Source organism: Thalassomonas sp. RHCl1 (assembly GCF_947387555.1).
GTDB lineage: Bacteria > Pseudomonadota > Gammaproteobacteria > Enterobacterales > Alteromonadaceae > Thalassomonas.
This window is the reverse complement of sequence record NZ_CANDNZ010000007.1, coordinates 1-57,671: the sequence shown is the minus strand read 5'-3', so window position 1 is coordinate 57,671 and position 57,671 is coordinate 1. Positions and strand designations below refer to the sequence as shown.

The 57,671-nt window shown below is 47.5% G+C and carries 59 protein-coding genes and 2 rRNA genes (1 of these 61 running past the window's edge); 19 read left to right on the top strand and 42 right to left on the bottom strand.

The window, feature by feature from the left end; translation table 11 throughout:
• The 25 genes from QL234_RS19325 to rpmE all read right to left on the bottom strand — a co-directional run.
• A protein-coding gene (locus QL234_RS19325) for a hypothetical protein (RefSeq protein ID WP_281559422.1) crosses the window boundary here: on the bottom strand, positions 1–284 show its 5' end (the start). 343 nt of this gene lie to the left of the window's left edge; 284 of the gene's 627 nt are visible here — the first part of the coding sequence; it begins with the start codon at positions 282–284; the stop codon falls past the left edge of the window.
• Positions 285–469: 185 nt separating this feature from the next.
• Positions 470–997, bottom strand: coding sequence for a phage tail protein (locus QL234_RS19320; RefSeq protein WP_044836107.1), 528 nt, complete (start codon positions 995–997; stop codon positions 470–472).
• A gap of 87 nt (positions 998–1,084) precedes the next feature.
• Positions 1,085–1,846, bottom strand: a complete 762-nt coding sequence (locus tag QL234_RS19315; RefSeq protein ID WP_281559421.1) for a phage tail protein I — start codon at positions 1,844–1,846, stop codon at positions 1,085–1,087.
• Positions 1,839–2,774 carry a baseplate J/gp47 family protein gene (locus QL234_RS19310; protein WP_281559420.1) on the bottom strand — a complete coding sequence of 312 codons (936 nt, stop codon included), beginning with the start codon at positions 2,772–2,774 and terminating at the stop codon, positions 1,839–1,841. The genes QL234_RS19315 and QL234_RS19310 overlap by 8 nt, the downstream gene beginning before the upstream one ends.
• A gap of 394 nt (positions 2,775–3,168) precedes the next feature.
• On the bottom strand, positions 3,169–4,071 hold the full coding sequence (locus QL234_RS19305) for a phage tail protein (protein ID WP_281559419.1): 903 nt from the start codon (positions 4,069–4,071) through the stop codon (positions 3,169–3,171).
• Positions 4,072–4,073: 2 nt separating this feature from the next.
• The gene (locus QL234_RS19300) at positions 4,074–4,919 is read right to left on the bottom strand and encodes a baseplate J/gp47 family protein (protein ID WP_281559418.1); all 846 of its coding nucleotides are present in this window, start codon (positions 4,917–4,919) and stop codon (positions 4,074–4,076) included.
• A 313-nt stretch (positions 4,920–5,232) separates the two neighbouring features.
• Entirely contained in the window at positions 5,233–5,559 is a 327-nt protein-coding gene (locus tag QL234_RS19295; protein ID WP_281559417.1) for a DUF1353 domain-containing protein, read from the bottom strand.
• 47 nt (positions 5,560–5,606) lie between these two features.
• On the bottom strand, positions 5,607–6,854 hold the full coding sequence (locus tag QL234_RS19290; protein ID WP_281559416.1) for a sialidase family protein: 1,248 nt from the start codon (positions 6,852–6,854) through the stop codon (positions 5,607–5,609).
• A 29-nt stretch (positions 6,855–6,883) separates the two neighbouring features.
• Positions 6,884–7,636: a phage tail protein gene (locus QL234_RS19285; RefSeq protein WP_281559415.1), complete on the bottom strand. Its 753-nt coding sequence runs from the start codon at positions 7,634–7,636 to the stop codon at positions 6,884–6,886.
• A gap of 171 nt (positions 7,637–7,807) precedes the next feature.
• Positions 7,808–9,091, bottom strand: coding sequence for a hypothetical protein (locus tag QL234_RS19280; RefSeq protein ID WP_281559414.1), 1,284 nt, complete (start codon positions 9,089–9,091; stop codon positions 7,808–7,810).
• Complete coding sequence (locus QL234_RS19275; protein WP_281559413.1) at positions 9,088–9,840, bottom strand: phage tail protein; 753 nt, start codon at positions 9,838–9,840, stop codon at positions 9,088–9,090. The genes QL234_RS19280 and QL234_RS19275 overlap by 4 nt, the downstream gene beginning before the upstream one ends.
• A gap of 81 nt (positions 9,841–9,921) precedes the next feature.
• Complete coding sequence (locus QL234_RS19270; protein WP_281559412.1) at positions 9,922–10,587, bottom strand: phage tail protein I; 666 nt, start codon at positions 10,585–10,587, stop codon at positions 9,922–9,924.
• Positions 10,580–11,533, bottom strand: a complete 954-nt coding sequence (locus QL234_RS19265) for a baseplate J/gp47 family protein (RefSeq protein WP_281559411.1) — start codon at positions 11,531–11,533, stop codon at positions 10,580–10,582. Before QL234_RS19265 ends, QL234_RS19270 begins: the two co-directional genes overlap by 8 nt.
• Positions 11,534–11,835: 302 nt before the next feature.
• A complete protein-coding gene (locus QL234_RS19260) occupies positions 11,836–12,279 on the bottom strand; it encodes a hypothetical protein (RefSeq protein WP_281559410.1) in 444 nt (147 codons plus the stop codon).
• Between the two features lie 2 nt (positions 12,280–12,281).
• Positions 12,282–13,016, bottom strand: coding sequence for a hypothetical protein (locus tag QL234_RS19255; protein WP_281559409.1), 735 nt, complete (start codon positions 13,014–13,016; stop codon positions 12,282–12,284).
• A 66-nt stretch (positions 13,017–13,082) separates the two neighbouring features.
• Positions 13,083–13,607 carry a phage tail protein gene (locus QL234_RS19250; RefSeq protein ID WP_281559408.1) on the bottom strand — a complete coding sequence of 175 codons (525 nt, stop codon included), beginning with the start codon at positions 13,605–13,607 and terminating at the stop codon, positions 13,083–13,085.
• 99 nt (positions 13,608–13,706) lie between these two features.
• Positions 13,707–14,387 carry a phage tail protein I gene (locus tag QL234_RS19245; RefSeq protein WP_281559407.1) on the bottom strand — a complete coding sequence of 227 codons (681 nt, stop codon included), beginning with the start codon at positions 14,385–14,387 and terminating at the stop codon, positions 13,707–13,709.
• On the bottom strand, positions 14,380–15,285 hold the full coding sequence (locus tag QL234_RS19240; protein WP_281559406.1) for a baseplate J/gp47 family protein: 906 nt from the start codon (positions 15,283–15,285) through the stop codon (positions 14,380–14,382). The genes QL234_RS19245 and QL234_RS19240 overlap by 8 nt, the downstream gene beginning before the upstream one ends.
• Before the next feature lie 129 nt (positions 15,286–15,414).
• Entirely contained in the window at positions 15,415–15,657 is a 243-nt protein-coding gene (locus tag QL234_RS19235; RefSeq protein ID WP_044836095.1) for a hypothetical protein, read from the bottom strand.
• 324 nt (positions 15,658–15,981) lie between these two features.
• Positions 15,982–16,392, bottom strand: a complete 411-nt coding sequence (locus QL234_RS19230) for a 3TM-type holin (RefSeq protein WP_281559405.1) — start codon at positions 16,390–16,392, stop codon at positions 15,982–15,984.
• Entirely contained in the window at positions 16,377–16,799 is a 423-nt protein-coding gene (locus QL234_RS19225; protein ID WP_281559404.1) for a glycoside hydrolase family protein, read from the bottom strand. Before QL234_RS19225 ends, QL234_RS19230 begins: the two co-directional genes overlap by 16 nt.
• A 418-nt stretch (positions 16,800–17,217) precedes the next feature.
• The gene (locus tag QL234_RS19220) at positions 17,218–17,592 is read right to left on the bottom strand and encodes a hypothetical protein (RefSeq protein WP_281559403.1); all 375 of its coding nucleotides are present in this window, start codon (positions 17,590–17,592) and stop codon (positions 17,218–17,220) included.
• The gene (locus tag QL234_RS19215; RefSeq protein WP_152646839.1) at positions 17,585–17,842 is read right to left on the bottom strand and encodes a helix-turn-helix domain-containing protein; all 258 of its coding nucleotides are present in this window, start codon (positions 17,840–17,842) and stop codon (positions 17,585–17,587) included. The genes QL234_RS19220 and QL234_RS19215 overlap by 8 nt, the downstream gene beginning before the upstream one ends.
• Positions 17,843–18,620: 778 nt before the next feature.
• Complete coding sequence (locus QL234_RS19210) at positions 18,621–19,031, bottom strand: glycoside hydrolase (protein WP_281559402.1); 411 nt, start codon at positions 19,029–19,031, stop codon at positions 18,621–18,623.
• Positions 19,032–19,574: 543 nt separating this feature from the next.
• Positions 19,575–19,787: a 50S ribosomal protein L31 gene (gene rpmE / locus QL234_RS19205; RefSeq protein WP_044836089.1), complete on the bottom strand. Its 213-nt coding sequence runs from the start codon at positions 19,785–19,787 to the stop codon at positions 19,575–19,577.
• A gap of 223 nt (positions 19,788–20,010) precedes the next feature.
• Between rpmE and priA the strand changes: the two genes are divergently transcribed.
• From priA to QL234_RS19180, 5 genes are all read left to right on the top strand, one after another.
• Positions 20,011–22,215: a primosomal protein N' gene (gene priA, locus QL234_RS19200; protein ID WP_281559401.1), complete on the top strand. Its 2,205-nt coding sequence runs from the start codon at positions 20,011–20,013 to the stop codon at positions 22,213–22,215.
• Positions 22,216–22,373: 158 nt separating this feature from the next.
• Positions 22,374–22,934 (top strand): SPOR domain-containing protein, encoded by a 561-nt coding sequence (locus tag QL234_RS19195; RefSeq protein WP_044836088.1) that lies wholly within the window; start codon positions 22,374–22,376, stop codon positions 22,932–22,934.
• A gap of 295 nt (positions 22,935–23,229) precedes the next feature.
• Positions 23,230–23,748, top strand: a complete 519-nt coding sequence (gene hslV / locus QL234_RS19190) for an ATP-dependent protease subunit HslV (protein ID WP_044836145.1) — start codon at positions 23,230–23,232, stop codon at positions 23,746–23,748.
• 24 nt (positions 23,749–23,772) lie between these two features.
• Positions 23,773–25,101, top strand: coding sequence for an HslU--HslV peptidase ATPase subunit (gene hslU / locus QL234_RS19185; RefSeq protein ID WP_281559670.1), 1,329 nt, complete (start codon positions 23,773–23,775; stop codon positions 25,099–25,101).
• Between the two features lie 29 nt (positions 25,102–25,130).
• Positions 25,131–25,547, top strand: coding sequence for a gamma-butyrobetaine hydroxylase-like domain-containing protein (locus tag QL234_RS19180; RefSeq protein WP_281559400.1), 417 nt, complete (start codon positions 25,131–25,133; stop codon positions 25,545–25,547).
• Between the two features lie 98 nt (positions 25,548–25,645).
• On the opposite strand, the gene QL234_RS19175 is transcribed toward QL234_RS19180, so the two are convergent.
• Complete coding sequence (locus QL234_RS19175; protein ID WP_281559399.1) at positions 25,646–27,505, bottom strand: methyl-accepting chemotaxis protein; 1,860 nt, start codon at positions 27,503–27,505, stop codon at positions 25,646–25,648.
• Between the two features lie 181 nt (positions 27,506–27,686).
• Complete coding sequence (locus QL234_RS19170) at positions 27,687–29,687, bottom strand: GGDEF domain-containing phosphodiesterase (RefSeq protein ID WP_281559398.1); 2,001 nt, start codon at positions 29,685–29,687, stop codon at positions 27,687–27,689.
• A 254-nt stretch (positions 29,688–29,941) separates the two neighbouring features.
• Between QL234_RS19170 and rraA the strand changes: the two genes are divergently transcribed.
• Positions 29,942–30,427, top strand: a complete 486-nt coding sequence (gene rraA, locus QL234_RS19165; RefSeq protein WP_281559397.1) for a ribonuclease E activity regulator RraA — start codon at positions 29,942–29,944, stop codon at positions 30,425–30,427.
• A gap of 90 nt (positions 30,428–30,517) precedes the next feature.
• Here the strand turns inward: rraA and QL234_RS19160 are convergent, their stop codons facing one another.
• Entirely contained in the window at positions 30,518–32,656 is a 2,139-nt protein-coding gene (locus QL234_RS19160) for a GGDEF domain-containing phosphodiesterase (protein WP_281559396.1), read from the bottom strand.
• A gap of 90 nt (positions 32,657–32,746) precedes the next feature.
• Entirely contained in the window at positions 32,747–33,985 is a 1,239-nt protein-coding gene (hutI, locus tag QL234_RS19155; protein WP_281559395.1) for an imidazolonepropionase, read from the bottom strand.
• 240 nt (positions 33,986–34,225) lie between these two features.
• Between hutI and hutC the strand changes: the two genes are divergently transcribed.
• The 7 genes from hutC to QL234_RS19120 all read left to right on the top strand — a co-directional run bounded on the left by hutC (position 34,226) and on the right by QL234_RS19120 (position 41,764).
• Complete coding sequence (gene hutC, locus QL234_RS19150; protein WP_281559669.1) at positions 34,226–34,927, top strand: histidine utilization repressor; 702 nt, start codon at positions 34,226–34,228, stop codon at positions 34,925–34,927.
• 23 nt (positions 34,928–34,950) lie between these two features.
• Positions 34,951–36,663: a urocanate hydratase gene (gene hutU, locus QL234_RS19145; protein WP_281559394.1), complete on the top strand. Its 1,713-nt coding sequence runs from the start codon at positions 34,951–34,953 to the stop codon at positions 36,661–36,663.
• Position 36,664: 1 nt separating this feature from the next.
• Positions 36,665–38,215 (top strand): histidine ammonia-lyase, encoded by a 1,551-nt coding sequence (gene hutH, locus QL234_RS19140; RefSeq protein ID WP_281559393.1) that lies wholly within the window; start codon positions 36,665–36,667, stop codon positions 38,213–38,215.
• 284 nt (positions 38,216–38,499) lie between these two features.
• Positions 38,500–39,201 carry a helix-turn-helix domain-containing protein gene (locus tag QL234_RS19135; RefSeq protein WP_281559392.1) on the top strand — a complete coding sequence of 234 codons (702 nt, stop codon included), beginning with the start codon at positions 38,500–38,502 and terminating at the stop codon, positions 39,199–39,201.
• A 170-nt stretch (positions 39,202–39,371) separates the two neighbouring features.
• Positions 39,372–39,824: an NfeD family protein gene (locus tag QL234_RS19130; RefSeq protein WP_281559391.1), complete on the top strand. Its 453-nt coding sequence runs from the start codon at positions 39,372–39,374 to the stop codon at positions 39,822–39,824.
• An 84-nt stretch (positions 39,825–39,908) separates the two neighbouring features.
• A complete protein-coding gene (locus QL234_RS19125) occupies positions 39,909–40,826 on the top strand; it encodes a stomatin-like protein (protein ID WP_281559390.1) in 918 nt (305 codons plus the stop codon).
• Positions 40,826–41,764: a stomatin-like protein gene (locus tag QL234_RS19120; RefSeq protein WP_281559389.1), complete on the top strand. Its 939-nt coding sequence runs from the start codon at positions 40,826–40,828 to the stop codon at positions 41,762–41,764. The genes QL234_RS19125 and QL234_RS19120 overlap by 1 nt, the downstream gene beginning before the upstream one ends.
• A gap of 57 nt (positions 41,765–41,821) precedes the next feature.
• On the opposite strand, the gene QL234_RS19115 is transcribed toward QL234_RS19120, so the two are convergent.
• The 4 genes from QL234_RS19115 to QL234_RS19100 all read right to left on the bottom strand — a co-directional run bounded on the left by QL234_RS19115 (position 41,822) and on the right by QL234_RS19100 (position 44,428).
• Positions 41,822–42,088 (bottom strand): hypothetical protein, encoded by a 267-nt coding sequence (locus QL234_RS19115; RefSeq protein ID WP_281559388.1) that lies wholly within the window; start codon positions 42,086–42,088, stop codon positions 41,822–41,824.
• Positions 42,078–42,929 (bottom strand): NAD(P)H-binding protein, encoded by an 852-nt coding sequence (locus QL234_RS19110; protein WP_281559387.1) that lies wholly within the window; start codon positions 42,927–42,929, stop codon positions 42,078–42,080. Before QL234_RS19110 ends, QL234_RS19115 begins: the two co-directional genes overlap by 11 nt.
• 88 nt (positions 42,930–43,017) lie before the next feature.
• Complete coding sequence (locus QL234_RS19105) at positions 43,018–43,485, bottom strand: nuclear transport factor 2 family protein (RefSeq protein WP_281559386.1); 468 nt, start codon at positions 43,483–43,485, stop codon at positions 43,018–43,020.
• A 46-nt stretch (positions 43,486–43,531) separates the two neighbouring features.
• Positions 43,532–44,428, bottom strand: a complete 897-nt coding sequence (locus tag QL234_RS19100) for a bifunctional GNAT family N-acetyltransferase/hotdog fold thioesterase (RefSeq protein WP_281559385.1) — start codon at positions 44,426–44,428, stop codon at positions 43,532–43,534.
• Positions 44,429–44,483: 55 nt separating this feature from the next.
• Between QL234_RS19100 and QL234_RS19095 the strand changes: the two genes are divergently transcribed.
• A complete protein-coding gene (locus QL234_RS19095) occupies positions 44,484–45,239 on the top strand; it encodes a hypothetical protein (RefSeq protein ID WP_281559384.1) in 756 nt (251 codons plus the stop codon).
• 20 nt (positions 45,240–45,259) lie between these two features.
• On the opposite strand, the gene dtd is transcribed toward QL234_RS19095, so the two are convergent.
• The 3 genes from dtd to QL234_RS19080 form a co-directional block, all read right to left on the bottom strand.
• Positions 45,260–45,697: a D-aminoacyl-tRNA deacylase gene (dtd, locus tag QL234_RS19090; protein ID WP_281559383.1), complete on the bottom strand. Its 438-nt coding sequence runs from the start codon at positions 45,695–45,697 to the stop codon at positions 45,260–45,262.
• Positions 45,694–46,662: a prolyl aminopeptidase gene (gene pip / locus QL234_RS19085; protein WP_281559382.1), complete on the bottom strand. Its 969-nt coding sequence runs from the start codon at positions 46,660–46,662 to the stop codon at positions 45,694–45,696. The genes dtd and pip overlap by 4 nt, the downstream gene beginning before the upstream one ends.
• A 99-nt stretch (positions 46,663–46,761) precedes the next feature.
• Positions 46,762–47,751 carry a virulence factor BrkB family protein gene (locus QL234_RS19080; protein WP_281559381.1) on the bottom strand — a complete coding sequence of 330 codons (990 nt, stop codon included), beginning with the start codon at positions 47,749–47,751 and terminating at the stop codon, positions 46,762–46,764.
• Positions 47,752–47,873: 122 nt separating this feature from the next.
• Between QL234_RS19080 and QL234_RS19075 the strand changes: the two genes are divergently transcribed.
• Positions 47,874–48,095, top strand: a complete 222-nt coding sequence (locus QL234_RS19075; protein ID WP_274051335.1) for a hypothetical protein — start codon at positions 47,874–47,876, stop codon at positions 48,093–48,095.
• A gap of 92 nt (positions 48,096–48,187) precedes the next feature.
• Here the strand turns inward: QL234_RS19075 and QL234_RS19070 are convergent, their stop codons facing one another.
• Positions 48,188–48,364: a hypothetical protein gene (locus QL234_RS19070; protein ID WP_281559380.1), complete on the bottom strand. Its 177-nt coding sequence runs from the start codon at positions 48,362–48,364 to the stop codon at positions 48,188–48,190.
• Between the two features lie 413 nt (positions 48,365–48,777).
• Entirely contained in the window at positions 48,778–50,595 is a 1,818-nt protein-coding gene (gene typA / locus QL234_RS19065) for a translational GTPase TypA (RefSeq protein WP_281559379.1), read from the bottom strand.
• A gap of 343 nt (positions 50,596–50,938) precedes the next feature.
• Here typA and glnA point away from each other — a divergent pair, with 343 nt between their 5' ends.
• The 4 genes from glnA (at position 50,939) to glnG (ending at position 55,538) form a co-directional block, all read left to right on the top strand.
• Positions 50,939–52,345, top strand: a complete 1,407-nt coding sequence (glnA, locus tag QL234_RS19060) for a glutamate--ammonia ligase (protein ID WP_044836068.1) — start codon at positions 50,939–50,941, stop codon at positions 52,343–52,345.
• Positions 52,346–52,459: 114 nt separating this feature from the next.
• The gene (locus QL234_RS19055; protein ID WP_044836067.1) at positions 52,460–52,966 is read left to right on the top strand and encodes a DUF4124 domain-containing protein; all 507 of its coding nucleotides are present in this window, start codon (positions 52,460–52,462) and stop codon (positions 52,964–52,966) included.
• Positions 52,967–53,059: 93 nt separating this feature from the next.
• Positions 53,060–54,148, top strand: coding sequence for a nitrogen regulation protein NR(II) (gene glnL / locus QL234_RS19050; protein ID WP_281559378.1), 1,089 nt, complete (start codon positions 53,060–53,062; stop codon positions 54,146–54,148).
• On the top strand, positions 54,138–55,538 hold the full coding sequence (gene glnG, locus QL234_RS19045) for a nitrogen regulation protein NR(I) (RefSeq protein WP_281559377.1): 1,401 nt from the start codon (positions 54,138–54,140) through the stop codon (positions 55,536–55,538). The genes glnL and glnG overlap by 11 nt, the downstream gene beginning before the upstream one ends.
• A gap of 25 nt (positions 55,539–55,563) precedes the next feature.
• Here glnG and QL234_RS19040 read toward each other — a convergent pair whose 3' ends face one another.
• The 4 genes from QL234_RS19040 to rrf (QL234_RS19025) form a co-directional block, all read right to left on the bottom strand.
• Positions 55,564–55,959 carry a MerC domain-containing protein gene (locus tag QL234_RS19040; RefSeq protein WP_044836065.1) on the bottom strand — a complete coding sequence of 132 codons (396 nt, stop codon included), beginning with the start codon at positions 55,957–55,959 and terminating at the stop codon, positions 55,564–55,566.
• A gap of 124 nt (positions 55,960–56,083) precedes the next feature.
• A complete protein-coding gene (gene epmA / locus QL234_RS19035) occupies positions 56,084–57,052 on the bottom strand; it encodes an elongation factor P--(R)-beta-lysine ligase (RefSeq protein ID WP_281559376.1) in 969 nt (322 codons plus the stop codon).
• A 157-nt stretch (positions 57,053–57,209) separates the two neighbouring features.
• Positions 57,210–57,324, bottom strand: a 5S ribosomal RNA gene (gene rrf, locus QL234_RS19030).
• Positions 57,325–57,431: 107 nt separating this feature from the next.
• Positions 57,432–57,546: ribosomal RNA gene (rrf, locus tag QL234_RS19025) — 5S ribosomal RNA — on the bottom strand.
• Positions 57,547–57,671 lie beyond the last annotated feature (125 nt).

The window sequence follows — 57,671 nt, the reverse complement described above, 5'->3', positions numbered from 1 at the left end:
TTAGAGCTGGTGCCAAGATCATCTATTTTTCCGGCAAAACCGCCACTATCTCCGCCAAAGCCATACGGCGCTCCGGTGGAATGAAGAAAACCCTGAAAAATATTCAAGCGCATAGCGCCGTTGACGGCGATATCGCCGGTTACATCTTTCTGGTTTCGCCAGACATCAAATTCTGCTTCGGCAGCATCCATGCGCTGGTCAATCTGCCCCATTCTGCCGGTCACGGTCGCTGTCATGTTCTCAGCTGCCTGGACCACATTGGCAATATCTTGTGTTAAAGACATTCTTGTCCTCCTGTTGTTCTACGGTGTAACTTGATGCACGCCGTACTGAAAAGCCCGGCAGGCTAAGCCAATTCGCCAGACCGTTAATTTGAATAGAAACTTGAATAGAGTTTGAGTTAGTTTTACTTTAGCGGCTGAGCCGCTAAAGTGTATTTGTTACACAAAAAAAACCGCTATTGACTTGGCTATGAAGCCGCCTGCTGCTCAAGGGCCAACAAGCGAAATTCCTGCTGCATTTGCCGGTGCAAGGTATTAATTTGCACCTCAGCCATTTGTGCGAACTCTTCATCGATGACCAGGTTAAGGTTTTCACTGCCAACGACAACGGTGACGCTGTCGGTTGGCAAGGCTTCGATATTGAGGGTGAACCATTGCATAATTTTCACCACCGGGGTGCGATAACCCAAAGTTTTCCCTGCCTGGGAATACACCCCGAGTAAGGTACCGTCACTAAGGAAAATACCTATTTCGCGGATCGCGTATTCAAGCTCCCCCTCAAATTTGCCCGCCATGCGTAAGTTCTTACCGTCTCCCTGGTAATCCATCACTTCGATGCGTTCTTTTTCACTGAGTAAAGCCGTCTGGTTTTTGCCCGGCGCATAAGCCCCGTCACCAAAGGCCATATGCGTGATCTCACCTTTCAAGCCCTTGTCTTGTTCAGACAACAGCTTAGCCAGTCCGGCTTCTGTAAATTGCAGTTTAAGTCCTGCCATGAATGTATCCCTTCTTAATCAATGTCGACGATATCAAACTGGCACATGGCCAGCCCCATTTTCAAAAATTGCCCTTAAGTCCTGTCATTAATAAAGTATCCCTTCTAAGTCAATATCAGATAAACACATCTGGTGACTGACCCCGGCCAACTGAGGACTGGCAAAAATCAGCTCTGGCACCAGGGGGGAAAATTCGACTTGCTGATCATTAAAATCCTGTCGATGTATAACCCCGCCATAACCCAAACTCGCAGTTATGCCGTCCGGCACCACAGGCTCAGGTTCAAGGTTATCCGCCATAACGCCAATTGACGGTCCGACGGCCGCTGACAGCGCAAAGCTTTCTTCCAGCGCCAGCCCCAGCTCGACATCAAAGTGAATAACCCCGCGCCGCGCCGATTTGATCACCCGGGTAACCTGCTCCAGCATCTCCCGGGTAATGACCCCTTCGTCATTGTCGGTGAGGTTTTCATTAATTAACGCCACTACCGTCATGGTACCGGGCTCCTGACTGCCGTTTGGCGCCCACCATTCACGCAAGTGCGTTTTGATATTTAAACTGTCCAGCGCTTCCTGCACCGCATAAGGGGTGCCTTTATAGCGGTGGATATCAAAAGAGTTTTGCACTACCTGGCGTTTAATATGCTCCGGCCAGCGGTCATCCCATTCATCGACCGAGAACGCCCATGCCAGCCAGGGCAAAAGCGACAGCGGGCAAGCATGAGGATCCCACAACTGGGCTATCGGCACCGGCAAGTCAGTCGCTTTTTTGACGACTTGCTCAAGGTGATACTCCAACCCGGTAACATTAGGCGGCAACAAGCTGTTTTCCTGCTCAGGGCTAGACATCCACGCCTCCTATCGTCACTTGAACACCACTACAGTATGCCGCCTGAACATTATTCATTTTCAAATCGGCTGTCGGCGTGATCAGTTCAACACTATGAACACCTGCCTGATGTAAAGCAGCATATAAACCGGAGCGGGTCACGTCATACCCCAACTTGTGGCGGTCCCGGACATAAGCCCACACGGCGGTCTCGGCAGCTTGCTGGATCACCTCGCCCGACGGTCCAGGCAGAATAGTGAGGACCGCCTCAACCGGATATTCAATCACCTGTGCCGCCACCACAGAAACTTTATCCCCTAAAGGACGCACCTTAGAAGCGGTTTCCAGCACCTGACTGCCGTCATCACTAAGACCGAAATAACGACGCACATCAACCAGGACATTATTATCGGGTACGCCGTTACCGTTTCGCCCTAAGACAGTCACCACCATATGGCAGGGACTGGGACTGGAAGCATCGACATCCAACACTTCGCCGCTGGCAGATAAAGCATGAAACACATAAGCGTCATCGCTGCCCGCGGTATTTAAACCGTCAAAGGCCATCTGAATACGGCGACGGTAACTGCTGTCCTGCTCCAGTACTTGTGCCACCGGCGGCACGGCAGCAGTGTTCGCCTCCTGGATCACCAGGCGTTCAACGTTATAGCGGGCACCTATGGCATCAAGGTCATTTGCCGTAGCCGTTGCCAGCATATTACTCCGGGTGGCATCATTAATTTTTGCTTCCAGCAAAATCTCCCGGTAGGCAAACACCTGCAGTGCTTTGGCCAGAGGATCAGACTCCAGCGCCAGCACATCGCGGTATTCTTCTTTCAAGCCAACCAGGATATCCTTCAATTCCTGGTAAGTTGTTTCAAAGTCCGGGGACGATATAACGTCCGGGACAGGCACCTTGGACAGGTCCAGTAATTTAAAAGCGGTCATATCCCCTCCCTGAGACAGATGTAGTTTTATTTAAAGTAAAACCTCAGTCTTAATACTAAGTTGAGAGACTTAGCTTTAAAAATAACGGTTAACTGAGCATTTAAAATCAGAAGATTTAATCCTGCCCCTTATCAGGAGGCAAAGACAGTAAGAAAGAAGCAAAGCCCTCTGGTTAAATCCGGGCTTCATCTGCGAGTATCGCTAAATGATACGCTTTTTTTCACAAGGCAACAGGTCAAGTGTGACCGGGAGTTCATTATCCGCCGGTTATTACCGGCTATCGCCATACTTGCCTTGATGGTTTTTAACGATCACAAATCAGCATAAATGAAATGCCTTTAATAACTTCTAAACTGCGCAAGATCCACGCAAGGTTTCCTCCTGAAAAAGAGCGCTACTGTGCCGGCTTCCCGGTAAGTTCAGCCATAACTTGCACTGTGCTCCCTTGGCTACTTTCTAAAGCAGCGCCAAGCACACTGGTATGATTCACACCAATAAAAGTAAAATTGGTTTTCGACCAGGGAGTGGCCGTCCATTTCCCCAGCCAACCCGATGCCGCATAACTTAAGCCAGAAGTCAGTTGTCTGACACTGGCACGTATGCTGGACACGCCATGATCGTAGCGCTCACTCAGGGTCATTTCTCCTAAAATGGGCTCTTTGATATAACGGATCTCATCGGTTCTGAGACTTTTACGGGCAGAGATATTTTGATATTCAATCGCGCTGACCGCACTGCTGTGCTTGCGGCTAAACGACAATTTGGTCTCACCACCTTCAACCGCAATCCCCGAATAATCCGATAGCAAATGACCAAACTCACTGACATGCTGCTCAGACAGTTTCAGTTTGCGCACGTCGTAGTCGTGAAAAATCCGTGCCAGGCGCGAACGCACCGGCGCCGACATCCGCGCCAGGTTGATGATCCGGGTAATATCTTCATCACCCGGCACCTTGCCCGGATCTATCTGATACTCGTAAAAATGGCGGCCTGGTTCTTCATGCTCGATATCCGGACTGACAATGCCTAACCATAACAGCGCCATTTTCAGCGCCCCGGGAGTACCCCGGATACGCTGCCAGTTTAAGCCTGTGGTCAGCATCTGACGCATGTCGCTGCTGTAGGGTAATATTGCTTCTAAACCATATTCCCACACCAGCCAGTGCAGCAGTTCATCCGACGGAGTATTTTTCAGCTCCCGGATCTGCTTTAGCGCCAAATCAAATTCCGGCTTAAACTGGTTAAGCTCAGCTAAATGGCGTTGCAGCTCGGAGGCATTGGGAGGTAATAAGCTCATGATCACCCCCGTGATTTCAAGGTTAAACTGATAGTGCCCGGCACTACACATTGGTTGGCAGCTATGGTAATTAATTCTGTCGGCGTGCTGCGCTCAACATAATGAATACCATCTTTATGCAACTGGGCATCTAACCAGCTCGGAGTCAGATCCCAGCCTAATTCCGCAGAAAGCTCCCAGGCATCAAGCAGACTTTGTTTTAAGGAGTCAAAAACCACTTGCGGCGTATCCGGATGCAGATAAATATCGGCAGTAACATCAACAGGGATAAGCTCAGCAGACACCACTTCCACAGTGTCGGTAAGCATCTGCACATCTTCCGCGGTAACATGTTCGCGTACTTTAGCCACAATTTCATCGACATCATAACCGGTGCGCACCAACACAGACACACGCACCTGCCCTGGGATCGGGCTGTCAATTTCAACATCGCGGATGGCCACTGGGTCCACTTCAATCGCCCGGCTGCGGTAATGGGCCTTACTGCCGGCGGTACTTGAGGCAATCGTACGGTCGCGGATACGCAAACGGAAAGTTTCATCGTCTTCCAAAGGTGAACGCAGTACCCCATAGAAAACCCCGAGGTTATCCAGATCCGCCCCTTGTGCCGTGGCCAGTAAATTGGCATATACCGCTTCATTAATGCGCTGACGCAGTAACATTTCACGGTAACTTTCCAGCTGCAAGTTTTGCACTAACGGCTCACTCTCCAGCTCCAGCGCCTCGGCATATTGCGGCGCCATTTCCAGCAGACGTTGTTTGCGCTCCTGGAACAACTGCTCAAACTCGATAGTTTCAATAACATCAGGGGATGGCAGTGCATTAAAATCAATAGAACTATTACTCATATTTTCCTCTTCAAATATAAGAAAGCCCGGCAATAAGCATTGCCGGGCCGGGTAATTTAAGGCGCTTGCCTTGAGTTAGGGTAACTAGGGAAGTGTGTACCTGATATCCGGTTCATTCAATAACAATGGGATGTATCATCAAATTCGCTCGAATAGATGGCACTCCAACTATTCTTATTGAGTGGTATTATTCTATAGCGTGCTCAACGCAAACCATAAAAAGGTTAATCACATAAAAAAATCGCCCGCCGAAGCGGGCAAAGTTTCATGAAACTCTTTGCTAAGTCAGGCAATTACATCTCGATATAGCGGATTAATAGCTACCTTTTCCGAATAATTTCACTGCCAGGTACATGATTTTTGCTTTAGATTTTTTCACTCGGCAGCGACGTAGGTTTTTATAAAATAACTTATCCGCCCAGGGCTTGGTATTAATCGCCTGTTGGTAACATCTGTCATGTACCCAAGCCGCAATCCAACCCTGCTCTACCCGATTAACATACCAGCGCAGATACCAGGGGGAGGAAAAACCATCGGAGAACATGCCTTCAGGCAAATGAACTTCAGGTGTTGTTAAAGCACGAAGCAAAACAAATTTATCCAACTGTTCACAATATTTAGCAGATATTTCTGGCAACATGACTTCGGCACCTTCTATGTTTTATATTGACAAGATTTTTCATGGTATTATTCAATAAACCACTCTTTAATCGTGGTTGAGGTTTCACCGCTGGCAATAGCCGCATAAGTTTCATTGAACCCGGCCACCCAGACATCACCACTGGAAGCAGCCGCATAAGCCGAACCATTACTCCCTGAATTTAAATATTGGGGCAATGCGGTCCAGGTAATACCGTTATCAACCGAGCGTGCCACCGTACCGTCATACCAGGTGGCAACCCAAACTCCTTTACCATTTGTCTCCACGCCTTCAGCCTGAACCCCGGTAGAGCCTGAATTTAGGTGGCGCGGTAAGGGTGTCCAAGTAAGGCCATCATCTTCTGAACGAGAAACATAACCATCGTCTGCCTGAGCTACCCAAACGCCTTTACCATCTGTAGCCAGTCCCCTGTGAGTCGCTACGATATCATCATTTGCAGTGCCATTATTTAAGGCTTGTGGCAAAGCACTCCAAGTAAGACCATTATCTGTAGACCGGGAAGCCCAACCTCTCTGAGAACAGGCGATAAAAACTCCGCTAGGGCTACCGACAACACAGTTAAGAATTTTTATACTATAGGTTGTGCCTGTCCCCAGGTTTTGCGGTAGTGTCGACCAGGTTATGCCATTGTCTGTCGATCGGGCTGCATGGCCACTATGAAAACCGGCCACCCAGTTACCTTGACCATCTGTGCCCATGGAATAAATATGGTTTGAACCGCCGGAATGAAGATATACTGGAGAAAGCTGGCTCCAGCTAACCCCGTTATCATCAGAGCGGGACGCATAACCATTAGAAAAACCCGCGACCCAAACACCATTACCATCAGTTTGGATTGAATAGGGGCGACCAGCACTTGCATCACAGTTAAGATATTGGGGCAATGCCGTCCAGGTCACGCCGGCATCATCTGAGCGTGCCGCCTCCCCGCCGCCAAATAACACCACAAAAACGCCGTGACCATCACCTCGGACACTAACAATATAACTATTCCCTCCACTCAACGGTGCTCCTGAATTTAACCCTTGAGTTAACGGTTGCCATATTTCGGCTTTGTTAGGCTCGCTAATAACAACATCTCGCTGAGTCGCAATTTTATTAATACCCGAGACAATATGTTCATGCTCGTCTCCCACAGGCAAATGCAAGGAAGGAAATTCTTCTGCCAGTAACGGGAAGGAGTCCGCGGAAAAAGCTTCTCCGCTGGCGGGAAGTAAGCCATATTTCACGCTATCTCCCCGGTGAAGTACGCTTTTTCCTACTATTTCAGCCATACCATTTGATACTTTTAAAGGTGTCACTATCATACTTTCCAGACTCCGTTAATTTTTAGCGCTGTGTGGATCACACCAACATCCTGAATATCAGCAATATCAGAAGTGATGCCGCTCACCGTCATTTGCTGCCCGCTTGGCGCCAGTACCCGACAAGTGCCGGTGTTTAAATCGACACTGTCATCTACCATAAATTGAAATTTATCTCCTGAACTATCAGGGATTTGTAAGTCCGCATGGTTTAAGAAGATATGTAACTTATTACGATTAATGTTGGCCACGGTATCCTTTGTGATAAAGGCCGAGTTATGGCTTTCATCGAACTGCTCCTGATCAACATGAGAAAGACTTGGCACAAGAAACACAGAAAAATCACTGTGTTCACTCACACGTATGGTAAATTTCAAGGTTGCCTGAGAGCCGCCATTTTCCAGTGTTCTTATAGGGTATTGCGCAGCCAGGCGAAAATAAGTATGAGGGAATTCAATTTCACCATATTTGGCATAAAGCAGTAGCTCAACCGCATCAAAATCCAGGCTTGGCGGTATGGCCATATCCACTATGCGTTGATTGGCATCATTGGGATCTAATCGGTGATCCAGTACCTCACCGGTGATACGTTCGTTCACCAATGCAGTTATTGTATTGTCCATAGGAGGATAATTGCCGTTGGCATCTCCCACCACAACACGGGTAAATTCAAGTGGCAAGTTCAGCGCCCTGGCCTGGTTTTCACCGGCTATGCCTGAAGCTAACCACAGGGATTCGTTTTTAGATGACATGAAAGAGTTGTCCTTAAAGAACAGTGAACACTGCTATGCCTGTCAAGCTATTTGCTTGACTATCACTATTGAAGAATAAAAAAGTGACACTTCAGTTAGCACGCAGAGAAAAATTTATGAGTTCAATATTATTAAAACTTATATCCAGAGTGCAGTATCCTGCCTTTCATTTTATGAAAGCGAATCAGCAACGATTTTCCAGGGAACTGATTCTCCAGTTAAATTGGGTAGAAGCTTACCCTGATTAAAAGTAGCAATTCTTGCGTGTGGGTTACCGCCACCATTAATCAAGCACATGACTTTTAACCCGTCAGACGAAACGATGAGACCATTTGGGTTATAATTTTCCGTCTTTCCTGTATTTGACATAAAAGAGTCCGTCCATGTTTCCCCCGAGTCAAAGCTGGAAGTAACATAAACATCAGCTGTTGAAACATCCTTTCTCAACCTCAAGCTAACGTGAATGGAGTTTGAAGTCTTTCCAATGACAATTTGCCCCAAAGTGAAACCGAGTGAATAGGCAGATTGGTCATAATTAAAAATAGCAGGAGTAACAACCTTCCATGTTTCACCAGTATCCGTCGAGATTTGCATAACACCGGTATAATAATTGGCAGCAACTATGGTGCTGCCATCCGGCCCTACCGCAATTTGATAAGAGCTTTCGGCGCCCGCTACAACCTGGGGTTCAAGTGTAATGCTGTTAAACACCGAGCCACCATCTTTGCTGAGTTCAATACGGTCATAGCCTTGAAGGTGTAAAGCAATGGTTAATAAATCCCGGCTCGCTTTCATTCTGACATTGGGGGCATCAATCAATGTTTTGTGCAATTGAAATGATTCTCCGCTATCAACGGATTTATGAAGCTCAACTGATGCGGTATCTGGGTTACGAAATGAAATTAAAATCTCGCTGCCATCGGCATTTCCTTCACAACCGTTAATTTTTGAAAAGTACGGCCCATCAGTAAATGTCATTTCTTTTCTGGCGCCGAAGGTAACCCCACCATCGGTTGACCTTTGCCATTGAATGTAATTATCTCCGACTGAGTCACCAATAATTAATACATTCAAACCGTCATCCGACATTGTCAGGCCGTGTACTTTTCGGTTGGTACCAGTAAAAGCCAAATCCGAAGTTAGCCATACTTTACCATCCCAGTAACTGTAATCATCAGTACCATAATATGATTTTATTGTTGCCGCTCTATTAACATCTAAGTTTCCATCCAGGTCATACGTCTCCATATTTCCAGTCCCGGAACTAAAGGCAAAGCCTGGAGATACAGAATCAGCGATTGTTGCTGCCAATAACGGATATTCTCCGGCATCCACTTCTGAGCCATCAGGTATCAGGAGTCGCTTGCCATCATCAAGCATGGCTCTGCTAGTGACAATATAATCGCCTATCTCAAACGCTCCGCCACCTGTTGTTTTCACATCTGTTTCAATCATATTTTCCAAATTCCATTAACCTTTACTACATGGTGGACCACACCGGACTCTTTGAAATTGGCGATATCCGACATTACCCCGTTAACAGATATTTTCTGCCCTGCTGGTGCGAATAATCGGCATTTTCCAGAAGTTAAATCAACACTTTCATCGACCATCAGCCGGAACGATGTGCCGCTATCATCGGGAATTTTCAGATCGGCATGTCCGGTTAAAATATGCAATTTATTACTTGTCGTAACAGCTTCACTCTCATAAGCAACAATAGCTAGCGCCTGGGTATCCGCTAACTGGGCAGTAGTTAAATAAGTCAAATTAGGAGATATACTGACACTAAAATCAGAGTACTGACTCACCCTGATGGTGTATTTCAGTTTTAGCTGGGAGCCACCGTTTTCTATGGTACGTACCGGAAAAGGGGCCGCCAGACGAAAATAAGTATGTGCAAATTCTGTTTCGTCATATTTGGCATAAAGCAAAAGTTCTATCGCCTCAAAATCCAGGCTCGGCGGAATACTCATTTCGATAATACGTTGATTGCCATTGCCGGGATCTAACTTGTGGGTCAATATTTCCCCGGTAAGTCTTTCATTAACCAGAGCCGTTAACGCGCTATCCAAAGGGGGATAGCTACCATTGGCATCCCCCACAACAACCCGGGTAAATTCCAGCGGTTGGTTTAATATTCTGGCTTGGTTTTCCCCTGCCATACCTGAGGCTAACCACAGGGATTCATTTTTAGATGACATTATCTATCAGTCCTGTACTTCGGTTATCATTAATTGTATTTTCATTGATTTGGCTTCGTGGCCACTGATACATTTATACTTTTAGCCTGTCACATAAGGCCCACCTTCTATCCGGCAATGCACTTGCAAGCTGCCGCAGCGATAATGGGTCGAGTCAATACCGTCAAGCACTGGCTCAAACGGTTTCCCGTCCACTTCTCCGACAAGCTGTAGCGCCCCCGCCTGATAGTAGTCTCCCGGAGCACTCAAATTCATGGTCAGGGTATAATGGCTTGAACCGCGTTTATTGCTGGTGATGGATTCATGTACCGTGTCGATGAGCTCATCGGTGATCCCCTGCTCTGAGACGTAAACATCTACGGCAAAGGTACCTGGGGACGTATTGGGCTCCACTTCAAACCATTCGTGAATTTCGGTTTCCAGCTTAAGCGGTTCCAGTGCTTTTTCGATGGCATAGCGGGTACCCTGGTAGCTATGTACCTCGAAAGAATTGGCAATCACGCCGCGCCGGGTTTGCTCCGGCCAGCTATCATCCCAGCTCTTTACGCCATTGGCCCAGGCAAGCCAGGGCAGCAAATGTTCGGGACAAGATTCAGGTTGCCAAAGCTCGGTTATTCCAACGGGCAGGTTATCGGCGCTGAAGCCACTATTCATGACCTGTTCCAGCTGGTAGCCAAGCTCGCTGGTATTTGCGGGTAAGCCGCTGGCATTTAAGGTACTGCTACCGGATAAATCAAGATCAGCCATGACTTGCCTCGGTCAAAATAATGTCGCTGCAATAAGCTATTTGATCACTGGCAACCTGGATATCCTGCGTTGGCTGAAGTAAGTTAACACTGTCTACCCCCACCTGATTCAGCGCGGTATATATGCCTAACAAGGTCACTTTTTTACCTAAGATTTGATTTTCACGGGTATAAGCTGCCAAAGCCTCATTAACCAGGACTAAGGTGTTTTCTTTACCCGGCCCGGCTAACAAGGAGATCTCTGCCTGGATCTGATAACTTTGTACCCCGGCACTTTTAATGGTAAGACGATCACCCAGCGGCCGGACGCCATGAACAGGATTATCACTGTCGGCTGTCACCAATAAGCTTGAGCCATCATCACTGAGGCCAAAATAATTACGTACCTTAATGAGCAAGTCATCACTGGCACTGCCATCAGTACTTTCCTTACTAAGAATGGTCAGCACAATATCGCTTGGCTGCGGGCTGACCACATCGGCATCCGCCACCCGGTTATCGGCACTTAAGGCATGGAAAATATAACTGTTTTCACTGCCCGCGGTATTAAGGCCGTTAAAGGCCATCTGGATGCGGCGGCGATAGCTGGTATCATCTTCAAGGATTTGTGGCGTCACCGGCGTGGTGCTTTCATCCGCTTCCTGCACCACCAAGCGCGCGACATTGTAGCGGGCGCCGATATTATCGAGATCATTGCCCGTGGCCGAGGCCAGCATATTGGCGCGGGTAGCATCATTGATTTGTGCCCGCAATAACAATTCACGATAGGCAAAACTTTGCAGCAATACCGCCATAGGTTCGGATTCAAGCGCGAGCACTTCTTGATAATCCGGGTTTATCGCCAGCAACTGCTCTTTGAGTTGCTGATAAATATTTTCAAAATCGAGCGCCTCAATAATATCGGGCACAGGCACCTGGGACAGGTCCAATAAATTATAAGCTGACATAAACTTCTTTTACTTTTTTAACTTAAAGGGAGAGGAAAATGAGTTGGATACCTTCCGGTTGGTGTCCTGTTTACTGGTATACAAAAACGAAGCGAAAAATAACAACAGAGGCTTTAAGGGGTGGCCATTAATTTCAATATCAATAACCTTAGTTTTTAAGGAAGCCCCGGCACAGAAAAGTCCCCCTGCCGGGGTAACCAGAGTAGCTAAATGATACGCTTTTTCCCGGCAAACAACAGGTCAAATTCGACCGCTATTGCCGGAGAAAAACACCGCTCACTTAACTATAAACAAACAGGGCATCAGGATGCTTCTGCAATCAGCTGGTTTACCGCAGTGGCCCGGCTTTCAATATCTTGCAATACAACATCTACCCCCTTGGTTTGATAAGGCAATTTCACTTCCTGGCTATCCACTTTAGCAGCAAAGCCAGCCAAAAGTGTGTTTAGCTCTTGAGCTGCGGCACGCACCTGTGCTAGCGACTCTGCCGTGCTTAATTGTGCACTCATTTTAGCCACTTGATAAAGCAGCATATGCATACCATCCGTTGCCGTCCCAAGCAAAGACTCGGTATCACCGGCATTCACGGTAATTTCATCTCTGAGACTAGCTCTTTGCTCCTCAGCAGTGCAGATCAGTTCGAACTCGGCATTAACTTCTTCATGCTGATAAACGTCAATGCCGGGAAATTGTGCTGCCGGGCCGTCAAATTCAACGATACCTGTGGTTTTATTAATAAGTTTCATGATTAAGCCTCCTTCTGATGGCCGTGATGAATAAGCCAGAACCCTTTTAGCTGGATCGGGTATGGCCCTAAGTTAATCACCCTGACGGTGGAGAACCCCACGGAAAAGCCGGTGGTTTCATTCTCATGCAAGGCAATCAGGTCATCATAGTTGGTTACCCCCCAGGACTGCCCCTTGATTTCACGGTTGGCATTGATGCTCTTGTTGCCAAATGTTCTTGGCTGGGCGTAGTTCGGCGTCGGATCTCCGGTGGTGATCCATTGATGATGCGAGCCGATAGAATTCATCAGTACGGCGACACGGTTAACCGGTTTAGGCGACGGGTGCGGAGCAGTGCCCACCGAAATATTGGCATAAACCGATTTTCGCCCGGTAAATTGCGTCGGCCCCGGCTCAGAATACCAGTTGGTCACTCCCGGCGTTTTGGAATAAATATCGGCATAATAGTTCTCCGTACCTTCGCCATTTTGCGGTGCATAATCTTCGGTAGCATTAAAGCTAAAAGCTTCTGCTTCTTCCAGGGTAGTAAACCTTGGCGGGATGCTAATATAACTGTCACTGTGATCTAACAGGGTATCCGTTAAACTAAAACCGACATGCCGGGTATCCAGCCATTGCTGGAACTGGCTTTGCGCTTGCGCAACCTTCTGGTCAATTAACTGTATCTTATTATCCACCACCCCGGTCAGGTTATTCGACGCCTGTACCAGGTCGGCAATATCTTGCTCTAAAGCCATATCCTTATCCTTTTAAATATAAATGAGTACTTGTTTGAAATGAAAATGAAGTGAAAGTGACCCCGGTTAAATCAGCCCGGCATCCTGCAATAAAAATGAATGTTTTACGTGGCGATACATATTGCTGATTTGAGCCGTTGCCATTTTCGCCAGCTCAGGGGCAATTAATATATTCAGATCTACCCCTTGATCGATAATATTCACCGAACCCGCCGGCACTCCAGAAAGTGCTAAATCGAAAGCCAGCAGCAAATCTACTTCCGGTGATTTATAGGCAAGTGTTTTATCCGGTTCCGAATACACAGCAAACAAGGTGCCGTCATCAAGATAAAAGCCAACCTCCCGCACCCAGAATGTTTTGTTACTATCGTCGATAACACTCATATGAAGCTGGGTCGGGCTCACTAAAGTGCCGCTGCTGATCTTGATACGGTTCTTTTCACTGGTTAACGCCGTGCGGTTTTGCTGCGGCGTATAGGCCGAATCACCTAAAGCGATAGCACTGATTTGTGCCTGCAGGCCATTACTTTGAGCGTTAAATAACGCCTGTAATCCGGCCTCGGTAATGGTGGGTGTTAATATGGTACTCACCTGGTTTCCTCCCTCTATTTCCTTATAAAAAAGTCTTATAAAACGCCAGATAAAAAACGGCTCAAATACTTGGTTAAAGCTGAAATATCTGTTGAGCCGTTAGCGTAAATAAAAACGGCCAACGGCATAACGTTTTCTGTTCAAATGCATATGTGCCGCCAAGGTACCGATGCTTGCCGGCACCTGTACCGGTTTGGTTTCATTACTCAGCCGCCGGCTTTGCAGCCATCCTGAGCTTGCAGTACCCAAACGGATATTGCCGTTGATTTTAGCCCCCACCAAAAAGTCAAAATGCGAACGGGCCGGTTTCACCTTATTGGTCACCCGGTTAATGGCGTCATAAAGCGCTTGATCTAATACCACAGCATTGCTGCTATAGGCCTGGGCATTCACCCAGGCAATAAAAACAAAAGTATGGGGGGTGGTGCTATGAATGGGGGCCAGGGTAAGGTCGACATCCTGCTCAAACCATTCGATAAACTCCAGGCTGACACCTAAAGCCGCCAATGCCCGTTTGACACTGCCGACCGTGCCTTTAACCTTGTGCACCGCCGCAGACTGCTTGATCATATTGCGCTTGGTTTGCTCACTCCACCCTTCATCCCATTCATCAAGGGATAACGACCAGGCCAGCCAGGGCAAAAGCGATGCCGGGCAGGTATCCGGGTGCCATTGCTGTGCAATCGCCAACTCCAGGCTGGCTGCGCGTGACATGGCGCCTTCTATTGCCCGTTCCTGTGGCGTAGCGTTTACCGGCAACAAACTTGCTGCATTATCCATAACTTGCTCCAATCGTCAGATTGATATCGGTACAATAAGCGGCCTCATCCGCCGCTACGGTAATATCGGTTGACGGGTTTTGTAAAATCACTTTTTTCACCCCCGGCTGATGCAGGGCAGCAAAAATTCCCGATTGGGTAATTTCATTGCCTAAGGTTTGCTCTTCATGCAAATAACGAATAAGCGCTTCCCTTGCCTGCTGTGCGACAAGTGTTTTATCCGGGCCGCTATGAAATAACAGTTCGGCATCTACTTGATAATGTTTGATACTTGCCGCCTTAACGATAACGCGATCCGTTAACGGCCGGATATCATCATGGGTCAGGGTTTCTGTGATCTGCTCCAGCAACACCTCATCCGGCGTACCGTCGGCCAAAGTGCTGAGCACAGCAACATGTACTTCCCCGGGTAAAGGGCTGGAGATGGCAACATCTTTTACCTCGGTAGATACCGCCAGCGCATGATATTTATAAGCCCCCGAAGGCCCGGCAGTACTATAACCTTCCAGCGAGAACGGAATACGTTGCCGCAGTCTTTCATCGGATTCCATTACCGCAGCCACCGGAGGATTTGCTTCAAGATCTGCCGGGGTGATCACCAGGCGTTCAACACCAAATAACGCCGCCAGGTGATCTAAATCAGTGCCTCCGGCATAAGCCACCATCACCGCCCGTGAAGCTTCATTGATGCGTTGGCGCAACAATAATTCCCGGTAGGCCGCGATTTCCAGTACTTTAAAGACAGGGTCGGACTCCACCATGGCATCAAATTCCGGCATCCGGTTTTTCAGATCGGCGGTCATATTGGCAAGAATATCTTCATAATCCAGTGATTCGATGATCTCTGGTGGCGGTAACAAAGACAGGTTTATAGCATTGTTTGTTGGAGAAAAATTCATGGGTAAGCTCTCACAGGTTACAGCCTAAAAATAAGACTTTTGTTAAAGTTAACGCAGGACTTATGTGCAAAAATTTATGCCGATAGGGATATCCATATCACCTGCAACTAAAGAGAAAAAAAATCTGAGTTATAACTTACGGCCACTGAGCAGGGTATCGAGCTTCTTATCAATAGAATCCAGACGCTTTTCGATCCTTTTTTGATCTTCATTACGTATCTGTTTAAGGTGCTGAATCTCTTGCGAGTTGGTATTAATACGTTTATCCAGTCCGCTCAGATATAAAATCCCCGTGACCAGCAAAGTGACCGTGGTAATGATATGGGCCAGGTTAAGTTCCTTTTTTAAATGCCAGTGTTCCTCTTGATTCATTTAACAGCCCCCTTTAATTTTCTCTATGGCTGTTAATAAAACTAAGTCAGATACACTTAATCCTCCCATTTGCCTTTTATTCAAATGGCTAATTTGTTCCGCTTGGTTCATTTACCAACCCCCTTGATTTTCCCTGTGGCTGTTAATACAACTAAGTTTGATGTAGTTAACTTCTCCCTACGTGCCATATTCAAATGGTCCATTGGTTTCTCTTGGCTCATTCAGCAACCCCCTTAATTTTCTCTGTGGCTGTTAATACAACTAAGCCTGATATGCTTAATGCTAAAATTGCTGCCATTTTCACATGGCGATTAATAACAGGGGTCATTTAGCAACCCCCTTAATTTTTTCTACGGTTCTCAGCCCGGCCAGACCTAACATGCCCAGGGTTAATTCCATCATCACCTCCAGCGGCAATTCAGGTGCGCCTATTTCAGGAAACAGCCATTGCAAACTGGGATTGATAATAAAGGCAAACAAAAAACCCAGACCGCAAATCCACATCAGAAACGGCCGGGCCCCGGCAACAAAAATGCTGCGATGACTCGCCTGTACCTTATTGATTTCCGCCTGTACCAGCGCCGGCTGTTGTAGCAGCCGATGCTTGATCAAGGCTAAGTTAAGGGTTTCTTCTTCACTGGTGAATAATTCATCCAGTATGCCCCCCACCGCCTGGATCGGCTCTTTGATATTGCCGCCGAATAAGGCACCGAACCAGCTCATGCTTTTTGCCATTCGCCCAGCACCATTTGCTTGGCCAACTCTTCGGCCCGGTTAGGCACTTGCTGTGCCCAGCGGCTATCAAGCATTTCATTGGCGGCCCCGGAGAAATCCCCTGCTTCGACACAGGCAAGCATTTTCTTAAAGGCCATCAGGCCGCTTGCCCCCAGGTTATAAGCCATATTGATCAGCACCCCAACCTGGGCATCGTTACAATGGCGGGTATCAATATTACGTTTGACCACGGCCCTGCATTCATTCAGATCGTTTTGTAATAAAATTTCCGCTTCCTGCTCACTGATACCGACATCATCAAGGTTACGGCCATAACCTAAGGTGAATTTTTTCGCCGTGCAGTAATAGGGATGGCTGCGAAAGCCTTCATGTTTTTTAATTTGTTCAACGGTATTTTGTATAGACATAAAAAAAGCCCAAACAGTTATTAGCTCTTTGGGCCCGGTAAAAATGTAAAATAAAACCAGAAAGGGTTTTGTTAACAATAGGGTTATTTTAGCTTTTTTCAGGCCAGGCAACAGGACAAGTCTGCCCTGAGCTCACTTGGCGGATCACATCCGCTAACGGCTCGAGTAAAATAATCGGCGATAAAATAAAAGATCGGTGTAACCCCGGCAGTTTCCCTGCGGGATAAAGAGAGTATTTTCGAGAGAGTAGTTATCGCCTGCAAAAAACCGGCGACTTTACTGTTACTTATGCCTGGGAGCCATTAACGCGCGCATATTAATAAACCCCGAAAAACACAAAACTAACAGCCAGGTAGAGTAGATAAAAGAGTCACTTACTCAGTCCCTTAAACATTAATATCACAAGGGCGGCAAGCGATTACATCGTAGAAATCAAACCCCGCTCGGCTTTGGCCAGCCAAAACTGCAACGAACGTTTTGAGTCAAAACCCATCAGGGTGGCCGCACTGTCGAGCGGCTTATCCACCACATAGCGGGCACGTAATGCCCGGATACATTCGGGTCTGAGCCGGGAAATAAAATGCGTTAATTCTTCCACCTGCCCCGGTACATAAATATTCTCCGCACGATTTTTATCGCCGTTGCCGCTGTCATAACGCTCGCGGATAGAGCTTGAAGCAAAGCCGTTCACAGACTCTTTTTTCCGCCAAAATTTTCCCCAAGCCTTAAGCTCGCTGCGCAGTGCCTTAATATTGATCTGCTTATTTACTTGCTCCGGCATAACATTATCCATTGGACAGCTCTCCTATGACATCAATAACTTTTAACATATAGACATCTTCGATTAACCCGACGACATCATTCCATTTCGGGTTGAATTCATTATTCTCCCAACGGCGCAAGGTTCGCTCTTCAATGCCATAATCGGCAGCAGACTCCGCTTGCGTGTACCCGCGGCTTTGTCTGGCATACTTTAATAAATCCGAACCTTTTGGCGTACGACAGGTATTTGTCGCAGCAAAACCTACAACTGACTGGCCCATATTCATCCTATCCTGTTATTTTTCTACGTTACCGAAAATCCCCTCAATAAGGTTTCCGGCTTTACTCACTGTTATGATTAAATCAGCCAACCCCAGTTAGCTAACTTCCCTGCTCCCTTTAAAGTGGAACCTTTTATTTCTTCATAAAACCGTTTAAATAAGCGTGAACAGATAACCCGGTTTTAACCTTGCTCTGACTGTGTTTTTAGCCATCACTTATCTCCTCTAAGTAATCAGATATCTGTCGATATCCTTTTTTAACGCTGTAAATCCCTGCAACTTCACCACCAGCTCTATTGCCTTAGTATTGGTATCAGGCATTAACCTGAGCTGAATCAATAAGGCATCGGCAATATTTATTGCCAGGCTGATTTCTCTCCGCTGGCCAATAAAGCAAACCGGTAACTGCGGTCAGGTTAATATCGCAATTTTTTATCCCGGGGATTACCCGGAAAAATTCACTTTGCCGAATAAGCAAAACAGGTCATTGCTGGCAGCTTCCCGAGCATTCCTGAGGTTAATATCGCAAACTTTTCCTCCGGGGATTACCCGGGAAAATTCACCTTAGCCGAATAAAAAAAGCGGATATCAACTGACGGCTTCCCGGGCATTCCCGAGGCTAATATCGCAACTTTTTGTCCCGGAGATTACCCGGAAAAATTCACTTTATCCGAACAAGCAAAGCAGATATCTGCAGGCACTTTCCCGAAAACTGCTGAAGCTAATATCGCAATTTTTAATCCCGGGCATTACCCGGAAAAATTCAACCACAAAGGTGTTATTGCCATTGCCCGGACTCGAGCTGCAATAACAGCTGGGCGGTATACTGGGGCAGGTACTTGGCCTTAAGGCAAAGTAATAATTCATTGGTTGCCAAGACAAAATCACGGCTTTCAATTGCGGTAATCACCCGGTTAAAAGTCAAAAAGCACTCCAGCCCTAACAAATGGATAAGGTTGATCAGCGCCGCCAAACGCGCCGGATTACAGTGCTCAAGGTTGATATTTTCCCGGGTCTCGCCAAGCAAAGCATTTAAGTCATTTGCCAATAAAATTTCCGCTTCCTCGAGACGAATACCGACCCCATCAAGATCTCGTCCATAACCTATGCTGAGTTTGCCTGCCGGACAATATTCAGGATAAGACTTAAATCCCTTATGTCGTTTAATTTGTTGAATTAATTGATGCATAAAAAAAACCCGAGTGGTTATTAGCCATCGGGTTATTAAAAAAGTAGAAACCAAGTGTTAAGCAAACAGCTTATTTCGTTTGGAATTAACGAGCCATGATGCGTTGGTAAAACGCCTGCCACTTGGTGAAGAGTAGCTAAACTATAGCCATTTCAGCATAGAAAAACAGGGCAAATTTGCCCGGCGATTGTCTTGAAGGTAAAGATATTGAAAAATATGAGTTACTTGGAAAGAGATGAATAAAGGCGAGAATATCAAGGTTAATAAGGGAAATTGATATAAATCAACTTTACGGTTTGCAGTATATAGCAATCAGGACAGAATTCAATGTTCACCCTGCTATCGTTTATCATAAATCATAAGACTTATTGCAAAGAAAGCTTAGCATTAACCATAAGATGGCATTCACTAACTTATCTGTATCCGATAAAGGAAGTGCTTCGGATCTTGCTCTCCCCTGCCAGCCGCTAAAAACATCACAGGATAAACGTCCACATATAAAAAAAGCGCCGGTTGGCGCTTTTTTTCATGCTAAGGCAGAAATTACTTCTTACCAAGAGCACCAAAACGTTTGTTGAACTTGTCAACGCGACCACCGGTCTCAGCAGCTTTCTGCTTACCAGTGTAGAATGGGTGACATTCTGAACAAACATCTAAATGAATATCTTTACCGCGAGTAGAACCAGTTACGATAACGTTACCGCAAGAACAAGTTGCTTTGAACTCGGTGTAATTAGGGTGAATACCTTCTTTCATGGAAACCTCTGTTAAGGCCGTATCGCCACCTGATCTTTTGCCAGGTACCATACGAGTTAAAAATAATGGGGCCGAATGATAATGCATCAGGCCTTGAAGTTCAACATTAACTTAGCAATCTGGCAGGAAAAAATAACTTTTTCACCGATCTGCTGTTTGTGACTTGGCAGCAAGTCGTTCTGGGGTCAAAATAGCGCATCAATCACGTAAAGAAGTTTTATTGGTGTCGGTTCAATTTATCCAGGTTGCCATCCCTGTGCCCATGCGTCAGCTGTTCACTTACCAGTTACCGGAACAGTTCCAGTCTCCTGAAATTACCGCGGGAGAGCGGGTGATCGTGCCTTTTGGCCCCAGGCAGCTGGTGGCCATTGTCATGGCAACTCAGGCTGAGCCGGATATTGAAACCAGTAAAATCAAACCTGTCTTATCCCGGTTGACGGACAACTGTCATTTCAGCCCTTCGTTATTGCATTTTTTACGCATCTGCGCCGACTACTACCATCATCCCATCGGGGATGTTTTCCAGCAGGCGCTGCCGGTATTACTAAGGCAATTAAAACAACCGGATATCAGCGACCCTAAGCTTTGGTTTGCCTGTGATGATATCAGCGATGAAACCATTGCCGCTCTGAAGAAAAAAGCCCCGAAACAATACGATCTGTACCGGCTGATTGCCTCGCATCAGGGCCTGAGCTGGGTCGAGCTACGCACCCTTGGCTTTAGCAAGGCACAATTAAACGCCATCCAGGATAAAGCTTTTGTTAAAGAACAGGAGCAGCCGCCGTCGGTTTATCAATACCAGCCGCAGGTGCTGATCGAAGAAAACAAACACAAGCTGTCAACCGAGCAGGCGGTGATTGTCTCGGCCATCAACCAGTCCCTGGATAAGTTTTCCTGCCACCTGATTGACGGCGTCACCGGCAGCGGTAAAACCGAGGTTTACCTGCAGGTGATGGAGCAAGTGCTGGCCAATAACCAGCAAGTATTGGTACTGGTGCCGGAAATCGGCCTGACCCCGCAGACCCTGATCCGCTTTGAACAAAGGTTTAACGCCCCTATTTTTCTGCATCACTCCGGCTTAAACGACAGGGAACGCCTGGATACTTACCTGGCGGCACAGCAAGGCAATGCCGCTATCGTTATCGGCACCCGCTCCGCCATTTTCAGCCCGCTGCAGCGCCTGGGGCTGATCATAGTCGATGAAGAGCACGACAACTCGTTAAAACAACAGGACAGCTTTCGCTACCACGGCCGGGATATCGCGATATTAAGGGCCAGGCAGCTCAATATTCCCGTGGTACTGGGCAGCGCCACCCCCAGCCTGGAGTCCCTGCAAAATGCCCTGTCGGGAAGATATCATTATCACCAGCTATTACGCCGGGCCGGTAAAAGCACCAAGGCCAAGATAGAGCTGCTGGATGTGGCACAACAGCAAATGGAATACGGCTTATCCGGCACCTTAAAACATGCGATCAAGCAAACCCTGGCGCGCGGTGAGCAGGTCTTGATCTTTTTAAACCGCCGCGGTTTTGCCCCGGCGATCAATTGTCAGGAATGCCACTGGATAGCCCAGTGCCAGCGCTGCAATAAACCCTATACCCTGCACCAGGGCCAACAACTGCTGATTTGCCACCACTGCACCAGCCAAAAACGCGTGCCGCACCAGTGCCCAGGCTGCGGCAGTATCCGCATTGTGCCGATTGGCCAAGGCACAGAGCAGCTGCAGCAACGCATCAACGAACTTTTCCCGGAGCACAGCGTGGTACGCATCGACCGCGACAGCACCCGCCGAAAAGGGGAACTGGCGAAATTACTCAACGAGGTAAGCGATAAAAAACACCAACTGATGATAGGCACCCAGATGCTGGCCAAAGGCCACCACTTTCCCGATGTCACTCTGGTGGCGATTTTAGATGTCGACGGCGCCCTGTTCAGTTATGACTTTCGCGCCGCAGAGCAAATGGCGCAATTGTTAGTACAGGTTGCCGGACGCGCCGGACGGGAAAGTAAACCCGGCAAAGTATTAGTGCAAACCAGTTTTCCCGAACACCCGTTGTTACAGGATCTGGTGCATAACGGCTACCATCACTTTGCCCGCCAGGCGCTGATAGAGCGTAAACAAGCCTACCTGCCGCCTTTTAGTTTTCAGGCCCTGTTTCGCGCCGAGGCCAATTATCCCTCATACCCCGAGAAATTTCTGCGCGCCTTAAGCGACCTTGAGCTCGATGGCTGTGAATTTGCCGGCCCTATGCCGGCAGCCATGGAGAAAAAAGCCGGTAAATACCGCTTCCATTTAATTGTCCAGTCAAAATCCCGTAAGCTCCTGCATCAGGGAGTATATGCCTTAATCGCCGCCACCAGCGAAAATGAATGGCATAAAAAAGTGCGCTGGTCGGTGGATATAGACCCCCAGGATTTAAGCTGGTAGCAGCAAAGCTTGTTTGCCCGCCGTTACCGGTGTCTGGTTAAATTTCCATAAACGGGTAATAGCTAAAGATAATTTCAAACCTTAAGCGGATAAATTACTGTTATTTTCCCTTGACTCGGTTAGAATCAGGCTAAATTTTCGCAGTATATAATATTTTCATGGCTCATCAGGATTACGTTTCACGCCCCCGCGCAAACAATAAAAAAAATAATCCCTATAACCAGCAGGAAGCTGCCAGCGAGGGAATACCTTTAAAGGTTAAACTGATCAGTTTATTCACCGTGGCGGCTATTGCTATGTTCGGTTATTTTTTATGGTCGATAAAAGATAACCAACCGGCGCCGATCCATACCGGTACGCCGCAGTCACCGGCGAAAAAACCAAGCACCAAAAGCTTGCCCGCGCCTCCCAAGGAAAAGTGGAAATATATGGAAGAGCTGAAAAATAAAGAAGTGGAAGTGGGCGAATACGAAGTTAAAACCAGCGGCCCCTACCAGATGCAATGCGGCTCGTTTCGTACCCAAAAACAGGCGGAAGTGCTTAAAGCCAATATTGCTTTTACCGGCATAGAAGCGCAGATAAAGCAGGTGAAAGGCTCCAGCGGCATCTGGCATAAAGTGATCCTCGGACCTTATGAAAGAAAACGTTTGGCGGAAAAAGACAAGCACAAACTTAAAAACAATAATATCAACGGCTGCCAAATCTGGCTCTGGCGCTAAGCCTGCTATGCTCTTGGCTCCCCCGCAGCCAAGAGCAAAATAACAGCAGCGGATAGCGCCAAAACAGCGCCGCTAACCGCTTGCAGGAAAACCCGTTTACCACCCCCTATGTTTTTCCCTCAAAGAGAGTATCCGCTAAAATTTCAGCAAGTTTACGCCGCAAGGCCGTGAATTTACCGCTATTTATCGAGAATTACCTCCTGCCCCTTGAAAGATCTCTTCGCCAACCCAACTTAATCTACAATGATAAAATGCCGGCGATAAATCGTTGCCGGCCGGATAACTGGGATTAATTGTGACAACTATTGTTTCTGTAAGACGTAATGGCAAAGTCGTTATCGGTGGTGATGGCCAGGTTTCCCTGGGTAACACGGTAATGAAAGGCAATGCGAAAAAAGTGCGTCGTTTATACAATGATAAAGTACTGGCGGGTTTTGCCGGCGGTACCGCAGATGCGTTTACCCTTTTTGAACGCTTTGAAAGCAAGCTGGAAATGCATCAGGGACATTTAACCAAGGCAGCGGTTGAGCTGGCAAAAGACTGGCGCAGCGACCGGGCATTAAGAAAGCTCGAAGCTTTATTGGCGGTGGCCGATGAAACAGCCTCCCTGATCATCACAGGTAACGGCGATGTCGTGCAACCTGAGCATGATCTGATCGCCATCGGCAGCGGCGGCAACTTTGCCCAGGCTTCCGCCATGGCGCTGTTGGAAAACACCGAATTATCGGCAAAAGAAATCGTGGAAAAGTCCCTGAAAATCGCCGGTGATATTTGTGTCTTCACCAACCACCACTACACCATAGACGAGCTTTAATTAGCCAGCAGCAAGGAATTAATGATGTCGAACATGACTCCTCGTGAAATCGTTCACGAACTAGACAGCCACATAGTCGGACAAAGTGATGCCAAGCGTGCTGTGGCGATTGCCCTGAGAAACCGCTGGCGCCGGATGCAACTTAATGAAGAGTTGCGCGTTGAAGTAACCCCGAAAAATATCTTAATGATAGGCCCGACCGGTGTCGGTAAAACCGAAATCGCCCGTCGCCTGGCCAAGCTGGCCAATGCCCCTTTTATTAAGGTTGAAGCCACTAAATTTACCGAAGTCGGTTATGTCGGTAAGGAAGTGGAAACCATTATCCGCGATTTGGCGGATATGGCGATAAAAATGACCAAAGAGCAGGAAATGGCCCGGGTCAAACATTTAGCCGAAGAAGCGGCCGAAGAGCGCATCTTGGATGTGTTATTGCCTAACCCCCGCGACGGTTTCGGTAACGAAGAGCAAACGGACAATAGCGGTACCCGCCAGATTTTCCGGAAGAAACTGCGCGAAGGCCAGTTAGACGATAAAGAAATAGAACTTGATTTGGCGGCGCAGCCTGTGGGCGTAGAGATCATGGCCCCTCCGGGCATGGAAGATATGACCTCACAGCTGCAGAACATGTTCCAGAACATGTCCAGCGACAAAACCAACAAGCGCAAATTAAAAATCAAGGACGCCTTTAAAGCGCTGCAGGAAGAAGAAGCAGCAAAAATCGTCAATAACGATGATATCAAGCAAAAAGCATTGGAGTCGGTTGAGCAGAACGGCATCGTCTTTATCGATGAAATCGATAAAATCTGTAAACGCGGCGACACTTCCGGCCCGGATGTTTCCCGTGAAGGGGTACAGCGGGATCTGCTGCCCCTGGTTGAAGGTTCAACCGTCAGCACCAAACACGGCATGGTAAAAACCGATCATATCCTGTTTATTGCCTCGGGTGCTTTCCAGATGGCTAAGCCGTCAGACCTGATCCCTGAGCTACAGGGGCGTCTGCCGATCCGGGTTGAACTTCAGGCATTAACGACAGAAGATTTTGTCCGTATCCTGACCGAGCCCAATGCCTCATTAACCGAACAATATATTGCGTTAATGGCCACCGAAGGAGTAAAAATGGAGTTCAGTGATGACGGTATCGCCGCTATTGCCGAAGCTGCCTGGCAGGTAAATGAAAGCACGGAAAACATCGGCGCCCGTCGCCTGCATACCATGCTTGAGCGCCTGGTGGAAGATATTTCCTTCAACGCCAACGACAGAGCCGGTGAAACCATAGTCATTGATGAAAGCTATGTGAAAGAAACCCTGACCGAGCTGGTTAAGGATGAAGACTTAAGCCGCTTTATTTTATAACCGCTTGATAACAGCCTGAGTGAACAGAGATGAAAATTACCCGTTTTACCCTGGCCGCTGATACGGCAACCCTGACCCTGGATTTTATCGAACGTAATGACCGGGAGCAGCAATATCAGCTGAGTTTTGAGTATTTACGGGTCTTTTCTCCGGTAAAAAGTGCACCGGCAAAAGGCAAACAAGCTCAAGGGACAGACCCCAGCCAGGCTTCCGGTTGGGAGATCCCCTTAATCGCCCATAAAAAACAGGTGTTGTTACTGAAGATAGAAGCGGTAGGCAAACACGGCTACCGCTTTATTTTTGATGATCAGCATCAGGCGATTTATTCTGAGGCTTACCTGCTGGGCTTATGCCGCCAGCAGCAAGTGTTATGGCCTGAATACCTCAACGCCATGAAAAGTAATAAGTTAACCCGGGAAGCGAATATCAGCATCACCCAGCTTTAATACTTATCTCCTTACTCAAGCAATCCTCACCGTTCAACGCCTGATATGGGTTGTTTACAGCCAAGGCCATAAACAACCAACATCAGCTTCATTGCCAACTAAACCTTAAAGCGGCTGACTTCATTATGCAGCACATCCGCCTGCTGGGAGAGTTCTTCACTCATCTGGGCATTTTGCTGTGCCGACGAGCCCGATTGCTCTGCCACATCTCTGATGGAAACCACATGCTGGTTCACTTCCGAAGCCACGGCGCTTTGCTCTTTGATGGCGGTGGCAATGGCGGTATTCATCTCCATAATGGTAGAAACATCCTGATTGATTTCTTCCAGCATAGTACCGGCAATGCTTGCCTGCTCGGCGCTGCTTTCCCCCTGACTGCGGCAGCTGGCCATATGCTCGACAATTTCCTTAGTACGCCCCTGCAATGAGCTGATAATACCTTCGATTTCCTGGGTAGAATCCTGGGTACGGCTGGCTAAAGTTCGAACTTCATCGGCAACCACAGCAAAACCACGCCCCTGCTCTCCGGCCCGGGCCGCTTCGATCGCCGCATTCAGCGCCAGCAGGTTGGTCTGTTCGGCGATACCGCGGATCACATCCAGCACTGAGCCTATGGTATCGCTGTCTTTGGCTAACTCATTGACAACACTTTCCGACTCCAGCAGTTTTTCCGATAACAGCTCGATCTGATTGATGGTTTTATCCACCCCCTGCTTGCCCTGGTCGGCATTTTGATTGGTCATTTCCGCTTTATTGGCGGCTTCATGGGTATTGCTGGCAATCTCATCCACCGTCGCCACCATTTCCGTAACCGCAGTGGCCACCATATCCGTTTCCTGGATCTGCGCTTCGACACCGACATTGGAAACACTGATATTCTCCGCCAGGCTTTGGGTCGCACCATTTAGGGTGCTCACGGAATGATTCACTTCAACGATCAAACTTCTGAAACTGGTGATCATGCTATTAAAGACTTTCGCCATATCCGCCAGCTCATCTTTGCCGGACTCTTTTACCACCACAGTCAGATCATTGGTTTTTGCCACCACTTCCATAGTGCTTTTCATCTCGGAAATAGCGGAAATAATGCTTCGGGTCAGCACCACGGCAAAACCAACCGCAATGAGTAACACAATAATCGCAATACTGTAAGAGGTAAGGTTTATCCAGCTCTTATGCTCTTCAACCAACTCATTATTTTTTTTCAACAAACTGGCCATCACTTTATCCACCTGATGCACAGTGCTGCGCATTTCCTTGAGGATACCGTTGGCGGAAGAATAGCCTAAATGTTTCTGCTCCTGCACTAAATCAAGAAAAGCCCCCTGATAACTGGCCAGCAAATTATTAATTTGCCCTTTCTTGCTTGAGGCCAGCTCACTGTTGTCCACATCCGTCTGCAAAAGCGCTAAGTTCTTGGCAAACCTATCGACATATTTATCATCCAGGCGCAGCATAAAGTCTTTTTCATTACGTCTTAACTGCAGCATGCCGGCCCTTAGCTGGTAATCGCTGGTACCGATTAACTCTTCGACATCATGCACCGCTCCTCTCAGCTGGCCATAAAGAGCGTCTTTAGGGTGCAGACCGATTTTTTGCTGAGATGCCACCAGCGCGTTAAAATGCCCCTGGTATTCTTGCAGTATTTTTCGCAAGGTATCAATTTCCGCAATATCAACCCCGGCTTCGAGCAAATCGGCGTCCAGAATGTTGACATCCTTTTTCAAGTCTTTCATTTGCTTAGCAAACTTATCTTGATATTTCAGATCTTTACGGGCGATAAAATCTTTTTCATGCCGTCGTAGCTGCAACACTTCGGTTTCAACATTGGCAACTTCACGGGCAATTTTCAGATCATCTCCTAAAGACGATACCGAATAATTAATAATGACCAGCATTGACAACATAGCCACTACCAGCACCAGGGTATTCGCAATAAGTTTATGCTTAATTAACATACAACAACATCCAATCAATTCAATACAAATAATTCACTACATCAAGCCTAAATTTAGACTAGGATGCTCTCAGCTATTGCCAGGTTTCCCACTTCCCTGCTTCTTCGCATATCCTTATTTTCCTTACAAGTGTAGTCGTTCTCTCACAAAATCAGGTGATTTTTTCTCCTATTATTTACAGTTATCGTCTTTTCAGGTATTGGACAAACTCATCTTCAGGCAGGGGTTTTTTGATAAAATATCCCTGAACCGCATCACAGCCGATATGGCGCAATAAATTAAGCTGTTCTACCGTTTCCACTCCTTCTGCCAGTACCCGTTTGCCCAGGCCATGGGACAGCTCCACCATAGACTTAACTATGGTTAAATCAGAATCATTTGACGCCACCTCCGTGATAAAACTTCTATCTATTTTTATCTTATCTATCGGCAACTTACGCAAGTATACCAGGGATGAATAGCCAGTACCAAAATCATCAATCGAAACCTTGATCCCCATACTTTGCAAGGTGACGATAGTGCCCATGGCACTGTTAATATCTGTCATGACCATATTTTCGGTAATTTCCAGCTCCAGGAAACTCGACGGTACATTATGCTCAAACAATAGCGCCTGGATCTTATCCACCAGCTCAGGATCCTGGAACTCAACCGCGGTAATATTCACCGCAATCACAATCCGCCGATGATAACGTTCATACCATTCCCCTATGGTCTGACAGGCTTTGTTTAAGACATAACCATCCAGTTCGCTGTTTAATCCCAATTTTTCAATATCCGGCAAAAACTTATCCGGCGTGAGCAGACCTTTTTCCGGATGCTGCCAGCGTACCAGCGCCTCAACCCCTTCAAGGCGGTTGGTCAACAGGTTCAGTTGCGGCTGAAAATAAAGCACAAACTCATCCGCCGCCAGGGCATTGCGTATTTCCTTTTCCATCAGCAGGTAATATCGCCCCTGTGACTGCATGCTTTCATCAAATTCAACACTCGGTTTGTTATGGCTTTCCGCCTCAAACAACGCCATATTGGCGTTTTGCAGTAACTCTTCGGCATTCTCACCATGCTCGGGAAAGAAACAATAACCGATACTGCAGCTGATGCTGATTTCATGATCCTGGTAACGGTATGGCCGGGAGATCAATTCATGCAGATGATCCAGCGCCATATCAAGCATGTGGGCGCGCTGAATGTCGAGCACAAAAACAAAAGAATCACCGCTAAGACGCCCCACCACTTGCGGCAGTAAAATACTGTTATTCAGCCGTTTGGCAATTTCCCCGAGCAGATAATCTCCCGCCTTGAGGCCGTAGGTATCATTGATAAATTTAAAGTGTTTGATATCGAGCAGAAAAATACACAGCTTATTATTTTTCTCTAACGCCATGGTCATGGCCAGGGGCAGTTTTTCGATCACCTGCTCACGGTTTAGCACCCCGGTAAGGGAGTCATGTTTGCCTAAATACTGAATTTGGCTCATGGCCACCAGGGCGGCATTGCGCTCCGCCCCCTGCATCCAGATCAACATAGTAAAACCTAAAATGCTGTTGGCGCCAAAATCGATAAACACCATCATAGTGCTTAATTCCCCGAACCAGTCTTCGGTGATGGCAATGATGGAAGCGAAAGAAAACAACAGATAACGGGCCCCCATCAAAAACAGCAACCACATCAAGATCTTGCTGGAAAAGTGCTGCTTGGGAGAAAATAACAGGTAAAAACTGGCGCCGAGTAAGCTACAGCCAAATACAAAAGTTTGCAGGCTGACCCTTAAATAAAAACGATTAAAAACATCATGTTGCTCAAAAGCATATAAAAGTGTCGCCAATCCCCCCAGCAGCAGGGCCAAGCTGGCAGCCCAGAACAATTCTTTGCCTGCCAGGCTTCTTTGAGTTTTTGCGCAATAAAGACCAAACAGCAATAATACCAGGTGCAGATAGCGGAAAACTTGCTCAAAAACCTCTAAGACAACTGAAATGATATGGGTTTGCGGCAGCGCATAATAATAGTTTTGCAGGGAGATTGCGACTGAGCTTACCGACAAGGCAAGCAAACTCAGCATCCATAATTTGACATATTGACGACCTAACCCCTGATAATAAATCCAGAGAAAAAATGCCAATAAAGCAAAAACAAATGCTTCTATTGCAAACAGCAAGGCCTGGGCTAACAGGTGTTCTTCCATAACAACAATTTCTTTATTAAAATGATCATGGATGCTGACATTAGATAGTGTTTTCTCTGCAAATACAAGTCATTAACAACTTGAGTTAAGCAGCAAAATGATTTATTGACAATACCTTATCACCAATCAACAAAATAACTGTAGACAGAATTTTATTTAAGCTACTCAGGCGTATTTCTGTTGTACCTTAGCCACAGCAGGTTATACTGGGTGTAAAATTCACTTATCTTATTGAAAATTTGAAGAGAACTGCCATGGAATATAATACTTCTGAGTTATGTAACGTCTACGCTGATCTGATCGACGTTGTTGAACCTATTTTCAGTAATTATGGCGGCAGAAACTCATTCGGCGGCAAGGTAGTCACCGTTAAGTGCTTTGAAAACAATGGCCTTATCATGCAACTGCTTGACTCGGACGGTGAAGGCAAGGTACTGGTGATTGACGGCGGCGGCTCCACCCGTTGCGCGCTGATCGATATTGAAGTGGCCCGCCTGGCGGAAAAAAATGGCTGGGAAGGCATCATCTGCTATGGCAGCGTGCGCGATGTCGATGCCATCGAAGAAGTGGATATAGGCATTCAGGGACTGGTTTCCATTCCGGTAGGCGCTCCCGACCAGATGACGGGTGAAAGCGATTTGGCCGTTAATTTTGCCGGCGTAACGATTCTCCCTGACGACCATGTCTATGTGGATAATACCGGTGTTGTCTTGTCACCGGAACCTCTGGATCTCGAATAACTTTCACAACCGGTAACAAATAACCGCAGGCTCTCAGCGGCAATTTCCCCAGGTGCTTGACAGATAAACCTAGCTCTAAAGACCTGAGCCTTAACTTCTACCCTCTTGCGCCTGCGGGTACTGGCTGTACCAACGCTTAAGCCAGATGGCCAGTTCATCCGGCACCACACCGCGGTGAATCACCTTCCCCTGGGCGACTTCTCCACCCATGGCAACAAACATTTTTTCAACCTCCGGTGTTGCTATTCCTATGCCTATCATAGGTAAGCCCATGCTCCTGGTGAGATTAATCAACGCATTGATGATCGCCTTATCCGCACGGTTTTCTTCCTGCCCGTCCAGGCGGGAGCAATCTATTTTGACCTGGTTAACCGCCATTTTTCGCAAATAGCGCAATGACTCATAACTGCCGGAGAATTGATCAATCGCAATACCTATGTCCAGTACCTTGAGTTGATCGATAATCGCCTTGGTCCGGGTCGAGGCAGATAACATCACCTCTTCGGTTAATTCTATCACCAGATACTTAGTTTCAATAGCAAAGATACCGCTTTGCAATTCGATAAAATCAACCAACTCACTTTCCAGTAAATCTTTACTGGGAATATTAAGGGATAACGGCCGGTAGATATCCAGCTGCTGCAGTTGAGCCAGCACACGAAACGCCTGCAGGATCATATTCTTCATCAGCAAATGGATTTCACCGCTTTGTTCGGCAATATCGATAAACTCATGCAGATCCTGGGCAACTTCAGTTTCACAGTACCAGTGCACCATCAACTCAAAACCTTTAATGCTTTTATCGCCTAAGGCGATTTGCGGCTGTAAATACCAGCGCAGGTTTTCTTCCATTAAATCTTGTTTTAAACGTTCCATTTTCAATAGCTGCTGCTCGGTATACAAGGTGGTGCTGTTATCAAAATAACTCAAGCTTTGCTGATGTTGCTCGGCATCGAGCAAGGCATCCCCGGCAAAGGCAACCAGCTCGGCGGCACCGGCTTCATGCCCCTGGGCAAAAGCAACCCCAAATGCCAGCTCAAAGTTTAGGGAGAAGCTTTTAAAACTCATGGCATCGGGCACGGCATCGGAAAGTTGCTGGCATAAATCCTTGATAAGGATTTTTTCAGGATGAGCGCTATGAGCCAACTCAACCACAACCAAAAAGTTTAATCCCTGCAGCCGCGCCAGCCGTATTGGCTGGTGGCTGGCATCGAAGTTTACCAGCGCGGTATTTTCCACGACTTTCTGCTGTATGCAGTAAGCCAGCTGCAATAACAGCAGATCAGAATTATGATGTCCCAGCACCGAATTAACCTGCTGAAAATTGACCGGTTTAAAAACAATGGCGGCAAAGCGCTGATTGCCTCCCTGCTTAAGTACCCGCTCGAACTGTTTCAGCGCTTGCTGATAGGAAGGCAAATTAGTGGCCGGATCATGGGTATAGGAAAACAGCTCTTCGCTTGAAATTTTGGTGCCGTCGCTCTTTTCTTCCCGCCCCTCTTTGAGCAAACCCGTTAATACCAGGGAAGTATTCAGCAGTACCAGGGTGAAACTGATCAGGATACTGGCCAGCAGCCAGGACAAGGGCAACATAGCAGTGAGCCATAGATAAAGCAACACCACAAAAGCACAGGTAAGCAGCCACTGCGGGACAAAAAGGGCAAAAAATCGCTTAGTACTGGCCTGGCCGGCTGCGGCTAAACCGGCTAACGATGCCGATAATACTTGTATCAAGCCGCCGATAAACAACCAGCCATAAACAGACCAGGCTAACGGCAAGGTAAACAAGACCGCACAATAGCCAAGGTCGGCACATGCCACCAGGATAACACAGAACTTAGCAAAGCTTTTTGCTTCGCTATCCCCCGGTGGAAACGCTTGTTTACCGCCGATGAAAAAAATCAGGTTGATCAGCACCGCAGAAACCAGCAGCACCAGGTAGAGTTGATCGGGCTCGCTGTCGAAGTGGATAACGAGATAGAGTAACGCCAGGGTATTGGCCAATAACAACCCAGGATAATACCATTTGCCCAAGCCCAGCTCTTTATTGGCAAATAAAAAAAACATCACCGCCAGGGCAAGCCCGGCAATAAAACCTGCGCCACCAAGAAATAAAACCAGGGGATCGGGGTAAACACTTGCTGTCGCCTGAGCGGGGAAAGCCAAAGCAAGCAGGCAATACACCAGGATTGCTTTAGAAAAAATCAGGCCTTTGCGCGGGTGAGACATAATCAGATCTTAGCGTTACTGCAAATGGAACAGGTAACGCTAAGCCTAATCAATCACTTAATAATTGTACAGACCTTAAGCAGGCAAAAGCTAGCCGATAACTTTAACACCTGCTCTTACCAGGGCCGTTAACGGGTTAACACCAAACTGGTAACTCAGCTCTGCCGGCTGGCTGATATTCCAAAGGGCAAAGTCGGCATCATAGCCAGGAGCCAGCTGGCCTTTTGTATCCGCAAGCCCCAGGGCTTTGGCGCCAAAACAGGTCACCCCTGCCAAAGCTTCTGCCGGGGTTAACCTGAACAGGGTGCAGGCCATATGCAGCATCAACTGGATGGAATTTATCGGCGAAGAGCCCGGGTTGGCGTCGCTGGCAATCGCCATCGCCACCTTGTGTTTACGTAACAGCTCAATCGGGGGGAGCTGGGTTTCCCGCAGGAAATAAAAAGCCCCCGGCAGCAATACCGCCGTCATATCGGCTTTTGCCATTGCCTTAACCCCGGCTTCGGATAAAAATTCCAGATGATCCGAAGATAACGCCTGATAATCGGCCGCCAGCTCTGTGCCCCCCAGGTCCGAGAGTTGTTCTGCATGCACCTTCACCGGCAGCTGGTGTTTTTTCGCACTCTCGAACACCCGCCGGGTTTGCTCCAGGCTAAAACCTATGCTTTCACAAAAAACATCTACCGCATCCGCCAGTTTATCTTTGGCGATTTGCGGCATCATTTGCTCGCACACCAGCTCGATATAATCATCCGCTCTGCCCTTATATTCCACTGGTAGGGCATGGGCACCGAGGAAAGTGCGCCTGACCGTTACCGGCAATGCCTGTGCCAGCAAACCGGCTACTTTCAGCATTTTTATTTCGTTTTCGGCATCCAGACCATAACCGGATTTAATTTCAACCGTGGTTACCCCCTGCTGATGCAAGGCGGTTAACCTGGGCAGGGCCGAGGCAAACAGCTCCTGCTCACTCGCTTTTCGGGTAGCAGCCACGGTGGAAACGATACCGCCGCCGGCATTGGCGATTTCTTCATAGCTGGCTCCCTGCAGGCGCATCTCAAACTCATTGGCACGGTTGCCGCCATAAACCAGGTGGGTATGGCAATCGATCAGCCCCGGGGTCAGCCATTGCCCCTGCCCGTCGATAACCTCAACCTGCGTCGGGTCATATTCGGGCAGCTCAGCCTGCGCCCCAACCCAGGCAATTTTCCCCTCGCTTACCGCCAGCGCACCCTGCTCTATAATGCCGTAACCTGCGCCGCCTTCTGTCATGGTGGCCAGATTGATATTGACCCAGAGGGTTTGCCATTGTTGTGTTTCTATCGTCATAAAATTCTCCCCTGCCAGCGGCAAATCATTCCCCTGAACTATAGTAAATAAACCCGGTTTACTGCCGACAGCAAACGCTGAAGATAACTGTCATTGCTCACCGGATTTGCAGCCCGGTTAACCTGGGCCGCCATCTGATGCCAATGTACTTGAATGCAATTAAACAAGCAAGCTTGTATATACAACTAAAATATGAGATTGTATATACAAGCTAAACTGCAAAATGAGATCTCGTACCCGATGACAACGCCGAAATTCACCATAATCAAGCAACATATTTGCGACATGATCGAATCCGGTCTGTGGTGCGAGCATTCCAAGGTGCCTTCGGAAAACGAACTGGCTGAGCAGTTTACCGTCAGCCGCATGACCGCCCGCCGGGCACTGCAGGAACTGACCGAGCAGGGGCTGTTGGTGAGATCCCAGGGGGCCGGTACTTTTGTCGCCACCTTTAAATCCCAGTCATCCCTGTTGGAAATCAAGAATATTGCCGACGAAATCCAGGTCAGGGGACATAAGCATCACGCACAGCAAAAGCAACTTAAAGCCGTGCCCGTCAGTGAGGAAATGGCTATCCTGCTGGCGGTAAAGCCCGATGAAACCGTGTTTTACTCCGAAGTGCTGCATTTTGAAGATGATCAGCCGATCCAGCTTGAGCAACGTTTTGTCAATGCCCGCCTGGTGCCTGATTATTTGCTGCAGGATTTCACTGTGATCACCCCCCATGAATACCTGTCGGTGGAAGCGCCGCTCACCGAAGCCACCCATGAAGTGGAAGCCGTGCTCGCCGACCAGAAAACCTGTGCCCTGCTCGCCATCGAGCAGACACAACCCTGTTTACAGGTAAAACGACGTACCTGGTCCAGCCAGGGTGTCGTCAGCCTGGCCATTTTAACTTCACCGGGCCATAAATACCGCCTGGGAAGCCATTTAACTTTTTAAGATCAGAACTTGAGGAGCAGATCATGACAACAAGTAATGAGACAGAAAATAACCGCTTAGATACCAGCCGTAATATTCGCGCCGCCCGCGGCAGTGAAATCACCGCAAAAAGCTGGTTAACCGAAGCAGCCAAGCGCATGCTGATGAACAACCTTGACGCTGAAGTGGCCGAACACCCACAATCCCTGGTGGTTTACGGCGGCATCGGCCGCGCCGCCCGCGACTGGCAGTGTTATGACAAGATAGTAGAAACCCTGGATCGCCTGGAAGACGATGAAACCCTGATGGTACAGTCAGGCAAGCCGGTTGGCGTATTTAAAACCCATGCCGATGCTCCCCGGGTATTGATCGCCAACTCTAACCTGGTACCGCACTGGGGGAACTGGGAACACTTCAACGAGCTGGATAAAAAAGGCCTGATGATGTACGGCCAGATGACTGCCGGCTCTTGGATCTACATAGGCTCACAAGGTATTGTTCAGGGCACCTACGAAACCTTTGCCGCCATGGCCAAGCAGCACTTCGGCGGTAACGCCAAAGGCAAATGGGTACTGACCGGCGGCTTAGGCGGCATGGGCGGTGCTCAACCTCTGGCAGCGACTATGGCAGGTTTCTCCGCCTTAGTGGTGGAATGTGATGAAACCCGTATCGACTTCAGGTTAAACACCCGTTACGTCGATGCCAAAGCCACAGATTTAGACCAGGCATTAGCCCTGATTGATGAAGCTCACGCCAAAGGTGAAGCCATCTCGGTCGGTCTGTTAGGCAATGCCGCCGATGTTTTCCCTGAGCTGGTAAAACGTGGTATCACTCCGGACGTAGTAACCGACCAGACTTCTGCCCATGACCCGTTAAACGGTTACCTGCCTAAAGGCTGGACCATGGAATACGCCGCCGAAATGCGTCAAAAAGACGAAGCCGCGGTAGTGAAAGCCGCCAAACAGTCGATGGCTATCCAGGTACAAGCCATGCTCGACCTGCAGGCCGCCGGCGCTGCGACTACAGATTACGGTAACAATATCCGCCAGATGGCACTGGAAGAGGGCGTAAAAAATGCCTTTGATTTCCCGGGCTTTGTTCCTGCCTATATCCGTCCGCTGTTCTGTGAAGGCGTAGGACCTTTCCGCTGGGTTGCCTTATCCGGCGATCCGGAAGATATCTACAAAACAGATGCCAAAGTAAAAGAATTGATCCCGGACAATCCTCAGTTGCACAACTGGCTGGATATGGCCAAAGAGCGCATCGAATTCCAGGGCTTACCGGCACGTATTTGCTGGGTCGGCTTAAAAGATCGCGCCCGTCTGGCACTGGCCTTTAATGAAATGGTTAGAAACGGCGAATTAACGGCGCCGGTAGTTATCGGTCGTGACCACCTGGATTCAGGCTCGGTTGCCTCTCCTAACCGTGAAACAGAAAGCATGATGGACGGCTCAGACGCAGTTTCTGACTGGCCGCTGCTCAACGCCTTATTATCTACTTCAGGTGGTGCCACTTGGGTCAGCCTGCACCATGGTGGTGGCGTAGGTATGGGCTTTAGCCAACATGCCGGTGTAGTTATTGTTGCCGACGGCACAGAAGCCGCCGATAAACGCCTTGGCCGGGTACTGTGGAACGATCCGGCAACCGGCGTAATGCGCCATGCCGATGCCGGTTACGATATCGCCATTAACTGCGCCAAAGAGCAGGGACTGGATCTGCCGATGATCGACGGCGCCAACGGTAAAAAAGGAGCCTAAGATGACTGAACAAGTACTTAACGAACTCAACATAGTCCCGGGCCAGCTGACTTTGGCCCAGTTGCGTGCCGTCAACAGTTATGATGGTATCCTGTATTCTTTGGATGAGAGCGCCTTTGACGCCATCAACAAAAGCGCGGAAGCGGTACAGCAAGTGATCCGCGACGGCAAGGTGGTTTACGGCATCAATACCGGTTTTGGTCTTTTGGCCAGCACCCGTATCAAAGAAGAAGAGCTGGAATTATTACAGCGCTCTATCGTGCTTTCCCACTCTGCCGGCTTCGGCGAATATATGGAAGATGCCACGGTACGCTTGATGATGGTGTTGAAAATCAACTCCCTCGCCCGTGGTTTCTCCGGTATCCGTTTATCCGTGATCCAGGCACTAATCCAGCTGCTTAATGCCGAAGTTTACCCTTGCGTGCCGAAAAAAGGTTCGGTCGGGGCATCCGGCGATTTAGCGCCATTATCCCATATGGTACTGCCGTTATTGGGTGAAGGTGAAATGTCTTACCAGGACGAAGTGATTCCCGCCAAAGAAGGTTTACGCATCGCCGGACTTGAGCCTATCACATTAGCCGCCAAAGAAGGCCTGGCGTTATTAAACGGCACCCAGGCTTCAACGGCTTTTGCTTTAGAAGGCTTGTTCCTGGCAGAAGATCTTTATGCCGCAGGCGTGACTATCGGCGCTATGTCGGTAGAAGCCGCCATGGGCAGCCGGGCACCGTTTGACGATCGCGTACACCAAATCCGCGGACAACAAGGTCAAATCGATGCTGCCCGCGCTTACCGTGAAATGCTCGGCGACAGCTCTGAAATCGGCCAGTCCCATTTCGAATGTGAAAAAGTCCAGGATCCTTATTCCCTGCGCTGCCAGCCCCAGGTGATGGGTGCCTGTTTAACGCAAATTCGCCAGGCCGCCGAAGTCTTACATGTCGAAGCCAATGGCGTGACCGATAACCCGTTAGTGTTCGCCAACGAAGGGGACTTTATTTCTGCCGGTAACTTCCACGCAGAACCGGTAGCCATGGCGGCAGATAACCTGGCGCTGGCCATTGCCGAAATCGGCTCCTTATCCGAGCGCCGCATGGCCTTATTGATCGATGCCAACCTGAGCAAACTACCGCCATTTTTAGTAGAAAACGGCGGGGTCAATTCCGGCTTTATGATCGCCCAGGTGACCTCGGCGGCACTGGCGTCGGAAAACAAAACCCTGGCCCATCCCGCCTCGGTTGACAGTCTTCCGACTTCCGCCAACCAGGAAGACCATGTTTCCATGGCCGCCTTTGCCGGACGTCGTCTGGTAGATATGGCAGAAAATACCAATGGCGTATTGGCGGTAGAATTACTGGCGGCGGCACAAGGCCTTGATTTCAGGGCGCCGCTTAAAGGTTCAACTAAGGTAGAAATCGCCAAAGGCCTGCTGCGCACCCATGTTGCCTACTACGACAAAGATCGCTATTTTGCTCCGGATATAGTCGAAGCCTCAGGCATTATCGGCGACGGCCAGTTTAATCACCTGATGCCGGAAAACCTGTTGCCGAGTTTTTAAGCTTTTTTACAGCATAAGCACTTGCTATTGCCAAAATTGAGCTATAGTTAACAGGTACTAACTAAAAGCTGGTTGACGTTTTATACGTTGGCTGGCTTTTTTAATATCCGCTCTCCCAGTTTTTCGGCCTTTCGCTGTTTATCTCCCTCTACCGCTGCAAGCCTTGCTTTTACTGGCATGTCATAATGATGACGTTATAATGACGTAAGGGATTTCTCGTCTTTTTATACCGCCTCAGGCATCTTTTGTCCCGAAACAGCAAATCACTTTTTTGGAGTCTACCCTTGCAACAACGTCCGACAAATTTATCACCCGAGCGCATTAAGTACCTGCGTCACGACAACGGCTGGTCACAGGAACTTTTGGCCAAGGCATCCGGCTTAAGCCTGCGCACCATTCAACGGGCGGAAAAAGAAGGCAACAGCTCGCTGGAGACCCAGCAGGCCATTGCCGCGGCACTCAATGTCAAGCAGGAAGAGTTATATGCGGTTTCACCAACCCCGAATGTCAATTGGAAAAGGACAAATATGATGCAAAGTTTTATTGCCCTGCTGGTGGTGGCCGGCGCGATTTTAATGTTATTTATCTTGGGAGGAGAGCTGAAAAACTTCAGCGATTTCTATGGCGGCTTATTTTTGGCTCTCTTTATGTACGCCTGTACCGCCGTCGCTTTTGGCCCGCACGGCCTAATGAAGTCTATCCGCGGGTTAAGGTATTTATTTGCCAGTGAAATCAGCCCCGGCCCCGCCAGTGACTATTTATCGCTGATATTTAAAAAGCAAATCACCTTTCTTTACGGCGGCGCCCTGATCGCTTTAGTGACAGGCTCGGTTGCTATTCATAGCCATTATGACGAGATGGATAATAACACCAGCCTGCATACCGCTTATGCCGTTAACCTGCTGGTACTCTTGTACGGCGCCATCATTGCCGAAGCCATTCTCCGGCCATTAGCCATCAAGCTGGAAAGCCGTAAATTAAAATAACGAGCAAACAGTTAACCTCTCCCGGATAAGCATTTCCACCGACAAGTTTGACATAATATGTCAAACTTGTTACCTTCTATTTACACTTGTTGTTAACAAGTCGTTGAGCCTTTATAGCCACACCACTTAACTCGCGTTAATGTACCTAACCCAAGAATAAGGAGTTAACCATGGAGTTGATACTATCATTTCAAGCCTGGCTGATACTGGCCGCAATACTTGCCTGCCTCGAATTTATTGTGCCGGGCGGCATCTTATTTAACTTAGGCCTGGCCTCATTAATTGTCGCTTTGGGGGTTAAGTTTCAACTACTCGATACCTGGCCGATGACCCTGACTGCCTGGTTTATTATCGCCTGTGTACTACTGTTTGTGATGTATTTCGTTACCGAGCGTTTTTTCAGTGACACTAAACGCATAGACAATACCTTTGAAGAGGTGGACAGCTACGGCAAGGAAGTGACAGTCGTTGAAAAAATCGGCCCCGGCACTCACCCGGGACGGGTGGAATTTCAGGGCACCACCTGGAAGGCGTTAAGCGACGGTTCGGAAATCGCCGCCGGCAGCCGGGTCACTATCATCTGTAAAGACAATATCTCCCTGATTGTCGAGCCCCTCAAATAACTGAAGCTGTTATACAGCTCACCCTATAAAAATAATCTGACATTCACTTTGAAACCAAGGGCGCAAGCCCACAGGAGACAAACTATGCTAGCAAGCTTTACCTTTATTTTTCTCGGCCTGCTTTTTATCCTGCTGAAATTAGTGCTGATCGTGCCGATGCGCGAAGTCTGCGTGATTGAGCGTTTAGGCAAGTTTCGCGCGGTATTGCAGCCGGGATTACATTTTCTTATTCCCTTTATCGACCGGGTCGCCTACCGCCATGAAATTCGCGAGCAGGTATTGGATATTCCGGCACAAAGCTGTATCTCCCGGGATAACATTCAAATCGATGTCGACGGCTTGGTTTATATCCAGGTAATGGACGGCGCCAAAGCCAGTTACGGTATCGAAGACTACCGCCGGGCAAGTGTTAACCTGGCGCAAACCACCATGCGCTCGGAAGTGGGTAAATTAAAATTGAGCCAGACCTTTTCCGAGCGCGATGCCCTAAATGAAACTATCGTCCGGGAAATCGACAAAGCCTCGGATCCCTGGGGTATCAAGGTCTTAAGATACGAAGTGAAAAACATCACCCCATCGGAGAATGTGATTCACACCCTGGAAAAGCAAATGGAAGCCGAGCGACAAAAACGCGCGGAAATCACCCTGGCGCAGGCGGAGAAGGAGTCCACCATCAACCTGTCAGAAGGTGAACGCCAGGAGGCGATTAATTTATCCGAAGGGGATAAACAAAAACAAATCAATGAAGCCAATGGTCGCGCCAAAGAAATCGGCATACTGGCGGAAGCAACCGCCCAGGGCATCCATATGATTGCTGCTGCGGCAGAGCAGCCGGGAGGAGATCAGGCGATAAAAATGCGTCTGATGGAGCAATTTATCCAGCAAGCCGGCGCTATTCTCAACACCGCCGATGTTTCTGTGGTGCCCGCCGAGTTAGCCAAGGTTGAAGGCTTTTTTGCCGGCATGGGTGAAGTAACCAATACAATGCAGGGGACAAAATAATGGATCTGAGCAATATCAACAACATGGAACTGATTATGTTAGCCATCTGGGGCGTACTGTTTTTATACCTGGCGGTAAAGTTTTTCCAGGCCATTTGCCTGGTACCGACCCAGTCCGCTTATATTGTTGAGCGCCTGGGTAAATACCGCTGCACGTTGGAGGCGGGCTTTCACCTGTTACTGCCCTTCGTCGATAAGGTCGCTTTTATCCAGGACTTAAAAGAAGAAACCATAGACGTACCGCCGCAGGAATGTTTTTCCAAGGATGAAGTCAATGTCGAAGTGGACGGTGTTATCTATATCCAGGTAGTGGACTCGGTCAAAGCCAGCTACGGCATTACCGATTATCGCTTTGCCGCCATGCAGCTGGCGCAAACCACCACAAGGTCAGTGATCGGCACCCTGGACCTTGACCGTACCTTTGAAGAGCGGGATATCATCAGTGCCAAAGTAGTCGATGTACTGGACAAAGCCGGTGAGAGCTGGGGCATTAGGGTGCACAGGTATGAAATCAAGAATATCACCCCGCCGCTGACGGTAAAAAATGCCATGGAATTACAGGTCAATGCCGAACGCGAGCGTAAGGCAATATTGGCGAAAAGCCTGGGAGATAAGGCCAGTCGCATTAACCGCTCAGAGGGTTTAAAAACTGAAATGATCAACATTTCCGAAGGTGAAATGCAAAGACGCATCAACTCTGCCGAGGGTAAAGCCGAAGAAATCCTGGCAATCGCCCGTGCCACCGGGGATTCCATTGCCAAGGTTGCCAATGCCATCAGCCAGCCAGGCGGCAAACAGGCGCTGGAAATGCAGTTAAGCGAGCAATACCTGCAGCAGATGAAAGGCTTAAGTCAGGAAAACCGCAAAGTGATCTTGCCCGCCAACCTGCTGGACTTTAACCAGTGGCTGGGCACCTTAGGCATCAAAACCAAAGGTTAACGCCAGGGGGAAAATCCATTCCCGTTTGAAAGTAGACGGGAAATTCCTTTTAAATGCTCAGGGCTTATCAACCTTCCTTGCCTTGTTAAAAGCAGGCAGCCGTTGCTGCAGCTTCACCAAGGCCAGGTAAAGGGCAAAAGTCAACAGGACAATAAACAGGTGGGTGAAAATGGTCTGATAACGGCTGTTTTCCTGCCATAAAATCACCAGGCCCCGGTGATTGATAAACATCAGATCCAACAGGGTAATATGCCCCCAGATCACCAGCACAAATAACATGGCTTTCTTTTTCATGGTATTAACTTTCATGGCATCAATTTTCACTATTCTTCATCCACAGCACTAAATCATCATATCGATATTGATAAGACAACTCACGCCGTCCTTTGTCCCCGTTTATTACTTTACCGGTTATTCCTCTATCCTGCTCGTTAAATGCAGGCTCAGGCAAAGCTAAGGTAAGGGCCGCTTGTTGATAAAACTGCTGCCGGCTCACCCTGGTATTGGCCACACCGTTATAAATCCCCTGTGCCTGCTTTTGTTTTAACAGGCAGCAAATTAATCCCAGGGCATCGGCTTGATGGATCAAATTTACTGCCGCATCCGGGTTAGCAAGATTTTTTTTACCTGCAAGAAAGCGCCCTGGATGCCTGGCGGGACCAATTAAACCGGTCAGGCGTATCACCGCAGATAAGCCGTTAAAATTAAGCACACTTTGCTCCGCCTGTGCCACAATTGCCACTTTATTCGCACTGAGATCCAGTTCGCTTTGTTCAGAAACGTCCCCTTCAAGGCCGTTATAAACCGAGCTGGTGCTGAGCAGGATAATTTTTTCCACGTCATTTTTTTCTGCTGCGGTCACCAGTTGGGCAATTTTTTCAGGATAATCAACCCTGCCTTTTTTCAGCTGCGGTGTAATACAGATCACCAGTTGCCGACAGGAGAAAATATCATGTTCACTCAGTAATGAAAGCGCCTGCGGTAATTGCAATACCCGGCTATTGATGCCGGCCTGGTTAAGCTCAGCGGCTTTTTCTTCCCGGGTAGTGGTTGCCATCACCGGGATATTTTCTTTGATCAACTGCTTGGCCAGGGCCTTGCCCAACCAGCCGCAACCTATGATCCCTACGCTGTTAGCCGCATTATCAACTGCTAGTTCTGACAAGGAGCCTCCATCAATTGAATAGTTAATTTTGCCAAAATACTGGCCGGCCAGTATATCAGAACATGGCCGGATAATGGCAGCAGAGTCATCATAAACCTTTGGCTTGCGACAAGCTCTTTATCTGCTTAACGACCTTTTTGGCAATAGCATTAGGTACCGGAATGGATAAATTGTATTGGGCAATTTTCCAGCCCCCTTGAGTTTTTACCAGCACGCCACTGCCCCGGCATAATCCATAATGTTCATTGCTGAGCAGTTCATCAAAAAAAGCCATGTCATTGCCACTTTGGCTGATATGACGCTGTTGCGGCCGGTATAACCAGCCTTTGCCCTTGCTAAAGTACGGTTCTACAAACTCGCTAAAAGCCTGCTTGTCCCAGCGCTCGCTGGCATCTGTGCCCAGAAAAACGGCATCTTTTGTCATTAATCCCAGATAGGTTTGCATATCGGCATTGGCCGCCGCCTGATGGAAATTATCTAACACCCGGGCAATATCCTCATTGGCATGGCTTAAACTTGCGGTGAAAAAAGTAACCAGCAAAAATAAAATTTTCATCTCCAATATTTCCTTTTGTTGAACATAAGCTGAGTTTACGTTGAGCTTAAGCCGATTTAGGCAAGACCACATAACTGCCGGTGAAACTGGCGGCGGCTCTATCGCCGCTGGCAACCCGAACTTCAACGTGAAAGCGGGCACGTTTGCCCTGACGCAAGGGGGAAACTTCCCCGGACGCCATTTGCGTTGAGGTTTTCGCATATGCCGGCCCTTTTATCGGCGCCAGGTAGCGAATATTGCCTTCAGCCAGCACTATATCCCCGTCAAGCCCCTGCTCACGTAACTGCATATAGACATAACCCCATCCCGTTAAGGTCGCCAGGGTATAGATGCTGCCGGCGAACATGGTATGGTGCAAATTCTTATTAAAGTCGGGATCGCAATGGGTGATCATTTCCTGCCCGTCATAAAAACACACCCGGATATCCATCGCCCGGCTCATGGGGATCGTTTGATGCCAGGTGCTTTGCAATTCGTCCGCTAAAGAAAATTGATGGCCACTGTGAGCCTCCAGGCTTTTAACCATTTTGTCATGCCTGATGCTATCAAAAAGCCAGTGAGAAAAGCCCTGGTTTTGGTATCCCAGCCGAGTATAAAAAGGCACGGCATTTTCCCTGGCATTAAGGCTTATTTCTGTGATCCCCAGTTTGCGCGCCTCCTGCTCCAGAGCCTGGATGATTAACTTGCCCAGCCCTTTTCCTTGTTGACCCTCAGCCACCGCCATAAAGCGGATCTCGGCGCTAAATTGCCCGCTTCGATGCAACCGCCCGACGGCAACCACATTATTTTCTTCGTCGAGACACATACGATGAATCGCCTGCTGCTCAAACTCATCTTTTTCACTGCCCGGTGCTTGCTGCCAGGGTTTTCTCAACATTTGCCAACGCAAAAGATAATAAGCCTGAAACTCTTCTTCGCTTTGTGGTGTAGTACACACTTTCATTGTCTATGCTTTATCCTATATGTTCTTATCAGCTTGTTATTATTCATTCTTTTTTATGCGGCTTCCGACTCAGTTTCAGCAAAAAAAATTACTTTATTTCAATCAGGAGCGGGAGGCGATTTCTGTTTATGAAAATGCTTATTACCGCTGGATAACCTGCTCCCGGGTACTGCAAAGCCTGATGCTGAAAAGCCGCCCCTGGCAATTGACCTTGCCCCATCATAATGCCTTACTGCTACCCTTGCTATTTTTTCGGCCCAAACAGGTAATAGAACTGGGACTTGGCGGCGGTAACCTTTCGCGTTTTCTGAAAAAAATAGCACCGGCTATTGATTTGCTCACTATCGAATACGAGCAAAACGTTATTGACTGTTTCCTGCGTTATTTCAATCCATTATCTCAGGAAAACCAGATTATTCATGCCGATATCAATCATTGGTTCAAGCACCACAGTTCAGGCAAACATAGCTGGATTATTTATGATATTTACCAGCCGCCGAAAGTGCCAAACAATCCCCCCGATACTTTACTGCAATTACTGCTAAAAACACTCACTCCGGACAGCTGTTTTTCCATTAACCTGCCCGAGCCTTCGACTCCAGAACTCACCTTGCTGCTGAAACAATTAAGTCACAGGCACACCAGTCACCGGTTATATTATTTCACGGTTGCCCGCTACCGCAATGTCATTATCCAGCTGCTGCCCAAATCCTGGCAGCTAAACGGGACAGGATATCTCGCCGGAGGTTATTTACCGCCCAAGCTTATCCCGCCCTGGCTAAAGTGCTGGCAAGCGGGACAAGAAGGATAATTTCAGGGGAATGGCAGCTATCAGATATTCAGGTTAATGGTCACCGGGCCGTCATTGACCAGCGCCACTTTCATATCTGCGCCAAAAATGCCGGTGGGCACGGTAAAGTCCAACTCTCTTAATTGCCCGCAAAAATATTGGTAAAGGCTTTCACTGAGCTCGGGAGCGGCAGCCGAGGTAAAACTTGGACGCATACCACGGCTGGTGTCCGCAGCCAGGGTAAACTGGGAAACCACTAAGATGTCGCCGTTCACCTGTTTAACATTCAGGTTCATCTTACCCTGTTCGTCTTCAAAAATCCGGTAACCGGCCACCCTTTCTGCCAGTCGCTTGGCTTTGGCTTCGTTATCTCCCGGTTCAATAGCGAGCAAGACCAGTAATCCCTGGTTGATTTCGCCGACAATTTTATTTTCTACGCTAACACTGGCTTCACTGACTCTTTGCAATAAGGCGATCATGACTCTTTTTCTGTTAAAAAATTTGCCATAGTATCGGTGGCTTTGCAAAAAGCATCAATAGTTTGTGTTTCAAATCCGCTATGTCCGGCGCAGGGCAATATTTGCAATTGCGCATTTCGCCACTGCTGACAGAGCTGATCGGCAATATGCAACTGGCACACCATATCATAACGCCCGTGTAACAAGATCGCCGGTATATCCTGAATTTGACTGATATTGTCGAGAATATAATTTTCATCCATAAAACATTGCCGGGTAAAATAAAAACTGGAAATCACCGCCATACATAACGCCTGGTGGGTATCTTCTACCTGGGCCATACCAATATGGGCATGCTCTATGGTGGATAAACGCAACTCCCACAGGTACCAGGCTTTACTGGCGGCAATGACGGCCACTTCATTTTCCGAGGATAACAGCTGGTGATAACCGCCGAGCACATCCGAGTTATATTTCCCCCCGAGATGGCCGGCAAATTCCCGGTAATATTCGGGATAGAAACAGGAAGCACCGCCGGGTTTATACAACCAGTCACATTCTGCTGCCGAGGCCAAAAAAACGCCTCTCAGGATAAATCCCAACACCCGGCCGGGGTAACGGATACCGTAAGCTAATGCTAACGTTGTGCCCCAGGAGCCGCCGGTAACCAACCACTGCTTAATGCCCAGATGCTCACGGATAAGTTCGATATCCTCAATCAGGTGATCCAGGGTGTTATTTTCTATGCTGGGGGAGGGTTTTGAACGCCCGCAACCACGCTGGTCGAACAAAATAATACGATACAGCTGCGGATCAAAATAACGCCTGTGATTTTCACTGGAGCCGCCCCCGGGCCCGCCATGAAAGTAGACCACAGGAATGCCTTTTTCATTACCCGATTGCTCCAGGTAGATCTGGTGCCCGTCCCCGACATCAAGCCACTGCTGAGAAGTCACAGATATTTTGGGATATAAGGTGCGCGACATAAACTTTTCCTTCCAGGGAAGCATTCAATAAGCTTATACCAATTACCGTATTAAAGGGAGTAGCGGCACAACAGCCGGAGGGAGTTGTGCCGATTAATTTTATAACTCTTGTTTTTGTGACAGCAGTGCTTTATCCGGTTTTTCCGGCGGCTGTGTTAATGCTGCCGGTTGAGCTTCTGCCAGTTTTGCTGTGTCTTTTCTCCCCTGCATCTCTGCCTGCCTTGCTGCTCGCTTTTCCGGCTCAAAGAAGCCCTGTAACGACACTGTAAACAAGGCGCCGATCAAGACCACCAACCAGGACAGATACACCCAAAGAAATAAAATTGGAATACTGGCCAACGCCCCGTAAATCGCCTGATAAGACGGTAATTGCGTCACATAAAAAGCAAAGCCTTTTTTCGCCAGTTCAAACAATAATGCCGCCAGGGTAGCACCGGACAGGGCATATTTAAAAGGAATGATCTTATTGGGCACCACCATATAAAGGATCACAAAGGCAGCGATAGAGGCCAACAAGGGCAAGGAACGCAAAAAAACATTGGCAAGCCCGAAAATATCATAATCGCCGATGGAGACCAGGGAAACAATATAGGAAGTGGCTGCGATACTGCTGCCTACCAGCACAGGCCCCAAGGTTAGCACCATCCAGTACATGGAAAACGAGGTAATCACCCGCCTTTTTTCCGTCACCCGCCACAACTTATTTAAACTTTTATCAATGGCGGAGATCAGCAAGAGGGCAAACAGGAATAAAAACGTAATGGCGACCGCAGACATTTTAGAAGCATTATCAACAAAACCGGAAATATGGTGTTGCACCACATCACCGGCGGTGGGCACAAAATTACTATAAACAAACTCTTCAATGATCTGCCGGATATCGGCAAAGATCGGGAAAGCCGTCATCACCGACAGCATCACCACCATTAGCGGCACCAAAGACATCAGGGTAACATAAGCAAGGTAACCCGCCACCACATGGATATGCTCCTGCTGCAGGCGATTGAGCAAATAACCGGCAAACTGTACCAGTGTCTTTTGATGAGACAGGTAAGAGTTGCGATTAAAGTTTTTAATAATTTTTAACAATTAAGGTTTCCAGAAAGCCCTTTCGATATACTATGATAACCACATTCGCCGCAATTGCGAAACCTGGTGATTGTTATTAAATGAAAACATAGACTTAATTAAACAACGATAGAGGGAAACCAATGGCACAAGGCTCAGGCGGTAATGTTATCGCCGCAATATGTAATCTGTTTTTTCCGGGGTTAGGACAATTAGTGCAAGGGCGCATCATCGCCGCTTTAATATTTGCCATCATAGTCGTTGGCGGATATGCGCTTTGGTGGCTGGTGATCCCGGCGATCATTGCCGGTGTATTCCACCTATGGTCTATTATTGATGCAGCACGTTTTAAGGCAAGTGATTAAAGCGAGCATGGCAAGGAAGCTGCCTGATACGCTAAAACGATGCTAAGCAACTGACAACGATTTGAAACTTAGTTGCATAAAATTCGGCAATATCACACTTTCTTATCACTACTGTCATTTATATCCGCATCCCAGTCCCTGGGCACAGGCCTTTGCTGGTTAATTAAAGAAAGTAAATCAGAGAGTTGTTTGATTTGTTGGGGATTCGCCCGCCCTTCTTCAAATAACTGGCGAAGCTGCTTTAAAGCCCTTAGTTGATCCGGAGACATAGTGACCAAGTCCTTTTGTAAATTAGGTTAACTTAAACAGTGCTTCCTGCTATGCAACTGCTCGCGGGCTGATGAGACAACAGCTAAGTGCAATATAGCGTACTCATTTCCTTATCAGTTTAGCCGATATCTTAATTAACTCCAGTCGGGCAAATTAAGGCGTTTTCAACGCTTACAACCCGGAACATATAAGCTGACTACTTGTCCTCGACGCCTACTCATCCTTGAGTCCGTTGGATAAATATTTCCAGATATAACCCGGCTCCAGCTCATCCTGAGTCCACAGGATAAATACTTTCATGTATAACCCGGCTCCTGCTCATCCTGAGCCCGCTGGATAAATACTTCCATGTATAAAAAAGCCGACAGATATTCTCTGTCGGCTTGATTCGCAATAACCAGGTTATGCTTGCTTATTTAGGCGCACGACTTTCGCGTTTACGGTCACTCTCTTTCAAGAACTTCTTACGTATACGGATATTCTCAGGTGTAACTTCTACCAACTCATCGTTATCAATGAATTCCAATGCCTGCTCAAGCGACATAAGAATAGGCGGCGTCAGGATTTGCGCTTCATCGGCGCCGGAAGAACGTACGTTGGTTAATTGCTTGCCTTTAAGGGCGTTAACCGTTAAGTCGTTATCGCGGCTGTGAATACCGATGATCTGGCCTTCGTATATTTCAACACCGTGACCTATCATCATACGACCACGGCTTTGCAGGTTAAATAACGCATTGGTTAATGCTTTACCTGTGGCATTGGCGATCATCACACCGTTAACACGCTGGCCGATTTCGCCGCCTTTATGAGGACCATACTCATAGAAAGTATGGTAAATCAAACCACTACCTGAAGTTAGGGTCATAAATTCAGTCTGGAAACCAATTAAACCACGGCTTGGCATGATAAAGTCCATACGGATACGACCTTTACCGTCAGGGGCCATATCGGTGAGTTCCGCTTTACGAACACCCATTTTTTCCATGATCGGTCCCTGATGCTCTTCTTCAACATCTATGGTGACGGTTTCATAGGGTTCCTGCAACTCACCATCAATTTCTCTCATGATAACTTCAGGACGAGAAACAGCTAATTCGTAACCTTCACGACGCATGTTTTCAATCAGGATGCCTAAGTGTAATTCACCACGACCGGATACTTTAAACTTATCCGGATCGTCAAGCTGTTCAACACGCAGGGCAACATTATGTACCAGTTCTTTTTCCAGACGGTCTTTAATATTACGGGAAGTAACATATTTACCTTCCTGACCGGAGAATGGCGAGGTATTTACCTGGAAGGTCATGTTAACAGTAGGCTCATCAACCGATAATGCCGGCAAAGCTTCTACTTCACTCGGGCAACAGATAGTATCTGAAATCTTTAACTCGCCCAGGCCGGTAATAGCAATGATGTCACCGGCTTTGGCTTCTTCGGTTTCATGGCGATCAAGTCCGAGATAACCGAAAACTTTACCTACTTTACCGTTATGTAGTTTGCCGTTAGCACCTTCTACCGTGACTTGCTGGTTTGGCTTAACGCTACCACGCATAATACGGCCAACACCGATCACACCTAAATAAGAGCTGTAATCAAGCTGTGAGATCTGCATCTGGAAAGGACCGTCAATATCGGCAGCCGGTGCCGGTACTTCAGAAACAATCGTTTCAAATAACGGCGTCATGTCGCTGCCTTCAACACCTTCTTCGTGTGAAGCCCAGCCGTTTAGTGCCGAAGCATAAACCACTTTAAAGTCCAACTGTTCGTCGGTAGCACCCAGGTTGTCAAACAGATCAAAAACCTGATCCATTACCCAGTCAGGACGGGCGCCCGGCTTATCAATTTTATTGATAACGATGATTGGCTTTAATCCCTGAGCAAACGCTTTTTGGGTAACAAAGCGGGTTTGCGGCATAGGGCCTTCCTGAGCATCAACGATCAATAATACCGAATCCACCATAGACATAACACGCTCTACTTCACCGCCGAAGTCGGCGTGACCCGGGGTGTCAACGATGTTCACACGATAATCGTTCCAGTTAATCGCCGTGTTCTTGGCTAGGATGGTGATACCGCGTTCTTTTTCGATATCGTTAGAATCCATCACACGTTCGTCATGTCCGGTTCGTGAATCTAAAGTACCCGACTGTTCGAGTAGCTTGTCAACTAAGGTGGTTTTACCATGGTCAACGTGGGCAATGATGGCTATATTGCGTAATTTATCTAACACTGGCTTTTGCTCATAGGGATATAATTTGGGCGCATATTGTACAGGAGTATTAACAACAAAGAAAACGTTAGTTTTTTTATCTTTGATCACGTATTTATCACAATCGATCTGCTAAAGTACTGAAGCGAATAATAATGCAGTAAAAAAACCAGGTTTTGCACCAAAAAGGGGTTATGCACCAATAAAGAACATCTAACGCACCAACTTGGTGCACAGAGAAACATAACACTTTTTAAAAAACAAAAATATCAACAACTTAACTTTTGGCATGAACTTGGCTATTGATTCGATAACTGGAAAAACACATTTACTATTAACGAACGAATAATACTGGAGACAATAAATGTCACAAGCCGTTTTAGATTTAATCAAAGAACACGATGTCAAATTTATTGACCTTCGTTTTACTGATACCAAAGGTAAAGAGCAGCATATTTCCCTTCCTCATCATCAAATTGATGAAGACTTTTTTGAAGAAGGAAAAATGTTTGATGGTTCATCTATTGCCGGCTGGAAAGGAATCAACGAATCTGACATGGTATTAATGCCTGATGCTGCCAGTGCAGTATTAGACCCCTTCACCGAAGAAGTTACCTTAAATGTCCGTTGTGATATTTTAGAGCCGACCACTATGCAGGGCTACAGCCGTGACCCTCGCTCGGTAGCACGACGCGCCGAAGAATATATGCGCAGCACCGGCATTGCCGACACCGTACTTTTTGGTCCTGAGCCTGAATTCTTCGTTTTTGATGATGTTCGTTTCCATACCGATATGAGTGGCTCTATGTACTCTATCGATGACAAAGAAGCGAAATGGAATTCAGGTACTGAATATGAAGACGGCAATACCGGCCACCGCCCAACCGTGAAAGGCGGTTACTTCCCGGTAGCCCCGGTTGATTCTTCACAGGACTTACGTTCAGCCATGTGTTTAGTCATGGAAGAGATGGGCCTGGTGGTTGAAGCCCATCACCATGAAGTAGCCACTGCAGGTCAAAATGAAATTGCCTGTCGTTTCAATACCATGGTTAACAAAGCCGATGAAGTGCAAATTTATAAGTATGTAGTACACAACGTTGCCCATGCCTACGGTAAAACCGCGACCTTTATGCCGAAACCTTTAGTAGGTGATAACGGTACCGGTATGCACTGTCACCAATCGCTGGCCAAAGACGGCGTGAACTTATTCTCCGGCGACAAATACGGCGGACTATCTGAAACAGCCCTTTATTACATCGGCGGTATTATCAAGCATGCTAAAGCATTAAATGCTTTCACCAATGCTTCAACCAACTCATACAAACGTCTGGTCCCGGGTTTCGAAGCGCCGGTAATGCTTGCCTACTCGGCACGTAACCGCTCGGCTTCTATCCGTATTCCTATGGTGCCTAGCCCGAAAGCTGCCCGTATTGAAGTACGCTTCCCGGATCCGACTGGTAACCCTTACCTGGCTTTCTCGGCGATGCTAATGGCCGGCCTTGACGGTATTAAAAACAAAATCCACCCTGGTGATGCCATGGATAAGGATTTGTATGACCTGCCTGCCGAAGAAGCCGCTGAGATCCCTCAGGTAGCCGCCTCTTTCGAAGAAGCGCTTAATGCCTTGGAAGCAGATCATGAATTCCTCACCGCCGGCGGCGTTATGGATAACGATATGATCCAGGCATACATCGACCTGAAACGTGATGAAGTCGAAAGATTGAACTCAACCACCCACCCGGTCGAATTTGACATGTATTACAGTGTTTAACCGATAACACTTTAATCAAAGTAAGAAAAAAGCTCACTCCGGTGAGCTTTTTTTTGCCTGTTATCTATAATTTAGGTAAATTGATGTTCTAACGGAATTGGAAAATGCTGCGCCATGATCAAAAGATTAAGTGTATTGTTAGCGGTTTTATTATCTTTTGCGGTCGAAGCCACCTCCACCAAGATTTATGTCTGGCGCAATGAGCAAGGCGTACTGGTTTTTTCCGACACACCAAGACCCGGGGCTGAAGAAGTTAAAGTTGAAAACAAAAACGATCAGCTCACCTCAGTAGATACCTCCATTTTAGATATTAAACCCAAGGCAATTGAAGAAAAATATCAAGTCAGTATCAGCCAACCGGAAAATAATGCCACGGTAAGGGATAATACCGGCTCAGTGTATGTCGCCGGACGCATTAAACCTATCTTCAAAAAAGGCTTAAAAATACAGCTTTATCTCGACAACACCCCCTACCAGGAGCCTCAGGATCATTCCATGTTTGTCCTGCGTAATATCGACCGCGGCGAGCATAAAATTAAAATGGATTTAATCAACAATCAGGGCAAGGTTATTGCATCATCTAAACCGATTGTTTTTTATATGCACCGGGCATCGAAGTAACACAGCGATTGGCCTTGTTTATGTGCATATTTGATCATTATTGAGTAAACTAAAATTTATTTATGCACCTTTTTGGTGCATCGGGGTTCTGTCTTGCACGAGATATGTGAAAATCAACAAAAAATAGATTATCAACAGCTGTTACCCGGCCAACTGGTAACGGCTGTGGTGATACTCGATCACGCATTCACCATCCAATATGCCAACCCCGCCGCAGAAGCTTTATTAAACCGGAGCCAGAATAAATTAAGAGGCCTGGCTTTTGAGGCGGTATTCAGTAATACCTCCATTGATAACGAACGATTACAGCAACTCGTGGCCACAGGGCAGGAATTTACCGACAGCGATGTATTATTGCATATTGCCGGTTCTCACCAGTTCACCGCCGAAATTACCCTATCTGCGGTAGAGTTTGACCGCCAAAGTCATGTGCTGCTGGAATTTAAAAAAATCGACCAGCAAAAACAAATCAGCATCGAAGTCTTTCAGCAACAACAGTGGGAGTCGGCCCGGGACCTTATCCGCGGCCTGGCTCATGAAATTAAAAATCCCCTAGGGGGATTAAGGGGTGCCGCCCAGCTGCTGCATAAAGAGCTGTCCTCAGGGCAGCAGGAATACACCACCATGATCATCGAGCAGGCCGACAGGTTAACCAACCTGGTTGACCGCCTGCTTGGTCCCAACCAGTTACCGAATATGACCAAACAAAATATTCACCTGGTACTGGAAAAGGTTAATCAACTGGTGAGTTTTAATAACCCGAAAAAAATCAAATTCATCAGGGATTACGATCCTTCTATTCCGGATGTAGAATTTGATCAGGAAAAAATGCAGCAGGCAATTTTAAATATCGTCAGTAATGCCGTGCAGGCAGTGGACGACTCCAGCCATATTTATTTTAAAACCCGGGTCACCAGCAATCAGACCATCAACGGCAAACGGATAAAACTGTCGGCGCAAATCAGCATTATCGATCATGGCCCGGGCATTCCCCCCCATATCCAGGACACCCTGTTTTATCCCATGGTGTCGGGACGCCCGAATGGTACCGGCTTAGGCCTGTCGATTGCACAAACCCTGATCAACCAACATAAAGGCAAGTTGTCCTGCGACAGCTACCCGGGCCGTACCGAATTTATTATTTTATTACCCTTAACGGAAGAGAACTTTAATGATTACTGAACAAGTTTGGATTGTTGATGATGACAGCTCAATTCGCTGGGTATTAGAAAAAGCTTTTGCCGCAGCCAATATCAGCACCGCCTCCTTTGATAACGGCGAAAATTTATTGATTGCCTTAGATCACGGCCAGCCGGAAGTCATAATTTCCGATATCCGTATGCCAAAGACCGACGGCATGACCTTATTAGAAACCGTGAGTGCCCAGCACCCCCATATCCCGGTGATCATCATCACCGCCCATTCAGACTTAGACAGTGCCGTAAATGCCTATCAGGGCGGGGCATTCGAATATTTACCTAAACCCTTCGATATTGACGATGCGGTGGCCTTAACCAAACGGGCCCTGACGCATGCCAGAGAGCAAAATGTTCAAAACCAGGCGGCCAATGCTACGCCCGAAGCTGCCGGCATCATTGGCGAAGCCCCGGCAATGCAGGAAGTCTTCAGGGCAATCGGCCGTCTGTCGCGCTCAAGTATCAGCGTGCTGATAAACGGTGAGTCCGGTACAGGTAAAGAGCTCGTCGCCCATGCCTTGCATATTCACAGCCCGCGCGCCAATGCGCCTTTTATTCCCTTAAATATGGCGGCCATCCCCAAAGAATTGATCGAAACCGAGCTTTTTGGCCATGAGAAAGGCGCCTTCACCGGCGCCAATACCGTCAGACAGGGACGCTTTGAACAGGCCCACAACGGCACCCTATTCCTGGATGAGATCGGCGATATGCCGCTGGATATCCAAACCCGATTGCTGCGTGTACTCGCTGACGGCCAGTTTTACCGCATCGGCGGTCACTCCCCCATCCAGGTGGATGTCAGGATCATTGCCGCAACCCACCAAAACCTCGAGGAAAGGGTCGTCAATGGTGAATTCAGGGAAGATCTCTTTCACCGTCTCAATGTCATCCGTATTCATATTCCAAGCTTAAGAGAACGCAAAGAAGATATAGAACAACTATGTGAACACTTCCTCAAGCAGGCCGCTAATGAACTCGGGGTAGAAACAAAAACACTGCATAAAAATGCCGTGAGTTTCCTTAAACAATGCGACTGGCCGGGCAATGTCAGGCAACTGGAAAATATCTGCCGCTTTCTCACTGTGATGGCCAGCGGACAAGAAATCCTGGTTGAAGATTTACCGGCTGAGCTGACCGAAAAGAAAATCTCCAGCCCAGGTACCTCAATCAACTGGAAAAGCGCTCTTGGCAGCTGGATGGACGAACAATTATCCCAGGGCAATTCCGCAATACTCGATGAAGTATTACCCGAATTTGAAAAAATTATGCTAGAGCGTGCTTTGGTCTATACCCAGGGACATAAACAGGAAGCAGCGAAAAAACTGGGGTGGGGCAGAAATACCTTGACCAGGAAACTTAAAGATTTAAATCTCTAAATTTCCTTTTAGAGAAGAAGCTGAGTTAGTCAGTTTCCACAACTGAGTGGCATTCATGGTCGGTACATTGCTTACAGCTGTTGCATAGTCTTAAATTGATAAAATGTGCCGCAACAATCAACGACGTGCCGATAAAAATTAAGAAGGGCTGTACTTCAGCTGAAAAGTCATGTTTTTGCCAATAGACAGCCACACCTATAAATAACAAGTAAAAGGGATATAAACGGCGGTGGTAACGCTTATAACCGGAGAACAAGGCGATGCTGCCCAATGCCGCCGTTACCATCAGAAAAACATGCTCCCACGCATGATCAGCAAGAAAACTCAAGCCAAGCAAAGGTAAAGCTGGAAGCAGTACCGGCAACAGTATGCAATGTAGGGCACATAAGGATGCCGCTGTGATACCAAATTTATCTAACATTTCTGCCTGAACCTTTATTTACTGGTAAACGGTGGTAACTAGTGATGAATACAAATGAAGAAAAAGAAAATCATCTATAAACGCGATAATATCACATTTGATATATTATAACATTAATTAAATTTTATGCCTGATCTACCGCAAAGGAAAGGACATTCTTGATCTTGTCTTTTTTCAGGGCCAACATCACCAGGCGATCAACTCCCAAAGCAACCCCGGCACAGTCCGGCAAACCATGTTCAAGTGCAGAAATAAACCTTTCATCCAGCGGCTTCTCTTCTTTGCCGCTGACAAGCCTTTTAGCATTATCCTGATGAAAACGTTTCGTTTGTATTTGAGCATCAGTGAGTTCATGAAAACCATTGGCCAATTCAAGCCCCTGATAATAACATTCAAAACGCTCTGCCACCCGGCTATCATCGGCAGATATTTTAGCAAGGGATGCCTGGGATGCCGGAAAGTGATAAACAAAGCAGGGAGCCTCTAAGCCTATCTCAGGCTCTATAATTTCACAAAAAACAAACTGTAATAATGTGTCAATATCCTGCTCCTGAAGCAACCAGTCGCTGCATTTATCATATCTCTTGATAAGTGTCAACAACTCAGCAATGTTTGTGTTTAATGGGTCAATATTCACCTTGTCTAAAAATACCTGCTGGTAACTGATTTTTGTTGCCTGTTTGCAGGCTAAGATCTGCTCTAACAAATCGCCAACTTCAGACATTAACTGAAAGTGATCAAAACCCAGCCTATACCACTCTAAAATAGTAAACTCCGGGTTATGGTGGCTGCCATGCGCTTCATCACGAAATGCCTTGCACAGTTGAAAGATATCACCATAACCACTGGCCAATAACCGCTTCATAGCAAATTCTGGCGATGTTTGCATATAGAGGCTTGCAGGCCCCTCACAGAGGTAGTCATAGCGGGTAGAAAAGGCATCTAAGTGCAGGTCAGTAATGGTGCCTTGTGACAACAATGGCGTTTCAACTTCGACGACATCACGGGCAGTAAAAAAGCTTCGAATCTGCTGTAATACTTTTGCCCTTTGCCTGGCATCTTGCCATTGAAGTGTTGCTTGCCACGAAATCATATTATTACCTGTTAAAAAATGAGCTGCTAAAAAACTAGCCGCTAAGAAAAACTATCGGTTATGTTAAAGGAAAATTTACTTTTCGAAAGTAAAAAATAAAAAGCAAAAAGTAGAAAGCAAAAAACCCGACTCTTTCGAATCGGGTTTTTTAATAAGAGTCTGGTAATGACCTACTCTCACATGGGACCTCCCACACTACCATCGGCGCTAACGCGTTTCACTTCTGAGTTCGGCATGGGATCAGGTGGTACCACGTTGCTATTGTCACCAGACAAAAACTGTAATTTGTTAGATAACTTTCTTTCAGAAAAATAAATTAGCTAATAAATTACTTTAATTTAAAAGCCCGGCTCTTTGAACCGGGCTTTCGTAATTAGAAGTCTAGCAATGTCCTACTCTCACATGGGACCTCCCACACTACCATCGGCGCTAACGCGTTTCACTTCTGAGTTCGGCATGGGATCAGGTGGTACCACGTTGCTATTGTCGCTAGACAAAAACAGTCAATCTTGGAAAACGATATATATTTTACTTATTCAATGCTATGTGTACGTGATGTTTGTTTGTCAGCTTTATCTACAAAACCACTTGGGTGTTGTATGGTTAAGCCTCACGGGTC

Excerpts from the sequence above, each read along its gene's own strand:
- QL234_RS19320 (WP_044836107.1), bottom strand. The coding sequence starts at position 997 with ATGGCAGGACTTAAACTGCAATTTACAGAAGCCGGACTGGCTAAGCTG.
- QL234_RS19315 (WP_281559421.1), bottom strand. The coding sequence starts at position 1,846 with ATGTCTAGCCCTGAGCAGGAAAACAGCTTGTTGCCGCCTAATGTTACC.
- QL234_RS19310 (WP_281559420.1), bottom strand. The coding sequence starts at position 2,774 with ATGACCGCTTTTAAATTACTGGACCTGTCCAAGGTGCCTGTCCCGGAC.
- QL234_RS19305 (WP_281559419.1), bottom strand. The coding sequence starts at position 4,071 with ATGAGCTTATTACCTCCCAATGCCTCCGAGCTGCAACGCCATTTAGCT.
- QL234_RS19300 (WP_281559418.1), bottom strand. The coding sequence starts at position 4,919 with ATGAGTAATAGTTCTATTGATTTTAATGCACTGCCATCCCCTGATGTT.
- QL234_RS19295 (WP_281559417.1), bottom strand. The coding sequence starts at position 5,559 with ATGTTGCCAGAAATATCTGCTAAATATTGTGAACAGTTGGATAAATTT.
- QL234_RS19290 (WP_281559416.1), bottom strand. The coding sequence starts at position 6,854 with ATGGCTGAAATAGTAGGAAAAAGCGTACTTCACCGGGGAGATAGCGTG.
- QL234_RS19285 (WP_281559415.1), bottom strand. The coding sequence starts at position 7,636 with ATGTCATCTAAAAACGAATCCCTGTGGTTAGCTTCAGGCATAGCCGGT.
- QL234_RS19280 (WP_281559414.1), bottom strand. The coding sequence starts at position 9,091 with ATGATTGAAACAGATGTGAAAACAACAGGTGGCGGAGCGTTTGAGATA.
- QL234_RS19275 (WP_281559413.1), bottom strand. The coding sequence starts at position 9,840 with ATGTCATCTAAAAATGAATCCCTGTGGTTAGCCTCAGGTATGGCAGGG.
- QL234_RS19270 (WP_281559412.1), bottom strand. The coding sequence starts at position 10,587 with ATGGCTGATCTTGATTTATCCGGTAGCAGTACCTTAAATGCCAGCGGC.
- QL234_RS19265 (WP_281559411.1), bottom strand. The coding sequence starts at position 11,533 with ATGTCAGCTTATAATTTATTGGACCTGTCCCAGGTGCCTGTGCCCGAT.
- QL234_RS19260 (WP_281559410.1), bottom strand. The coding sequence starts at position 12,279 with ATGAAACTTATTAATAAAACCACAGGTATCGTTGAATTTGACGGCCCG.
- QL234_RS19255 (WP_281559409.1), bottom strand. The coding sequence starts at position 13,016 with ATGGCTTTAGAGCAAGATATTGCCGACCTGGTACAGGCGTCGAATAAC.
- QL234_RS19245 (WP_281559407.1), bottom strand. The coding sequence starts at position 14,387 with ATGGATAATGCAGCAAGTTTGTTGCCGGTAAACGCTACGCCACAGGAA.
- QL234_RS19240 (WP_281559406.1), bottom strand. The coding sequence starts at position 15,285 with ATGAATTTTTCTCCAACAAACAATGCTATAAACCTGTCTTTGTTACCG.
- QL234_RS19235 (WP_044836095.1), bottom strand. The coding sequence starts at position 15,657 with ATGAATCAAGAGGAACACTGGCATTTAAAAAAGGAACTTAACCTGGCC.
- QL234_RS19230 (WP_281559405.1), bottom strand. The coding sequence starts at position 16,392 with ATGGCAAAAAGCATGAGCTGGTTCGGTGCCTTATTCGGCGGCAATATC.
- QL234_RS19225 (WP_281559404.1), bottom strand. The coding sequence starts at position 16,799 with ATGTCTATACAAAATACCGTTGAACAAATTAAAAAACATGAAGGCTTT.
- QL234_RS19220 (WP_281559403.1), bottom strand. The coding sequence starts at position 17,592 with ATGGATAATGTTATGCCGGAGCAAGTAAATAAGCAGATCAATATTAAG.
- QL234_RS19215 (WP_152646839.1), bottom strand. The coding sequence starts at position 17,842 with ATGGGCCAGTCAGTTGTAGGTTTTGCTGCGACAAATACCTGTCGTACG.
- QL234_RS19210 (WP_281559402.1), bottom strand. The coding sequence starts at position 19,031 with ATGCATCAATTAATTCAACAAATTAAACGACATAAGGGATTTAAGTCT.
- rpmE (WP_044836089.1), bottom strand. The coding sequence starts at position 19,787 with ATGAAAGAAGGTATTCACCCTAATTACACCGAGTTCAAAGCAACTTGT.
- QL234_RS19195 (WP_044836088.1), top strand. The coding sequence starts at position 22,374 with ATGGCTCATCAGGATTACGTTTCACGCCCCCGCGCAAACAATAAAAAA.
- hslU (WP_281559670.1), top strand. The coding sequence starts at position 23,773 with ATGTCGAACATGACTCCTCGTGAAATCGTTCACGAACTAGACAGCCAC.
- QL234_RS19180 (WP_281559400.1), top strand. The coding sequence starts at position 25,131 with ATGAAAATTACCCGTTTTACCCTGGCCGCTGATACGGCAACCCTGACC.
- QL234_RS19175 (WP_281559399.1), bottom strand. The coding sequence starts at position 27,505 with ATGTTAATTAAGCATAAACTTATTGCGAATACCCTGGTGCTGGTAGTG.
- QL234_RS19170 (WP_281559398.1), bottom strand. The coding sequence starts at position 29,687 with ATGGAAGAACACCTGTTAGCCCAGGCCTTGCTGTTTGCAATAGAAGCA.
- rraA (WP_281559397.1), top strand. The coding sequence starts at position 29,942 with ATGGAATATAATACTTCTGAGTTATGTAACGTCTACGCTGATCTGATC.
- QL234_RS19160 (WP_281559396.1), bottom strand. The coding sequence starts at position 32,656 with ATGTCTCACCCGCGCAAAGGCCTGATTTTTTCTAAAGCAATCCTGGTG.
- hutI (WP_281559395.1), bottom strand. The coding sequence starts at position 33,985 with ATGACGATAGAAACACAACAATGGCAAACCCTCTGGGTCAATATCAAT.
- hutC (WP_281559669.1), top strand. The coding sequence starts at position 34,226 with ATGACAACGCCGAAATTCACCATAATCAAGCAACATATTTGCGACATG.
- hutU (WP_281559394.1), top strand. The coding sequence starts at position 34,951 with ATGACAACAAGTAATGAGACAGAAAATAACCGCTTAGATACCAGCCGT.
- hutH (WP_281559393.1), top strand. The coding sequence starts at position 36,665 with ATGACTGAACAAGTACTTAACGAACTCAACATAGTCCCGGGCCAGCTG.
- QL234_RS19130 (WP_281559391.1), top strand. The coding sequence starts at position 39,372 with ATGGAGTTGATACTATCATTTCAAGCCTGGCTGATACTGGCCGCAATA.
- QL234_RS19125 (WP_281559390.1), top strand. The coding sequence starts at position 39,909 with ATGCTAGCAAGCTTTACCTTTATTTTTCTCGGCCTGCTTTTTATCCTG.
- QL234_RS19120 (WP_281559389.1), top strand. The coding sequence starts at position 40,826 with ATGGATCTGAGCAATATCAACAACATGGAACTGATTATGTTAGCCATC.
- QL234_RS19105 (WP_281559386.1), bottom strand. The coding sequence starts at position 43,485 with ATGAAAATTTTATTTTTGCTGGTTACTTTTTTCACCGCAAGTTTAAGC.
- QL234_RS19100 (WP_281559385.1), bottom strand. The coding sequence starts at position 44,428 with ATGAAAGTGTGTACTACACCACAAAGCGAAGAAGAGTTTCAGGCTTAT.
- QL234_RS19095 (WP_281559384.1), top strand. The coding sequence starts at position 44,484 with ATGCGGCTTCCGACTCAGTTTCAGCAAAAAAAATTACTTTATTTCAAT.
- dtd (WP_281559383.1), bottom strand. The coding sequence starts at position 45,697 with ATGATCGCCTTATTGCAAAGAGTCAGTGAAGCCAGTGTTAGCGTAGAA.
- pip (WP_281559382.1), bottom strand. The coding sequence starts at position 46,662 with ATGTCGCGCACCTTATATCCCAAAATATCTGTGACTTCTCAGCAGTGG.
- QL234_RS19075 (WP_274051335.1), top strand. The coding sequence starts at position 47,874 with ATGGCACAAGGCTCAGGCGGTAATGTTATCGCCGCAATATGTAATCTG.
- QL234_RS19070 (WP_281559380.1), bottom strand. The coding sequence starts at position 48,364 with ATGTCTCCGGATCAACTAAGGGCTTTAAAGCAGCTTCGCCAGTTATTT.
- glnA (WP_044836068.1), top strand. The coding sequence starts at position 50,939 with ATGTCACAAGCCGTTTTAGATTTAATCAAAGAACACGATGTCAAATTT.
- QL234_RS19055 (WP_044836067.1), top strand. The coding sequence starts at position 52,460 with ATGATCAAAAGATTAAGTGTATTGTTAGCGGTTTTATTATCTTTTGCG.
- glnG (WP_281559377.1), top strand. The coding sequence starts at position 54,138 with ATGATTACTGAACAAGTTTGGATTGTTGATGATGACAGCTCAATTCGC.
- QL234_RS19040 (WP_044836065.1), bottom strand. The coding sequence starts at position 55,959 with ATGTTAGATAAATTTGGTATCACAGCGGCATCCTTATGTGCCCTACAT.
- epmA (WP_281559376.1), bottom strand. The coding sequence starts at position 57,052 with ATGATTTCGTGGCAAGCAACACTTCAATGGCAAGATGCCAGGCAAAGG.